Below are 56,242 nucleotides of genomic sequence, written 5' to 3'. Positions count from 1 at the left end.
CCGAAGGCCGATGCCGCCTTCGACGCCGGTGACCACACGGCCTCGCTGCAGGCGCTGGCCGCGCTCAAGGCGCCGGTGGATGCCTTCTTCGACAAGGTGATGGTCAACGCCGAAGATGCCGCGCTGCGCGCCAATCGCCTCGGGCTGCTGGCCACGCTGCATGCGGCGATGAACCGCGTCGCCGATCTGTCGAAACTCGCCGCCTGATCGGGTCACGATGAACCTCGTCATCCTCGACCGCGACGGCACCATCAACGAAGACCGCGACGACTTCGTCAAGTCGGCGGAGGAATGGGTGCCGCTGCCGGGGGCGCTCGAAGCGATCGCCCGGCTCAACCAGGCCGGCTTTCAGACCGTGATCGCCACCAACCAGTCCGGCCTCGGCCGTGGCCTTTTCGACATGGCGGCGCTCAACGCCATGCACGCCAAGATGAATGCAGCCCTTGCGCGGGTTGGCGGCCGGGTGGGTGCCGTCTTCTTCTGCCCGCACGCCCCCGAAGACCAGTGCGGCTGCCGCAAGCCGCTGCCGGGCCTGTATGAACAGATCGGCGAGCGTTATGGCATCGACCTGCGCAAGGTGCCGGTCGTCGGCGATTCCGTGCGCGACCTCGAAGCCGCCGTCGCCGCGGGTTGCCCGCCGCACCTGGTGCGCACCGGCAAAGGAGCCGCGCTCAGCGACGCACAGATCGCCCAGATGGAGCAGCACATCCCCGACCTCCAGGTGCATGCCGACCTTGCCGCCTTCGCCGAACACATGATCCAGCGCGAGCGCACCGCCCGCAGCGGCAAGAGCGATTCCGGCTTCGGGAGGCTGGACTGATGCGCACCGCCTGGTATGCCCTGCGATCCTTTCTCTTCGTGCTGTGGATGTCGGTGACGGTGATCCCGTGGGCCATCGCGGTCATCATCTATTCGGCCTTCGTGCGTGGCGACAAGATGTACTGGGCCTGCGCCGGCTGGCTGATGCAGTCGATGTGGATGTGCCGCCTCATCTGCGGCGTGAAGCCGCGTGTGAGCGGCATGGAGCACCTGCCCGACAGCGGCGTGATCCTGCTGTCCAAGCACCAGTCGACCTGGGAGACCTTCTTCTACCCGACGGTGATGGCGCACCCGCTCGCCTATGTCTTCAAGCGTGAGCTGCTCTACATCCCTTTCTTCGGCTGGGCGATGGCGCGCATGGACATGATCCACATCGACCGCAGCAAGCGCAACGAGGCCTGGAACAAGGTGGCCGAGCAGGGCAAGCGCCTGATGGACGAAGGCCACTGGGTCATCATGTTCCCGGAAGGCACGCGTTCGCCGCGTGGGCAGAAGGGCACCTACAAGGCGGGCGGCACGCGGCTGGCCGTGGCCACCGGCCGGCCGGTGGTGCCGATCGCGGTGAGCTCGGCCAAGTGCTGGCCGCGCAAGTCCTTCCTGCTGCGGCCGGGCGTGGTCGACGTCTCCATCGGCAAGCCGATCCCCTCGGTGGGCCGTGAGCCCGACGAGCTGATGCGCGAGGTCGAAACCTGGATCGAGACCGAGATGCGGCGGATTGATCCCGAGGCGTACCGCGGCGACACCGCCAAAACCTAGAATCGCGGCTCATGACTCGCGGCACGCCGGCTCCATCGACCTCTCAGCTTTCGCTGTTCGATGAGCCGACGCCGGCGCCAGCCCCCGCGCCGGCGGCCCCGCCTGTCATCGCCGCAGCTCCGCCACCCGCGCCCGCAGCACCCGCCGTGCCCCTTGCCGACGTGCTGGCCCCCGCCGTCTTCCGCCATCCCAACGCCCAGCGCGAGATCCGGCTGCGCGAGCACACCGTGGCCTATGCGCTGCGCCGTGCGCGCCGCAAGAGCATCGGTTTCGTCGTCGGCATGGAAGGCCTGAGCGTGGCCGCGCCCAAGTGGGTGGGCATCGGCGAGATCGAATCGGCGCTGCGCGAGAAGGGCGACTGGATCCTGCGCAAGCTGGCCGAGCAGCAGGAGCGTGCCCAGCGCCTGCAGGCCGCCAAGGTCGACTGGCGTGATGGCACCGGCATCCCCTTCCTCGGCGAGACGGTGATCATCGTGCTCGACGTGCGCGCCGGCCTCACCCGTGGCGGTGCCGTGCTCAACACCGACGCCGACGCCTTGCCCGGCGTGCCGCGCCTCACGCTGCACGTGGGCCTGCCACACACCGCCACGCCCGAGCAGATCCGCGACGTGGTGCAAAGCTGGCTGCAGCGCCAGGCGCGGCGGGTGTTCGAGGAGCGCCTCTCGCATTTCGCGCAGCAGCTCGGCGTGCGCTACACGCGGCTCTCGCTCTCGTCGGCGCAAACGCGCTGGGGCAGCGCCGGCGCCGATGGCTCGATCCGCCTGAACTGGCGCCTGATCCATTTCGCCATGCCGCAGATCGACTACGTGGTCGCGCACGAGCTGGCCCACCTGCGCGAGATGAACCACAGCGCCCGCTTCTGGGACGTGGTGCGCTCGGTGATGCCCGACTTCGAGCAGGTGCGCAGCACCCTGAAGGACGACGTGCTGCCGGTGTTCGACTAGGTGCGGGCGCGCCCGCCGGCCTGCACCATCGAGCCGATCCACCGCCGGAACACCTCGACGGCCTTCTTCCCGTCGGCGGCCTTGCGCGTGCAGAAGAAGTAGCCACGGCCAGTCGACACGCTCAGCTCGAAGGGCAGCACAAGTTCGCCCGAGGCCAGCTCGTGCTCGATCAGGCAGGGCTGCAGCACGGCCACCCCCATGCCCGACGTGGCGGCCACGATCAGGTTGTTCGCGAGATCGAAACCGTCGCCGAGCCTGAGCCTCGTGGTGTCGACCTTGGCGGTGCTCAGCCACAAGCGCCAGTTGTCGGGAAAGTTGGTGTGATGCAGCAGGGCCTCGTTCAGCAGGTCGCCCGGGCGCTTGAGGCGCGCGGCGATGGCGGGGGTGCACACCGGCGTGATCTCGCGGCCGATCAGGTAGCGCGCCGAAATGCCGCGCGGCCAGCGGGTGGTGGGCCGCTTGAGGTAGATCCACACGTCGACGTCGTCGCGCAGGAAGTCCTCGTTGTGGTGGAACTGGCGCAGCTCCACGCGAATGCCGGGGTGGGCCGCCTGGAATGCGCCGAGCCGGGGCATGAGCCAGCGTGTGCCGAGCGTGGGCACCACGCTCAGGCGCAAGGTGCTGCGCTGCGTGGGCGACTCGGCAAACTCGCCGAAGGCGCGCTCGAGCTCGAGGAGGCTCGGCTCGATGCGCGCCTGCAGGGCCCGGGCGGCGGCGTTCGGCGTCACCCCTTGGGCGCTGCGTTCGAACAGCGTGCACCCGACCCGCCGTTCGAGGCGCCCGACCGCGCGGCTCACCGCGGCCTGTGTCACGCAGAGCTGTTCGGCCGCCTGGCGCATGGTGCCGGTGGTGCACACGCTGAGAAACGCATGCAGTTCGACGAGGGAGGCGGCCCGGATCTTCATCGTGATGACATTGTGACAACACGGTGGACGATTTTGTTGCTTCCCAGTGTTTGGCGCGGCCCCTACGCTGACTCCCGTCGCCTGTCACAACACTCGAAGAGGTCGTCATGAATGTGGGAATCCATCGTCGCCATTTGCTGGGCGCCACCGCGGGCCTGCTGGGTTGCAGCACGCTTCCCGCCTGGGCCCAGGCCGGGCGCTACCCCAGCCGCCCGATCACCTTCGTGGTGCCGTTCGCGCCCGGCGGCGCGGTCGACATCTCGGGCCGCGCGATGGCCGATCGCCTGACCAAGGTCCTCGGGCAGCCGATCGTCGTCGAGAACCGCGCCGGCGCGGCCGGTGCCATCGGCACCACCTACGTGGCCAAAGCGCCGCCGGACGGCTACACGCTGGTCGTCACGTCGCAGTCGACGCACGTGGTCAACCCGGCCGTGTCGCCGAACCTGAGCTACCACGCCGAAAGCGACTTCGCGCCGATCACCCTGATCGATCGGCTGGCCAATGTGCTGCTGGTGAACGCGTCCTTGCCGGTGAAGACCTTCGACGAGTTCGTCGCCTTTGCGCGTGCCCATCCGAACAAGTGGAACTATGCGAGCTCGGGCCCCGGCTCGGTGGCCCACATCAGCATGGAGCTGATCAAGGCCCGGCTGGGCCTGGCGGTCGAGCACGTGCCGTACAAGGGCGCCGGCCCGGCGCTGACGGACCTGCTGTCGGGCACGGTGCAGATGACCTGGAACAATCTGACCTCCAACCTGACGAACATCGTCAACGGGAAGTTGCGTGCACTGGCCGTGGCGGCACCGCAGCGCATACCGCAGCTGCCCTCGGTGCCCACCTTCGACGAGCTCAAGCTCCCCGAGCTGAACCTCACCTCGTGGACCGGCCTGGCAGCGCCCGCCGGCACACCGCCCGCGATCGTGTCGCGGCTGTACGAAGCCATGCGCACCGTGCTCACCGACCCGGCGACGAAAACCGCGTGGGAGGCCCGCGGCGCCATCCTGCCCCAGGCCATCACCCCGGCCCAGTACAAGCAAGAGATCTCCGAGCGCATCGAGTTCTTCCGGAGCACGATCAAGAAGCACAAGATCGTGCTGGAGTGAGGCGCTTGCCATGACGCCTGTCATCCTATCGGGCCCACCGGCCGGCACGCCGCACATGCCCCTGGTCTGCGACTCGCCCCACAGCGGCACGCACTACCCCGACGATTTCGGCCATGCGGTGGAACTCGCCGCGCTGCGCCGCAGCGAAGACACCCACGTCGAGGCGCTGTGGTCCGGCGTGCCGCGGGTGGGTGGCAGCCTCATCGCCGCCACGTTCCCGCGCAGCTACATCGACCCGAACCGCCTCGAGTCCGACGTCGACGTGGCCATGCTCGACGGCCCCTGGCCGCATGGGGCGAACCCGTCGTCGCGCTGCATCGAGCAAGGCAACGGCCTGGTCTGGCGGCTCACGCCCGAGTTCCTGCCCATCTACGCCCGCCGGCTCAGCGTGGGCGAGGTGGAGCGCCGCATCCATCACTACTGGAGGCCCTACCGCCAGGTGGTCGACGACCAGCTTCGCCGCGTGGCGGATCGCTTCGGCGGGTGGTGGCACCTGAACCTGCACTCCATGCCGAGCAACGCCTACGAACGGCTGGGGCTCAAGGCGCGTCGCGTGGCCGACGTCGTGCTCGGCGACCTCGACGGCAGCACCTGCGCGCCGGAGTTCCTCGACGTGGTGGCCTCGGCCTTCAAATTGCGCGGCTACGTGGTCTCGGTGAACGATCCGTACAAGGGGCAGGACCTGATCCGCAGCTCGGGCCAGCCCGCGAACAACCGCCACAGCCTGCAGATCGAGCTCAACCGCGCCTTGTACATGGACGAGAAGACGCGCGAGCGCAACGTCCACTTCGACACCCTGAAGCGCGACATCGACCACGTGCTGCGCGATGTGGCCGCCTTCGTCCAGGCCTGTCTCGTGCACTGAGGAGCCGCCATGGCCGCCCATCGGACCCTGCGGATCGTGCTCACCGCGGCCCTGGCCTTCGGAGGCCTGCGGCCCGCCACGGCGGACGACGGCGCGAGCCCCGGCGTGCACGTGGGCCGCATCGTGCTCGGCCAGTCGGCCAAGCTGAGCGGCAGCGGCGGCACGCAGGCCGGCGTGCAGTACCGCGACGGGCTGCTCCTGGCCTTCAACGCCGCCAACGCGGCCGGCGGCGTGCACGGTCGGCGCATCGAGCTGATCTCGCTGGACGACGGCAACAAGGCCGACACCGCCGCCGCCAACACCCGTTCGCTGATCGACCAGCACCGCGTCTTCGCGCTGGTGGGCCACACCTTCACCGCACCGGTCAAGGCGGCCTTGCCGCTGGTGCGCGAGCGAAGCATTCCCTTCATCGCGCCGTACACCGGTTTTCCGGAGCTGTACGACGGCTCGCACCGCAATGTGTTCATGTTCCGCGCGAGCTTCGAGGACGAGCTCGCCCTGCTCGCCCGGCACATCGACACGGTGGCCTTCCAGCGGGTGGGGCTGATTCACTACGGCACGCCGGTGGGAGAAGAACTCAGGAGAGACGTCGGCCACCAGCTGAAGCGGTTCGGGCGCGACCTGGTCGCGTCTGCCAGCATGCCGATCAACCCCCGGGATCCCCGACAGGCCGCGCAAGGGCCGGCAATGGCACTGGCCCGCAACTGCCCCAACGTGATGATCCTGGGTGTCTCCGGAAAGGACGCGGCCGCCTTCGTGAGCGCGATGAAAGCGCACGGCTGCCCGTCGATCCAGTACCTCGCCCGAGGACTGGTCGACATCGCCGTGCTCACACGCGAGCTGGGCGCGGACGCCCGCGGCATCATGGTGTCGCAACCGGTGCCCAATCCCTTCCGTGCGAGCGCACACCCGCTGGTCCAGGAGTACGAGCTGCGCCTGCGCCAGCGCAATGGCGCGTCCACCGCGCCCGACTTCGTGGAGTTCGAAGGTTTCATCGTCGGCAAGTTCGTGGTGCAGGCCTTGCGCCGCGCGGGCCACAAGCTCGACCGCAGGGCCTTCGTGCAGGCGCTGGAAGCCGAGCGGCTGGAGGGCCCCGGCCACTACCGCCTGCAGTTCGGGCCCGGCAGGCGCGTGGGCACCCAGTACGTCAACTTCGTGATGATCTCCGAGCAGGGGCGCATCGTCGATTGATCGCCATGGGCCGCACGCAACTTGTTCGAAACGGCGCAGTCGGCCCCGAGCATCGTGCGCATCCTGCTGGCTGAAGACGAACGGCCGCTCGCCGATTGGCTGCTCAAGGCGCTGCAGCCTGCGGGCTTCAAGCTCGACTGGTTCAACGACGGTGCCATGGTCCTGCGCGAACTGCTCGGCCGCCACGACTACGACGCGCTGGTGCTCGATCTCGGTTTGCCGGGGTGCTCGGGTCGCGAGGTGCTGGCGCAGTTGCGCCGGCACGACCGCCGCCTGCCCGTGCTGGTGCTGACGGCGCGCAATTCCTTGTCCGAGCGCATCGCGGTGCTCAACGAGGGCGCCGATGACTTCATGTCGAAACCGTTTGCGCTGCCCGAGCTGGAGGCGCGGCTGATCGCGCTCATCCGGCGCTCCCGCGGGGTGGCGCATCCTCGCTTCGCTTGCGGGCCGCTGGGCTTCGACGGTGTGAGCCGCCAGTTCCGGCTCAACTCCGAGCCGCTCGCGCTGTCGCGCCGCGAGCACACGCTGCTGATGACCCTGCTGCAGCGCAGCGGCGAGCCGCTCACCCGCCAGCAGATCATCGACCGTGTCTTTGCCGACGATGATGACGTGCAGCCGGGTGCGGTCGACGTGATCGTGCACCGCTTGCGCAAGCGCCTGGCCCATGCCGGCGTGCGCGTCTCCACCTACCGCGGGCTGGGTTTCGTGCTCGAAGAGGAGGGCGCGGCGGAGACCGAAAAAGAGGGGCGTCCATGACCCCCCATGGACGCCCCGAGGACCCGCTCTCACCCGGGTTTCAGAACGCGTGCCGCAGCCCGGCTTCGACGCCGGTCGAATCGCGGCCGCCGGCAAGTCCGGCCGGCCCGCCGGAGACGGCGAAGCTGGCCGCGCCCTTGTTGCTGATGCGGCTGGCCGTGGTGTAGAGCGCCGTGCGCTTGGACAGCGCGTGAACGTAGCCCAGGCCGATCTGCGAGGCGTCGTTCGCGTCGATGCTGGTGGCCCCGACGCGGCCTTGCAGGTTCACGCGGTTGAACGACGCCTTCACCTCACCGGGCCCGATCGGCACCGTCGCGCCCACGAGCAGGTGGGTCTGCTTCGCGTTGCCGTACTTGAACTGCCGCGTGGCCAGGGTCAGCCGCATGAAGGACAGTGACAGATGCCCACCGGCCACGGTGTCGGTGTGCGAGCCCAGCACGGTGAGGTCGTTCTCGACCCGGTCGTGCGCCACCGTGACGCCGAAGCGTGGATGCGTGAACCCGAGCCGCCCGCCCACCAGCTTGTGCTGGCCGTTGGCCGCCGTACCGCCTTCGCCGGCCGCCACCATCAAGGCGCCCTCCACACCGCCCAGGCCCGAGGGCAGCAGGTACTGGATGGCGTTGCTCGAACGCACCGTCGTGTTGCCCCCCGCGCCGTACGCCGACCGGATCGGCCCGACCGGCGTGGCCGAGACGAAGGTGCCGGAGCTTGCGACGCCGACGTAGCCGAAGGGGTCGTGGCGGGCCCAGCTCACGTAGGCCGGCACGAAGTCGCGGCCGATGCGGATCTCGCCCAGGGCCGTGGCGAGCAGGCTCACGGTGGCACGGCGGTCCCAGAACTGCGTGGCCGAGGTGGCTGCGCCGGTGTCGACCAGGATGCCGTGTTCGAGGTGGAAGCCGGCGCTCCAGCCGCCGCCGAGGTCTTCGACGCCGCGAAAGCCCAGCCGGCTGGTCGAGTTGGCGCCCGAGGCCAGGCTCTTGAGCGAGCCGACGTTCTCGTTCTTCACGTAGCGCGCGCTGGTGTCGGCGACGCCAAACACCGTCACGCCGGATTGCGCCGATGCCGGCACGGCGCCAAAGGCACCTGCGACCGCACACGCGGCAAGGGCCAGTTTCTTTTCACTTCGATTCACGCTGCCTCCAGGCTGTTGAGCATGGAAGCCATCGTGCGAGAGCGGATCTTTCAGATCCCTTTCAAATGAAGGGGCTCAACCCTGATCGCGGGTACCGCCGTGTGCGCCTGGCGGCCACCGACGTGCCGTGGGTAGCCGACGCGGCGCCCGGCCATCGTCGGCCGGGCAGAATGCCGCGGGCCATGCACCGCTATTCATTCCGCCAGCTGCTGCTGGTCGCTTTCCTGCTGATCGCCGCGCTGCTGAGCGCGGCCTCCCTGCGTGGTCTCTTCACGCTCGAGAAGCTGCTGCGCCAGAGCGCCGAAGGCGCGCGCCGCGCGGTCGCGCACACTGCCGATGCGCAGCTGCTCGCCGAGCGCACGGTGGCGATGGAGCGCTCGGCCCGCCAGTACCTCGTGCTCGAAGACCCGGTGCTGCGCCAGCGTTTCGAAGAATCGGGCCGCGATGCACGTGATGCCTTGAAGCGCCTGGCCGACAACCTCGTCTCGGCCAACCTCGCCGCCGAGTGGCGTTCGCATGAGTCGGGCATCGAGTCGCAGCTCAAGGGCACACAGGCCGACCTGCGTGACCGCGAGGCCTCGATCACCAACGCCTTCCGCGAGCTCGAGGCCATCAACGACACCATCGCCAACCAAGTGCGCACGACGACCGAGCAGCGCAACCAGGTGCTGATGGACGAGCTGGAGGCCGGCCGGGCCGAGCTGGGCCGGCAGATGCTGATCGCGATCGTCGTCGCGGTCGTGCTGGCCTTCGTCTTCGGCCTCTGGCTCGCACGGCCGCTCAAGCGGCTGGAGCAGGCGGTGGTCGGCCTGGGCGAGAACCGGCTCGACCAGGCCATCGACATCCGCGGCCCGTCCGACGTGCGCCTGCTTGGCCGCCGCCTCGAATGGCTGCGCCTGCGCCTGGCCGAGCTCGATTCCGACAAGTCGCGCTTCCTGCGCCATGTGTCGCATGAGCTGAAGACGCCGCTGGCCGCGTTGCGCGAAGGGGTGTCGCTGCTCGAGGAGGGCGTGACCGGCTCGCTGAGCGACGACCAGAAGGAGGTCGCGCGCATCCTGCGCCAGAACACGGTGCTCCTGCAAAGCCAGATCGAAGACCTGCTGCGCTTCAACGCCGCCGCCTTCGAGGCACGCAAGCTCGTGCGCCAGAAGGTCGAGCTGGTCGACCTGATCCGCGACCTGGTGGCACGCCAGCGCCTGCAGTGGCAGGCCCGCCAGTTGGCGGTGAAGGTGGAGGGCGGGCCGCTGTGGGCCGAGGTCGACCCCGACAAGCTGGGAACCGCCCTCGGCAACCTGCTCTCCAACGCCATCAGGTTCAGCCCCCCGGGCGCTACCATCCGCCTCTCCGTGACCCGGGTGCCGGGCCGCGCCTGCATCGACATCGTGGACCAGGGCCCCGGCGTCGCCGCGGCCGACCGGGCCCGCGTGTTCGAGCCCTTCTACCGCGGCGAGCGGCAGCCGAGCGATGCGGTGCGGGGCACCGGCATCGGCTTGTCGATCGTGCACGAGTACATCACCGCTCACGGCGGTGTGGTCGAACTGCAGGACGACGCACCCGGGGCCCACTTTCATATCGAATTGCCGCATGCGCGTTAAATCAGTCCTGGGGTTGTCGTCGAGCGTGGTGGGGGTGCTGCTGTTGCAGGCCTGCATGACACCGCCACCCAAGCCCGCGCCCGCCCCGGTGACCAAGGTGGCGCCCGCACCTGTGGAGGCGCCCGCGCCGCCCAAGGTGGTCGTGCCCCCGCCGCCACCACCACCCGAGCCGCACGACGTGGCCGCCCGCCGCCTGCTGGCCTACCACGAGCAGATCCGCCAGCTCTCGCCGCAGGACCTGACCAACGAGATCAACCGCCTGAACGCGGCCGTGTCGGCCACGCCCACCGCCGCACCGCCCGACGCGGTGCTGGAGCTGGCGCTGGCGCTGGCCCAGCAGCACAACGGCGGCGACGTGGCGCGCGCCGTGGCGCTGCTGGAGCCGATCGCCAGGTCGAGCGCGCCGGAGCTCGCGCCGTGGCAGCCGCTTGCGCGCCTGCTGCTCGGCCGGGTGCTCGAGCAGCGCCGCCTCGAAGAGCTGGTGAACCGCGAAGCCGCGCGCAACCGCGACCAGCAGCGCACGCTTCAGCAGCTCAACGAAAAACTCGAGGCGCTGAAGGCCATCGAGCGCAGCATGTCCAGCCGGCCGACCGGCGGGGCGCCGACGCCGGGCCCCACGCCGCCCCCTGCCTCGACGCCGCCGGCCACGCCCGCACCCGCGGCCCCCAAGGCCCCCTGAGCACTCAAGGGCGACACCATGGCCAACCTGCTGCTGGTGGACGACGACGCCGACCTGCTGAAGCTGCTCTCCATGCGCCTCAGCGCGGCGGGTCACCGCGTCACCTCAGTCGAGTCGGCCGAAGCGGCGCTCACGCAGCTCGCCGTCGCGCGGCCCCAGCTGGTGGTGAGCGACGTGCAGCTGCCCGGGCGTGACGGGCTGGCGCTCTTCGACGAGATCCACGCGCGCCACCCCGCGCTGCCGGTGATCCTGCTCACCGCGCACGGCACCATCCCCGACGCGGTCGACGCCACCGCGCGTGGCGTGTTCAGCTACCTGACCAAGCCCTTCGATGGCAAGGCCCTGCTCGACAAGGTCAACGAAGCGCTTGCGCTGGCTGCGCCGCCGGTCGACGCGGCCAGCGGCAACGAGGGGTGGCGCGAGGCCATCGTCAGCCGCTCCAACCGCATGGCCGAGCTGCTGACCGAGGCCAAGATGGTGGCCGCGTCGGATGCCAGCGTGCTGATCCGCGGCGAAAGCGGCAGCGGCAAGGAGCTGCTCGCGCAGGCCATCCACCGCGCGAGCCCGCGTGCGGCCAGGCCCTTCGTCGCGGTCAACTGCAGCGCGATCCCCGAGGCGCTGCTCGAGTCCGAGCTCTTCGGCCACGTGAAGGGCTCCTTCACCGGCGCGGTGACCAACCACACCGGCCTCTTCGTCGCCGCCGACGGCGGCACGCTCTTCCTCGACGAGATCGGCGACATGCCGCCCACGCTGCAGGTGAAGCTGCTGCGGGTACTGCAGGAGCGCTCGGTGCGCCCGGTCGGCGCCACGCAGTCGGTGCCGGTCGACGTGCGCATCCTCTCGGCCACCCACCGCGACCTCGACGCGGCAATGGCGCAGGGCCAGTTCCGCGAAGACCTGTACTACCGGCTCAACGTCGTCTCGCTGCACCTGCCCACGCTCGCCGAGCGACGCGAAGACATTCCGCTGCTCGCCAACCACTTCCTGGCGAAACTGACGGCGAAGTACGACAAGCGCCTCACCGGCTTCGCGCCCGACGCGATGAAGGCGCTCACCACCGCCAGCTGGCCGGGCAACGTGCGACAGCTGCACAACGTGGTGGAGCAGGTCTGCGCGCTGACCACCACGCCGCTGATCCCGCTGACGCTGGTGCAGCGTGCGCTGCGCGTGCCGAGCGTGGAAGTGCTCACCTATGCACAGGCGCGAGAACGCTTTGAGCGCGACTACCTGGTGGGCCTGTTGAAGCTCACCGACGGCAACGCCGCGGATGCAGCGCGCCTCGCCGACCGCAACCGCACCGAGTTCTACCGGCTGCTGCAGCGGCATGGGCTGACCCCCGGCCAGTTCAAGGCCGAGCCGCCTGTCGCTGACTAGAGACAGGCCGCGGGCCCAGCAAAATCAAGGACTTGCAGCGGCTCGCGTGAAGAGTTGTCGCTGAGCGGCGACAAAAACGAGGCATTTGGGGGCCGTTGGGAGCGCAGTGCAGCATCAGATGCGGCCAGGCGCTGCCAAGTGCTTGATGCACAAGCACTTTTCTGAATTGGCACGGGCGTTGCCCAAGGAAGCTCGCAGCCTGCGTTCGGGCTGTGCTTCCAACCCCAACACCCCGCGCCTTTGTTCCTCGCCCTCACTCTTTTTGCGCCCACCGAGTCGGTGGTTCGCCGCACAGCGACACGTGCGCTGCTGCTTTTCGTCCTGGCCGTGCTGTGCGTGTGGGACGCGCGCGCCTTCGGTTTCGACGACGTCGCCGAGCGTGCCCGCCAGATCGCCGCCAAGCCCTATGTCGCCCCCAAGGAGCAGCTGCCCGCCGAGCTGAAAGCGCTCGACTACGACGGCTACCGAGACATCCGCTTCAAGCCGGAGCGTGCGCTGTGGAAGAAGGATGGCCTGCCCTTCGAGCTGGCCTTCTTCCACCTCGGCAAGTTCCAGACGCTGCCGGTGCAGATCCATGAGATCACGCCGCAGGGCGTGCGCCACATCGCGTTCGACAAGAACGACTTCGACTACGGCCGGAACAAGCTCTCGCCGTCGAAGTGGGGTGACCTCGGCTTCGCCGGCTTCCGCGTGCACTACGCGCTCAACAACCCGGCCTACAAGGACGAGCTGGTCGTCTTCCTCGGCGCCAGCTACTTCCGTGCGCTGGGCAAGGGCCAGCACTACGGCCTGTCGGCGCGTGGCCTCGCCATCGACACGGTCGGCGGCAGCGGCGAGGAGTTCCCGCGCTTCAGCGAGTTCTGGATCGAGCGCCCCGCGCCCGGCGCGACCTCGCTGGTGATCCATGCGCTGCTCGATTCGCCGCGTGCTGCCGGGGCCTACCGCTTCACCCTGCGGCCCGGCGAGACCTCCGTGGCCGACGTGCAGGCACGCCTGTTCCTGCGTGCCGGCGTGGCCACCCTGGGCATCGCCCCGCTCACGAGCATGTTCCACCACGGCGAGAACACGCCGCGCGTGGCCGACTTCCGCCCGGAGGTGCACGACTCCGACGGCCTGATGGTCGCGAGCGGCGACGGCAAGGGCGGCGTCGAGTGGCTGTGGCGCCCGTTGCTCAACCCCAAGCGCACGCTGGTCACCTCGTTCGCCTCGAAGGACCCCAAGGGCTTCGGCCTGATGCAGCGCGACCGCACCGCGGCCAACTACGAAGACCCCGAAGCGCAGTACCACCAGCGCCCGAGCGCGTGGGTCGAGCCGGTGGGGAACTGGGGCGCCGGCCGCGTCGAGCTGATGCTGCTGCACACGCCCGACGAGACCGACGACAACGTGGTCGCCTACTGGGTACCCGAAAAGCTGCCCGCACCCGGCCAGCCGCTCGACTTCGCCTACCGCCTGCATTGGCAGGGCGACCAGCAGCAGCGCCCGCCCGCCGGCTGGGCGGTGCAGACGCGCCTGGGCCACGGCTTCATCGACCGCAAGGCCAAGCGTGACCCGAACGAAGTGCAGTACGTCGTCGACTTCGACGGCCCCGCGCTGCGCAACCTGCCGCCCGATGCGCCCGTCAAGGCCGTCGTCAGCAGCAACGCGGCCGGCCGCATCGTCGAGCGCAATGCCTACCGCAACCCGCTCACCAACACCTGGCGCATGACCGTGCGCGTCACCCGCCTTCAGCCCACCCAACCGGTGGAGCTGCGGGCCTTCCTCCAGAACGGCGACAGCGCCCTGACCGAAACATGGACCAACATCATTCAGCCGGATTGAGCACCTCTGCGCCCGGCCGCAGCACGCCTGCCATGCTCCGTGGGTCCATGGTCGCGCGACCCTGGCGCGGCTTCTGGCGCAGCCTGGCCGACCGGCTCACGGGCCGGCCGTCGGACATCCCGGCGCCGCCCGCACGCGAGCCGCAGGCATGGGAGCACGCGGCCAAGCTGCGCCGGCGTGTGCTGATGCTGCTGGTGCTGCTGTCGGCGGCCGGCGCGACCACGCTGCTGTCGAACATGCTGCCGAGCGACCAGACCGGCCTGGCCCGCGCGGTGCAGATCGGCCTGTACGGCCTGCTCTTCGCCTGGGTCTCGGCCGGCTTCTACACCGCCATGATGGGTGCCTGGGTGCTGTGGCGCGGCGACAAGCATGCGATGTCGGCCGCCTCGGTGGGCCACGCGCCCATCCACCGCGACGCACGCACCGCGATCGTGATGCCCATCTGCAACGAGAACGTGGCGTCCGTCTTTGCCGGTTTGCGCGCGACCTGCGAGTCGCTCGCCGCGACCGGCGCATCGAGTCTGTTCGACGTCTACGTGCTGTCGGACACCAGCGATCCTGAAATCCGCGCGGCCGAGCTGGCCGCCTGGGGCCAGCTGCGCCACGAGTGCGGCTCGGCGGGTCGCATCTATTACCGCTGGCGCCAGCGCCGCACCAAGCGCAAGTCGGGCAACGTGGCCGACTTCTGCCGCCGCTTTGGCCGCCTCTACCGCTACATGGTCGTGCTCGACGCCGACAGCGTGATGAGCGGCGATTGCCTCGTGAAGCTCGTGCGCCTGATGGAAGCCCACCCCACGGCCGGCATCATGCAGACGGCGCCGCAGGCCTGCGGCCTAGACACCGTGCACGCGCGCTCGCAGCAGTTCTCCGGCCGCGTGGCCGGCCGGCTCTTCACCGCCGGCATGTCGTACTGGCAGCTGGGCGAGTCGCACTACTGGGGGCACAACGCGATCATCCGCGTCGAGCCCTTCATGAAGCACTGCTCGCTCGCGCCGCTCAAGGGCCACGGCGGCCTGTCGGGCACGCTGCTGTCGCACGACTTCGTCGAAGCCGCGCTGATGCGCCGCGCCGGCTACCACGTGTGGCTGGTGCACGACCTGCACGGCAGCTACGAGCAGCAGCCGCCCAACCTGATCGAGGAGCTGCAGCGCGACCGCCGCTGGTGCCAGGGCAACCTGCAGAACGCCCGCCTCATCGCCGAGCCCGGCCTGCACGGCGTGCACCGCGCGATGCTCGGTACCGGCGCGATGGCCTACCTGTCGGCACCGCTGTGGCTGGCCTCGGTGCTGGTCGGTGCAGGGCTGTGGCTCTTCGGCGAGCGGCCCTTGATGGGCGGCGCGCTGCCGATGGAAATCGCCGGCCTCTGGCTCGTCACCGTGCTGATGCTCATGCTGCCGCGCGTGATGGGCGTGGCGGTGATCGTGATGTCGAACCAGCAGCGCCGCTATGGTGGAACGAAGGCGCTCATCCGTGGGGCCGCGCTCGAAGCGGGCCTGTCGGCCCTGCAGGCGCCGGTGCGCATGCTGGCGCACACGGTGTTCGTGATCGTGGCGCTCACCGGCCTGAAGCTCGACTGGAAGTCGCCCCCGCGCGAAGCCAACGACATCGGCTGGCGCGACGCGCTGCACCGCTTCGGCCCGACCACCGGTGTGGTGGCCGCCGGTGCCGCCGCCGTGCTCGCGCTGCAGCCCGAGATCACGCTGTGGCTGGCCCCGATGGCCCTGCCGCTGCTGGTGGCCGTGCCGCTCGCGGTGCTCACCAGCCGCTCGGGCCTCGGCCAGCGCCTGCTCGCCAACCGGCTGCTGCTGATCCCCGAAGAGCACAGCGCGCCGCACGTGCTGCGCCGTGCCTGGGCCTACGCCAAGCGCGCGCAGCCGGCACCGCAATGGCGCGATGCGCTCACCGACCCGTGGCTCTTCGACGTGGTGCGTGGCGCCATGGGCCCGCGCAACACCAGCTGGGGCACGCGCGGCAAGGCGCGCAAGCTGATGTTCAGCAGCCTGCTGGCGAACCAGGACGCCGAGCAGCTCAGCGCCGAGCACCGCATGCGCCTGTTGAGCGAACCGCAGAGCATCGTGCGCGTGCGCGATCAGCTGGCGGCGAACGCCAACCAGATGCGGGCGAGCTGGCGCGATGGTGAGGAAATCGAAGCGCTGCGCGCCTAGTGTGATGCGCGGGCGGACCGTGGCGTGCCGCTGAAGTGGCGGCCCCAGGCGCGCCGCAGCTGCAAGTCCGAACTGAACCCCGCCGCCTCCGCCGCGCGCGTCACGCTCGCGCCGCGCTGAAGCGCCTGGCGTGCCCGCTCCAGGCGGATCTTCTCCACATAGACCATCGGTGACACCATCGCGTGCTCGGCGAAGAGCCGCAGCAGGTGGCGGCTCGTCACATGGGCGGCGTCGGCCAGCGACTCGAGCGTCCACTCCGCTTCGGGCCGCTCGCACACCGCGTCCTGCGCCCGGTGCAGCGCCGGGTGCAGGTGGTGGCGGTGCGCCAGCAGCGGCGAAAGCTCCGGGTCCTGCGGCGTGCGGCGCAGGTAGACCACCATCGTCTTCGCGACGGCCGAGGCCACCGGGTCGCCGCACTCGTCGGCGATCAGGTGCAGCGCGAGGTCGATGCCGGCGGTGACGCCGGCGCTCGACGCGACGCGGCCCTCGACGACGAACACGCGGTTCTCCACCACCTCGGCGGCCGGCGCGAGCGTGCGCAGCATGTCGAGGTAGTCGTGGTGCGTGGTGCAGCGCTGCCGGTCGAGCAGCCCCGCGCGGGCGGCCATCAGCGTGCCGGCGCAGACGGTGAGCAGGCGATGCGGTGTGTCGGGCGCGGTGAGCTGCGGCCGCATGTGGCGCTGCAGCCAGGCGATGGTGGCCCGGCTCGCCGCATCGGGCGTGCGCAGCGTGTCGCTGCTCTGGCCCACGAGCAGCAGCCAGGTCGGCTGCTTCAGCGTGGTCGGCAGCGGCTCCAACTGCGCGAGCGGCAGGCCGACCGAGGTGGTCGCTTCGGGCAGCGGGCCGGCGAAGCGCAGGCGAAAGCGGGCCGGCCCGCTTTGCCGCTCCAGCTGCTGGTTGGCCAGGCGAAACGCCTCCGCCGGCCCGGCCACGTCCAGCAGCAGGCTGCGTGGCGGGACGACGATGAGGACGTCGATCATGCGATCACGCCGCACGCGCCAGCGCCTGCTCGACCGTGCAGATGGTCGCGAAGCGGCCGGTCAGCACGGCGGCCGTGCGCGCCACGACGTCGGCGCTCCTGAAGGTCGACCCGTCGGGGTAGGCGAGGTCGAAGGTCAGCGTGGCCTCGGGCACGAAGTCGACTTCGTAGCCCTCGTCGTTGGCATGGCGCGTGGTCGTCTCGCAGCATTGCTCGGTGCGGATGCCGCTCACGATCAGGCGATGGATGCGCTGCTGCTTCAGCCACACCGGCAGGCCGGTGCCCACGAGCGCGCTGTGCCGCTGCTTGTGGAACTCGGCGGCCGCCTCGTAGCGCGCCAGGCCGTCGAGGGGCCGCACATGGCCCGAGGCGAGCGAGAACGAGGCATCGCCGTCAACGTGCAGGATGCGCACGATGGGCACGCCCCGCGCGATGCAGCCGTCGATCAGCGCGTTGCTGCGCGCGAGGAAGGTGTCGAGGTGCTCGTCCTGCCAGTAGGGGCGGTGGCGGAAGGATTCCTGTACGTCGATCACGAGGAGGGCGGTGTTCATCTCAGCGGGCCTCCGGGGCGATGCCCTCGAGCTGGGCGACCAGTTGCGCGTGCGCGGCAAGGTCCACCGGGCGGTGCTTGCGCTGCGTCGTTGCGGGGTACGCACCGAGGAAGTTGCCGCCCTTGCGGTCTTGCGCCGGGCGCAGCGGCCGCGGGCTGAAGTTGCCGCCGCAGTTGGGGCAGATGCCACTCAGCAGCCCGGTCGCGCAGTCGCGGCAGAAGGTGCATTCGAAGCTGCAGATCATCGCGTCGGTGGCCGCCGGGGGCAGGGCCTTCGCGCAGTGTTCGCAGACGGGTCGCAGGTCGAGCATCGGTTTCTCCGGTCGAGGAATGATGCCGCAAGCGTAGGGCGGGGCGTCAGTTCTGTCGCCGCATGCCCCGACGAGAAACGATCAGTTCCGGACAGGCGCCAGCCCGGCGAGCGCCTGCCCCGCCGCTTCCATCGCCTGCATCACCACCTGGTGCTTCCAGTCGTCGGTGTCGGTGTAGAAGGCATCGCGCATCTGCTGCTTGATGCGGGCCCCGTGGGTGGCGCGCTGCTCGGGGTGGTTCTGCAGCCATTGCTCGGCGCGCAGCGCCTGCAGCGTCCTGAGCAGCGGCTGCGTGCCGTATTCGAGCGCGATGCCGGTGTACTCGGCTTGAGGGCACTCCTCCAGCGCAGCGCTCCAGATCATGCCGGTGATCGGCGCCGAGGTGGAGCTGCCGTCGTAGATGGACGTGATGCGCTCGCCCCACCAGTCACGGGCGCGGGTCAGCATGGCGGCATCGTTCGGCCCGGCGAAGATGCGCTCGCCGACGCCGCTCTTGCCGAGGCCGGTGTGCAGGTCGATCCAGCCGAGCTTCTCGCACGCGCGGCCATGCTCGCGCAGCACGCGGCGCAGCGCCATGTGGCTCCACGTCGGCTCGCGGCCGCCGTAGAAGAGGCCGTCGGCATGCTCGTACTGGCCCGCCGACACCGCCGCCTGCAAGGCCCGCACGCCACGCCTCAGCAGGAAGCCGAGCAGGCCCGCGTTGTCGCGCCAGCGTGCCGGCCAGGTGGGCGGCACCAGCAGGTGCGCGATCTCGTCGTAGGCGGTGTTGCGCGGCAGCGGCTGCGTGAAGTCCTGGAAGTTGCGGTTCAGGTCGACGTTCTCGTGCGTGACACGGCGCCACCATGAGAAGCCGTAGGGGTTCAGCGCGTGGAGGTAGACCACGGCCACGCCGGCCTCGTGTGCCGCGTCCTGCCAGGCCACGTCGTGCAGCATCGCGACCTGGATGCCCGAGCCGCAGAAGCCTTCGACACCGTGGCAGCCGCTGCTGACGAGCAGCACGCGTTTCGCATCGGCTGGGCCATCGCGCACCACGTCGAGTGCGAGCGTCTCGCCATCGCGGCCCCGCAGCGTGTGCACCTCGCTGTGCACGTCCAGGTGGGCCGACTCGGCGGCGTCGAGAAACTTCTCGCGCGCGGCCGCGTAGGTCTGCGCGAAGCAGGCCGTGACCTCGTCAGCCATGCAAGGGGATCAACGCGGCGTGGCCAGCCACTTGTTCGCGAGCCGCACCCACAGCGTGGCGCCGAGCGGGATCAGGTCGTCGTTGAAGTCGTAGCTCGGGTTGTGCAGCATGCAGGGCCCGAGGCCGTGGCCGCCGATGCGGTGGCTGCCGTCGCCGTTGCCGATGAGGAAGTAGCAGCCGGGCTTTTCCTGCAGGAAGTAGCTGAAGTCTTCGGCGCCCATGGTGGGCTCGAACTCCTCCACACCCTCCGGCCCCACCACCTCGGCCATCACCTCGCGCACGAAGGCCGTCTCGGCCGGGTGGTTGATGGTGGGCGGGTAGTTGCGCACGAACTCGAATTCGCACTCGGCGCCGAAGGCCGCGCAGGTGTGCTCGGCCACCTCGCGCATGCGCTGCTCGAAGAGGTCGAGCAGCTCCAGCGTGAAGGTGCGCACCGTGCCTTCCATCACGCAGGAGTCGGGCACCACGTTGGTCGCTTCGCCGGTGTGGATCATGGTCACCGAGATCACGCCCGGGTCGATGGGCCGCTTGTTGCGCGAGACGATGGTCTGGAAGGCCTGCACGATCTGGCAGGCCACCGGCACCGGGTCGACGCCGAGGTGCGGCATGGCCGCATGCGAGCCCTTGCCGCGGATGACGATCTTGAACTCGTTGCTGGACGCGAAGCAGGGCCCGTTCTTCACCGCGAAGTGGCCGACCGGCATGCCGGGCCAGTTGTGCGCGCCGAAGATGGCCTCCATCGGGAAGAGATCGAAGATCCCTTCCTTGATCATCTCGCGCGCACCACCACCGCCTTCCTCGGCGGGCTGGAAGATCAGGTAGACGGTGCCGTCGAAGTCGCGGTTCTTCTCGTTCGAGAAATGCTTGGCCGCCGCCAGCAGCATCGCGGTGTGGCCGTCGTGGCCGCAGGCATGCATGCGGCCGGGGTGCTGGCTCGCATGCGGGAAGGTGTTGTGCTCGGTGATGGGCAGCGCGTCGATGTCGGCGCGCAGGCCGACGGCTCTTGCACTGTTGCCACGCGTTCCCTTGACGATGCCGACGACGCCGGTCGTGCCCAGGCCACGGTGGATGGGAATGCCCCAGTCGGTGAGCGCCTTGGCGATCACATCGGAGGTGCGCTTCTCTTCGAAGCACAGCTCCGGGTGGGCGTGGAGGTCGCGCCGCAGGGCGGTGACCGCGGCGGCGTCGGCGAGGATGGATTCGATCAGCTGCATGCCGGGCTCCTGGAAGCGGATCAGTGTACTGACCCGTCCATCTTGAGGAGCCCGCGTGGGCTTAACGGCGGACCTTGCCGTCCTCCGTCAGCATGGAGAGCTCGACGAAATGCGAGGCGACGTGGTCGCGTGCGCCGAAGCTCACGTTGAAGCCGCCCAGGTTGAGGTTCTGGACCGACTCCATCGCGGTGATGAACGACTCGCGCGTGGGGTTGCGGCCGGCACGCTTGAGGCCTTCGGCGAACACCTTGGCGGCCACGTAGCCCTCCATGCTGGAGTAGTTGGCGTTGGCATCGCCGCCGGCCTTGGCCACGGCGTCGAGGTACTCGCGCGAGAGCGGGGCGGTCGTGCTGAAGGGCGAGGGCATCACCTGGCTGATCATGATGCCGCGGGCGTCGCGGCCCAGCTCGTCGGCCAGGGCCTGGGTGCCCACGAAGGACACGTTGTAGAAGGTGCCGCCGTAGCCGGCCTTGCGCGCTTCGCGGATGAAGGCCGCAGCCGACTTGTAGGCGGTGATCTGGACCACGGCCTCGGGCTTGGCCGCAGCGATGGTCTTGACCGCTGCCGCCACCTCGACGGTGTTGCGCTGCACGGTGCCGGTCGCCACGGGGGTGAGGTTCAGCCCTTTGAGGGCTCGGTTCACGCCGTCGAGACCGGCCTTGCCATAGGCGTCGTCCTGGTAGAAGACCGCGATCCGGGTCAGGCCCAGCGAGGTGAGCTGCTTGACGATCAACGCGGTCTCGTCGAAGTAGGAGGCGCGCACGTGGAAGACGTTGCGGCTGAAGGGCTCGCGCAACGATTCGGCGCCGGTGAAGGGGCCGAAGAAGATCGTGCGGTTCTCCTGCACCACCGGCATCGCGGCCAGGCAGGTGGGCGTGCCCACGTAGCCGAACAGCGCGAAGACGTTGTCCTTTTCGATGAAGCGTTCGGTGTTGGCCTTGCAGCGCTCGGGCTCGTAGCCGTCGTCCAGCGTGCGCAGCTCCACGGTGTGGCCGTTCACGCCGCCGGCGGCGTTGAGCGCGTCGAAATAGACCTTGGCGCCACGGTTCAGCTGCGTGCCGAGGTAGGCGGCCGGGCCGCTGAAGGCAGCCGACTGGCCGAGCACGATGCGGCGCTCGGACTGGGCAAAGGTGGAGGGCAGGGCGAGGGCGGCGCTCGTGGCGGCCAGGTGCTGGAGCAGGTGTCGGCGTTTCATGGAATTGTGAGTCCGGAAAAAGCGAAACCCAGCGGATCGCGCCAGGCGAATTCAGTGTAAACCCTAGGTATTCGCCGGCCCAGCCCCGCACGACGCGCTGCGGACACCCTTGTGCAATAGTTCCTCGCATGAGCAGCACCACCGCGTTCGACCGAACCGCCATTCGCACAATCCACGCCGCCTGTCCGCACGATTGCCCCGACACCTGCGCGATCCGCGTGACGGTGGAAGACGGCAAGGCGATCAAGGTGCAGGGCGATCCCGACCACCCGCCGACGCACGGCGCGCTGTGCACCAAGGTTTCGCGCTACCCCGAGCGCACCTACCACCCCGAGCGGGTGCTGCACCCGCTGAAGCGCACCGGCCCGAAAGGCAGCGGCCGATTCGTGCGCGTGACCTGGGAGGAAGCGCTGGCTGACATCGCCTCGCGCCTGAAGGCCATCGCCGCACGCGACCCTGAGGCCATCGTTCCGTACAGCTACGCCGGCACCATGGGCCTGCTGCAAGGCGAGAGCATGGACCGGCGCTTCTTTCACAAGCTCGGCGCCTCGCTGCTCGACCGCACCATCTGTGCCTCGGCCGGCGGCGACGCGCTCGCTGCCACTTACGGCGGCAAGGTCGGCATGCACCTGGAGCACTACGCCGACAGCAAGCTCATCCTGATCTGGGGCAGCAACTCGATCGCGAGCAACCTGCACTTCTGGACCTTCGCGCAGAAGGCCAAGCGCGAGGGCGCCAAGCTCATCTGCATCGACCCTCGCAAGACCGAGACGGCGGACAAGTGCCACCAGCACATCGCGCTCTTGCCCGGCACCGACGGCGCGCTGGCACTCGGGCTGATGCACGAGCTGATCGTTCACGACTGGCTCGACCAGGACTACATCGACCGCCACACCGAAGGCTGGCCGCGCTTGCGCGATCGAGCGCTGCAATGGCCGCCCGAGCGTGCCGCCGAGGTGTGCGGCATCACGGCCGAAGAAGTGCGCCAGCTCGCACGCGACTACGCAACGACCAAGCCCGCGGCCATCCGCCTCAACTACGGCATGCAGCGTGTGCGTGGGGGCGGCAACGCGGCGCGACTCATCGCGATCCTGCCCTGCCTGGTCGGCGCCTGGCGCCACCCGGCGGGCGGCTTGCTGCTCTCGGCCTCGGGCTGGTTCCCGCGCAACAGCGCGCACCTGCAGCACCCCGAGCTGATGCCCGCGAAGCCGCCCCGCACCATCAACATGAGCACCATCGGCAATGCGCTGCTGGAAGAGAACTCGCCGAGCTTCGGCCCGAAGATCGAAGCGCTCGTCGTCTACAACAGCAACCCCGTGGCGGTGGCGCCCGAGTCGCCGAAGGTGGTGAAGGGCTTTGCGCGCGACGACCTCTTCACCGTGGTGCTCGAACACTTCATGACCGACACCGCGGACTACGCAGACTATGTGCTGCCGGCGACCACGCAGCTGGAGCACCTCGACGTGCACACGAGCTACGGCCACACCTACGCGATGTTCAACGAGCCGGCGATTGCGCCGCTCGGTGAAGCGAAACCCAACACGCAGGTCTTCCGCGAGCTCGCCGAGCGCATGGGCTTCACCGAGCCCTGCTTCCGCGAGAGCGACGAGTCGATGGCGCGGAACGCGTTGAAGGGCGTCGACTTCGACACCCTGCGCGAGGTGGGCTGGGTCAAGCTGCCGATCGCCGAGGCGCCGTTCGCCAACGGCGGCTTTCCCACGCCCACCGGCAAGTGCATGGTCGACGCGCCCGGCTTGGGCGTGCCCGACCACGTGCCCAATTACGAATCGGTGCAGTCGTCGCCGCAACTGGCGCGTGACTACCCGCTCGCGATGATCTCGCCCCCGGCGCGCAACTTCCTCAACTCCACCTTCGTCAACGTGAAGAGCCTGCGTGACATCGAGGCCGAGCCGCTGCTCGAGATGCACGCCGACGATGCCGCCGCGCGCGGCCTGCAGGGCGGCGAGATGGTGCGCGTCTTCAACCAGCGTGGCGAGTACCGCTGCCGCGTGCAGGTGAGCGCGCGCGCCCGGCCCGGTGTCGTCAACGGCCTGGGCATCTGGTGGCGCAAGCTCGGCCCGAGCGGCACCAACGTCAACGAAGTCACGCACCAGCAGCTCACCGACCTCGGCCGCGCGCCGGCGTTCTACGACTGCCTGGTCGACGTGCGGGCGGTTTGAAGCGCCGGCTGCTGATGGGGGTGGCGAGTGTCATCGGGATCGCGGCCCTGGCCGCGGGCACGGTGTGCCTGACCGCAGGTTGCAGCACCCTGGGCTACTACGCGCAAGCCGCCGGCGGCCACTTCTCGCTGCTGAACAAGGCCAGGCCGGTGCCCGAGTGGCTGGCCGACGAGAAGACCGCCGCGCCGCTGAAGGAGCGACTCGCGCTCAGCCAGCGCATGCGCGACTTCGCCGTCAGCGAACTCAAGCTGCCCGACAACGCCAGCTACCGCCGCTACGCCGACCTCGGCCGCAACGCCGCGGTCTACAACGTGGTGGCCGCGCCCGAGCTGAGCCTCACGCTGAAGACCTGGTGCTTCCCGGTCGTCGGCTGCGTGGGCTACCGCGGCTACTACGACAAGGCCGATGCCGATTCGTTGGCCGCCGAGTTGCGCAGCCAGGGCTTCGAGGCGGTGGTGCAGGCCATCCCCGCCTACTCCACGCTCGGCAAGGTGCCGGGCGACTACTTCAGCGACCCGCTGCTCAACACCTTCCTGCGCTGGCAGGAAGGCGACCTGGCGCGGCTCATCTTCCACGAGCTGGCGCACCAGGTGGTCTACGCCAAGGGCGACACGATGTTCAACGAGTCCTTCGCCACCGCCGTCGAGCGCCTCGGCGGCGAGCGCTGGATGCAGCAGCACGCCTCGCCCACGGCGCGCGAGGAGCTGGCGCGCGCCGACCAGCGCCGCATCGACTTCCGGCGGCTGGCGATGCAGGCGCGCGCCGACCTGGAGGCGATCTACAGGGACGACACCCTGAGCCTGGACGCCAAGCGCGCCGCCAAGGCCGAGCGCTTCGCAAGGCTGCGCGCCGAGCACGCGGCGCTCAGGGCCGGGCCCTGGCAGGGCTGGACGGGCTACGACAACTGGTTCGCCACCGCCAACAACGCCTCGCTCGGCGTGATGGCCGCCTACAACGAACTCGTGCCGCAGTTCGAGCGGCTCTACGAACGCGAGGGCCGTGACTTCGAGCGCTTCTACGCCGAGGTCAGGCGGCTGGCCGCCTTGCCGCAGGCGGAGCGCCGCGCGACACTCGCCCGCTAAGGAGACACCACGACATGCCCGACATCAAGATCCACCGCGAGCACACGCTTGGCCTTGCCAAGGCCCGCAAGGTCGCCCTCAAGTGGGCCGAAGACGCGGAGAAGAAATTCGACATGGAGTGCACCATCCTCGAAGGCGACGACAGCGACACGGTGGAGTTCAAGCGCAGCGGCGTCAACGGCCAGCTGCACGTGGCGGCCGACCACTTTGAGCTGAACGCGAAGCTGGGCTTCCTGCTCGGCGCGTTCGCCAAGACCATCGAGAGCGAGATCGAGAAGAACCTCGACGCGATGCTGGCCGGCAAGGGCGCCCGCCGCAAATGAAAGGCACGGCGTAGAGGCACGGCGGGCGACGCCGGGAGGCCGCGGCACAGGACTTGCGTACGGCCGCGGCGATGCCGACACGCGCCACGGTGGCGCGCGGCACTTTCCTGGAGACAGCCGCCATGACACCCTTTGTCCAACGCCTCATTGCCCTCGGCCTCGCGGCGACGGGCACCCTGTTCGCCCCCTCCGCTTCGGCCCAGAACGCCCTCGACGAGGTGCTGAAGGCGAAGAAGATCGTCATCGCCGTGCCCACCGACTTCCCGCCCTACGGCTTCGTCGGCATCGACCTCAAGCCCCAGGGCCTGGACGTGGAGATGGCCAACCTCATCGGCGCCAAGCTCGGGGTGGCCGTCGAGCTGGCACCGGTCACGAGCGCCAACCGCATCCCCTACCTTCAGACCAAGAAGGCGCACCTCGTGATCTCGACGCTCGGCAAGAACCCGGAGCGCGAGAAGGTGATCGACTTCACCTCGGCCTACTCGCCGTTCTTCCAGGCGGTGTTTGCCGCCAAGTCGCTGACGGTCAAGGGCTTCGGCGACCTGGCCGGCAAGTCGATCGGCGTCACCCGCGGCGCCATCGAAGACCAGGAGCTCACCAAGCTCGCGCCCCCCGGCACCGACATCAAGCGCTTCGAGGACAACAACGCCACCGTGTCCGCGTTCGTGTCCGGACAGACGCAGCTCATCGCCACCGGCGCGTCGGTGGCGGGCAACATGATGACCAAGAACCCGAAGCTGGGCGCCGAGTTCAAGCTGCTGCTCAAGGACAGCCCCAACTTCATCGGCGTGGCCAAGGGCGAGGACGCCCTGCGCACCCGGGTCAACACCATCATTGCCGAGGCCAAGAAGAGCGGCGAGCTCGACAAGATGGCCGTGAAGTGGCTCGGCCGGCCCGCGGGCGACCTGCCGCAGTGAGCCGGGCGCCGGCCGCATGCGCGTCACGCTCGATTTCCTCGCCGTCCTCGCCGACTGGCCGCTGCTGCTGAAGGGCGTCGCCTGGACGGTGGCGCTCACCGCGGTGTCGGCCGTGATCGGCGTCGTGCTCGGGGTGGCCTGCGCCTGGGCGCGCAGCCATGGTGCGCCGTGGCTGAAGTTGCTCGTGGGGGCGTACGTGGAGCTGATCCGCAACACCCCCTTCATCGTGCAGCTCTTCTTCGTGTTCTTCGGGCTGCCGTCGGCGGGCATCCGGCTCTCGCCCGAGCTGGCCTCGGTGATCGCAATGGTGGTGAACCTCGGGGCCTACGCCACCGAGATCATCCGCGCCGGCATCGACGTCACGCCGCGCGGCCAGATCGAGGCGGCGCTCAGCTTGGCGCTCAACCGGCGGCAGGTCTTCCTCAAGGTGGTGCTGCCGCCGGCGCTGCGCAAGGTGTGGCCGGCGCTCGTGAGCCAGATCATCATCGTGATGCTGGGCTCGGCCGTGTGCGGCCAGATCTCCACGCCGGAGCTGAGCTACGCGGCCAACCTGATCCAGAGCCGCAACTTCCGCGCGTTCGAGGCCTTCATCGTGGCGACCGCGCTGTACCTGCTGCTGTCGCTGGCGGTGCGGCGGGTGCTGAACTGGCTCGGGCCGCGCTTTCTCTTCGGCGGGCGCTGAGGCAACACGATGGTCGAGTTCAGCCTCTGGGACATCCTGCGCAACCTGCTGCTCGCCGCACGCTGGACGGTGGTGCTGTCGCTGATCGCGTTCGTCGGCGGGGGAGTGGTGGGCCTCATGCTGCTGCTCGCACGCCTGCGCGGCGCGGGTGTGGCGGCGCGCGTGGTCGGCGCCTACGTGGCCCTCTTCCAGGGCACGCCGCTGCTGATGCAGCTCTTCCTCGCCTACTTCGGGATGGCGCTCTTCGGCGTGGAGACCTCGGCCTGGTTCGCGGCGGCGCTCGCGCTCACGCTCTACACCAGCGCCTATCTCGCCGAGATCTGGCGGGGTTGCGTGGCGTCCATCCCGCGGGGCCAGTGGGAGGCGGCACAAAGCCTGGCCATGAGCTTGGGCGAACAACTGCGCCACGTCGTGCTTCCGCAGGCCACGCGCATCGCGATCGCGCCGACGGTGGGCTTCCTGGTGCAGGTCATCAAGGGCACGGCGCTCGCCTCGGTGATCGGCTTCGTCGAGCTCACCAAGGCCGGCACCATGATCACCAACGCCACCTTCCAGCCCTTCGTCGTCTACAGCTTCGTCGCGCTGCTGTACTTCGCGCTGTGCTTCCCGATCAGCCTGTACGCCAAGCACCTCGAGAGGAAACTGGCATGAAGCCCATCGTCCAGATCACCGCCTTGCGCAAGTCCTTCGGTGCCAACGAGGTCCTCAAGGGGATCGACCTGCAGGTGGCCGCCGGCGAGGTGATCGCCATCATCGGCAAGAGCGGCTCGGGCAAGAGCACGCTGCTTCGCTGCATCAACGGCCTGGAGCAGTTCCAGGACGGCGCGCTCACCGTCGACGGCAAGCCGCTCATCTACGAGAGCGCGATGGCGATGCGCGAGTTGCGCCAGCGGGTGGGCATGATCTTCCAGGGCTTCAACCTCTTCCCGCACCTGTCGGTCGGCCGCAACATCATGCTGGCCCCCACGCTGGTCAAGAAGAAGGACCAGGCCGCCGCCGCCGAGCACGCGCGGGCTCTGCTCGGCCGGGTGGGGCTGGCCGACAAGTTCGACGCGATGCCCGATCAACTCTCCGGCGGCCAGCAGCAGCGCGTGGCGATCGCACGCGCCCTGGCCATGGAGCCGGCGGTGCTGCTGTGCGACGAGATCACGAGCGCGCTCGACCCCGAGCTCGTCGGCGAGGTGCTGCGTGTGGTGGAGAGCCTGGCCGAAGAGGGCATGACGCTCCTGATGGTCACGCACGAGATGAACTTCGCGCGCAAGGTGAGCGACCGCGTGATCTTCATGCACCAGGGCCGGGTGCACGAGATGGGGCCGCCGGCCGAGGTCTTCGGCAGCCCCCAGACGCCTGAGCTCAGGCAGTTCCTGTCGTCACTGAACGACTGAGGCCGTCGTCACTTCAGCGATTCGATGAGGTCGATGTAGGCCTGCATCGCCTCTTCCTTCGACTTGCCCTTCTGCGTGGCCCAGGCGTCGTACTTGGCGCGCTCCACCATCTCGGTGAAGCCGGGGCGCTTGCCTTCCACGTCGCCCACGCTGCCCTGCTTGTACAGCGCGTAGAGCTGCAGCAGCGTCATGTTGTCGGGGCGCTCGGGCAGGTTCTTCGATTCGTCACGGGCTTTTTCGAAGCGGGCCTGAAGGTCGGACATGGGCGTCTCCTGGTGGGTATTAGAGGGCATTGACGGGGAGGATGTTACCCAGCATCGTCCGCGCCATCACTAGAAAAAGGGCTCCAAACATGGCCGTAGCAGCAAGCGCCGAACGCATGTCCCGTGTCGACACCGCGTGGCTGCGCATGGACAACGAAGTCAACCTGATGATGATCGTCGGCGTGTGGCGCATCGAGCCGGGCATCCGCCATGCGGCGTTGACCGAGCGGGTGCAGGACAGGCTGCTCAAGTACAGCCGCTTCCGCCAGAAGGTGGTGGAAGACGCGATGGGCGCGCAGTGGGTCGACGACGACGCGCTCGACCTCGCGCACCACGTGCGGCTGGAAAAGCTCAACCGCAAGCCCGGCCAGGGCGAACGCGAGGCCCTGCAGGAACACGTGGGCGAGCTCTGCATGAGCCCGCTCGACCGCACCCGGCCGCTGTGGCAACTTCACTTCATCGAGCAGTACGACGGCGGCAGCGCGCTCATCGCGCGCATCCACCACTGCATCGCCGACGGCATCGCGCTGATCTCGGTGCTGCTGTCGATCACCGATGGCGGCCGCGAGCCGCCGCAGCGCAGGAAGCGCGAGCGGGAAAGCGATGCCGAGTTCGACTGGTTCGCCGAAGCCATCATGCGACCGCTGACCGACGTCACGGTCAAGGCCATCGGCCTCACGGGCACCGGCATGGCGAAGTCGGTCGAGCTGCTGGCCAACCCGCAGCAGCCGCTGCAGGGCACGGTGGAGCTGGCCCGCATGGGGGCGCAGGTGGTGTCCGACGCCGCCTCGATGCTCCTGATGCCGGACGACTCGCCCACCGCGCTCAAGGGCAAGCCCATCGGCACCAAGCGCGTGGCCTGGGGCGAGCCGATCCCGCTCGACGTGGTGAAGGCGATTGGCAAAGGCCTCGGCTGCTCGGTCAACGACGTGCTGCTCGCCTGCGTGGCCGGTGCCATCGGCGGCTGGCTGCGCGAGCAGGGCGAAGACACCACGGGCAAGGAGATCCGCGCGATGGTGCCGGTGAACCTGCGCCCGATGGAGAAGGCCTACAAGCTCGGCAACCAGTTCGGCCTGGTGCCGCTGGTGCTGCCGATCGGCATCGTCAACCCGATCGAGCGGGTGTACGCGGTGCGGCAGCGCATGCAGGAGCTGAAGGGCAGCTACCAGCCGCTGCTGGCGTTTGCGGTGCTGGCGGTGGCGGGGCTCCTGATCAAGCCGATGCAGGATGCGCTGCTCAACCTCTTCGCCAAGAAGGCCACGGCGGTGATGACCAATGTGCCGGGGCCAGGGACGCCGCTCCAGATCTGCGGGTCGACGCTGTCGCAGGTGATGTTCTGGGTGCCGCAGTCGGGGGAGATCGGGGTGGGGGTGTCCATCCTTTCCTACGGCGGTGGGGTGCAGTTCGGGCTGATCACCGATGCGAAGTTGTGCCCGGAGCCGCAGAAGATCATTGAGCGGTTTGAGCCGGAGTTTCAGCGGTTGCTCTTGGTGACCTTGATGTTGCCTTGGGAGTGAGCTTTGGCTTGCCGTCGCTTTCGGCGGCGCCAAGGGGATGGGGTGGGCGAATTCCTCCATGTCCCCCGCAGTTGATCGCTCCCGCGATCAACTGCTCCTCCTAATACTTACGGAATTCGCCCACCCCATCCCCTTGGCGCGATACATCGCGGCATGCAGAGAAGAGGGGATCGGGGCCCGTTTGTGCGTGTCGCGAGAAGGGCTTGGGGGCAGCGGATTCCGGAAGTATCAGGAGGAATTCCTCGACCCGGGAGGGTCGAGGAAGGGGGACATGGAGGAATCCGCTGCCCCCAAGCCCTTCTCGCCGCCGAAGCCCAGCCCCAGGCAAAGCCCGCACCACTTTGTATACAAAGTAGCGCTCCAGCAAGCGCCTCAGCAAGACCTTTGCCCCAAAGGCGTGCGATGAAGGCCCCCAACGGCATGGCACATGCATTGCATACACGCCGCCGCATGAATCCCGTCATCGACTCGTCCCTGGTGCTGACCTCGCTCGTCAAACGCTATGGCAACACCGTGGCCGTCGACGGGATCAACCTCACCATCCCGTCGGGCAGCTACTGCTGCCTGCTCGGCCCCTCGGGCTGCGGCAAGACCTCCACGCTGCGCATGATCGCGGGCCACGAGCTGGCAAGCGATGGGCAGATCCTGCTGGGCAACAAGTACATCACCTACAGCGCCGCGGCCGACCGGGGCACGGCGATGATGTTCCAGAGCTATGCGCTCTTTCCGCACCTGAGCGTGCTCGACAACGTGGCCTTCAGCTGGAAGATGCGCGGCAAGGCCGTGGCCGAGCGGCATGCGCGGGCCAAGGAGCTGCTGGCCCTCGTCTCGATGACGCCCTATCTGCAGCGCCTGCCGAGCGAGCTCTCCGGTGGCCAGCAGCAGCGGGTGGCACTGGCGCGCGCGCTGATGACCGAGCCGCGCGTGCTGCTGCTCGACGAGCCGCTCTCCGCGCTCGACCCCTTCCTGCGCGTGCAGATGCGCGCCGAGTTGAAGCGCTGGCAGCAGGAGCTCGGCTTCACCTTCGTGCACGTGACGCACTCTCAAGAGGAGGCGATGGCCCTCGCCGACCAGGTGGTCGTGATGAACCACGGCCGCATCGAGCAGACCGGCTCGCCACGCGAGGTGTTCAACGCACCACGCTCCGAGTTCGTCGCCCGCTTCATGGGCGCCCACAACGTGATCGCTTCGGGCAGCGGCCCCATCGCCGTGCGCTCCGACCGCATGCAGCTCGCGCGCAGCGCCAACGGGGTGACCCGCCCTGCCGCCGTGAAAGCCATCGAGTACCAGGGCACCTACGTGCAGCTGAGCCTGGTGCCGCAAGGCGAGGCCGCCGATGCGCAGTGGACCGCGACCCTGCCCGATGCCGATTTCGACGCCGCGCCCTGGCAGCCGGGCGACACGGCGCACGTCTCCTGGCTGCCGCAGGCTGCCCACGCGCTGCAGCCCAGCCCCTGAGTTACCCCCACCCCAACCACATCCTGTACCGAGGAGCCCACCATGTCCGACCCGCAAGACAAGACCGCCCAGCCCGATGCCGCACGCCGCACCCTGCTCAAAGGTGCCGTTGGAGGCGCCGTGGCCACTGGCGGCGCGATGGGCTTCCCCTTCGTGCACGCCCAGGAAAAGATCACCCTGCGCTACCTCGGCACCGCGGTGAACCAGGACAAGGCGATCGCCGAGAAGTTCGAGAAGGACACCGGCATCAAGATCCAGTACATCCCGGTCACCACCGACGACGTGACCAAGCGCGCGGTGACCGCGCCCAACAGCTTCGACCTGATCGACACCGAGTACTTCTCCCTGAAGAAGATCCTGCCCACCGGCAACCTGCTCGGCATCGACACCAAGCGCATCAAGAACGCCGACAAGATCACCACGCTCTTCACCAAGGGCGAAGTCGCCGGCAAGAAGGTGGGCGACCAGGGCACCGCACCGAAGAAGGTCATGTACGTGGAGAAGCCCGATGCGAAGACCTTCGCCTCGTCGCCCACGCAGTTCATGACGCTGATCCCCACCGTCTACAACGCCGACACGCTGGGCATCCGCCCCGACCTGATCAAGCGCCCGATCGAGTCGTGGAAAGAGCTGCTCAACCCCGAGTTCAAGGGCAAGGCCGCCATCCTCAACATCCCCTCGATCGGCATCATGGACGCGGCGATGGTCGTGGAGGCTGCGGGCATCTACAAGTACCCCGACAAGGGCAACATGACCAAGAAGGAGATCGACCTCACGATCAAGACCCTGATCGATGCCAAGAAGGCCGGCCAGTTCCGCGCGCTGTGGAAGGACTTCAACGAGAGCGTGAACCTGATGGCCTCGGGCGAGGTGGTGATCCAGTCGATGTGGTCGCCGGCCGTGACGGCCGTGCGCACCAAGGGCATCCCCTGCACCTTCCAGCCGCTGAAGGAAGGCTACCGCGCCTGGGCCGCGGGCTTCGGCGTGCCGAAGTCGGTGACGGGCAAGAAGGCCGATGCGGTGTACGAGTTCATCAACTGGTTCCTCGACGGCTGGGCGGGCGCCTACCTCAACCGCCAGGGCTACTACAGCGCGGTGCTCGAGACGGCCAAGGCCAAGATGGAGCCCTACGAGTGGGCCTACTGGATGGAAGGCAAGCCGGCCACCAGCGACATCAAGTCGCCCAACGGTGACCTGCTCGCCAAGGCCGGCAGCGTGCGCGACGGCGGCAGCTACGAGCAGCGCATGGGCGGCATCGCCTGCTGGAACGCGATCATGGACGAGAACGCGTACATGGTGCAGAAGTGGAACGAGTTCGTCGCCGCCTGACAGGCTGAGCACGCATGAGCACGAAGACCTTCCGACTGAACGCGTGGCTGCAGGCCACACCCTTCACCCTCGTCTTCGTGCTCTTTCTCGTCTTGCCGCTGGTGCTGGTGGCGATCGTGAGCTTCTGGCGGGCGACCGACTACGAGCTGATCCCCGCCTTCACCGCACAGAACTACATCGACGTCTTCAACGGCTGCGGCAGCACGAGCGAACTGTGCGTCACGCTGAAGACCTATCTCTCCACGCTCAAGTTCTGCTTCCTCGTCTGGCTGATCACGCTCGTGATCGGCTTCACCGTCGCGTATTTCCTCGCCTTCCACGTGCGCTCGGTGGGCGCGCAGACGCTGCTCTTCATCCTGTGCACCATCCCGTTCTGGACGTCGAACGTGATCCGCATGATCTCGTGGGTGCCGCTGCTGGGGCGCAACGGGGTGATCAACCAGGGCCTGCAGGGCGCCGGGCTGATCGACACGCCCATCGAATGGCTGCTCTTCAGCGACTTCTCGGTGGTGCTGGCCTTCGTGCACCTGTACACGATGTTCATGATCGTGCCCATCTTCAACTCGATGATGCGCATCGACCGCGCCCTGCTCGAAGCCGCACGCGACAACGGCGCCACCGCCTGGCAAACGACCTGGAACGTGATCGTGCCGCTCAGCCGCACCGGCATCATCATCGGCTCGATCTTCGTCATCACCATCGTGATGGGCGACTTCGTGACCATCGGCGTGATGGGCGGGCAGCAGATCGCCTCGGTCGGCAAGATCATCCAGGTGCAGACCTCGTACCTGCAGTTCCCGATGGCGGCGGCCAATGCGGTGATCCTCCTGATCGTCACGCTGATGATGATCTGGGGGCTGACCAAGCTCGTCGACATCCGCAAGGAGCTGTGAGATGAACGAAGGCAAACGCCCCGGGAGCTTCTACGCGCTGGCGGCCGTCTTCGGCCTCTTCGTGCTGTTCCTCTACGGCCCGATGTTCACCATCTTCGTGCTGAGCTTCCAGGGGCCCGAAGGTGGCTTGACCTTCCCGATGCGCGGCGTGTCTTTCCACTGGTTCGGCAAGCTGTGGGAAGGCATGGGCGTGGTCGACATCGCCGCCGCCTTCCGCCGCTCGGTGGCGCTCGGCACCGTGGTGATGCTCTTCACCGTGCTGCTGTCGCTGGGCGCGGGGCTCGCGTTCCGCAAGAGGTTCAAGGGCTCGGGGCTGCTCTTCTACACCTCGGTGGCCAGCCTCATCATGCCGTCGATCGTGGTCTCGCTCGGCATCGGCCTGCAGTTCCGCCTCATCGACACCGCGCTCAAGAGCGGGCTCGAGGCCATCGGTCTCGGCGGCTGGCTCGAAGGCTACGGCACCGCGATGGGCCTCTACACCTCGGCGCTGGGCGCGCACCTCACCTGGACGCTGCCCTTCGGCCTCCTGATCATGCTGGCCGTCTTCAACCGCTTCAACCCGGCGTACGAGGAAGCGGCCGACGACCTCGGCGCCACGCCCTGGCAGAGCTTCCGCCACGTGGTGCTGCCGCTGATCGCGCCCAGCCTCGTCGGCGTGGGCATGTTCGGCTTCACGCTGAGCTGGGACGAGATCGCCCGCACCTCGCAGGCCATCGGCGACGTCAACACCCTGCCGCTGGAGCTGCAGGGCCTCACCAGCACCGTCACCACGCCGGCCATCTATGCGCTGGGCACGGTGACGACGGTGGTGTCGTTCGCGGTGATGGGCGGCACGCTGCTGCTCATCCGGCTGCTGAAGAAGAAGCCCGCCCGCACCTGACAATGCGGCATGCCTCGACCGCGCAACGCCATTGCCCGTGACACCGTCGCCGAAGCGGCCGCGCCCGTGATGGCCGCCGACCGTGTCTACGACGCAATCTATGCCGCCGTGATCGACCACCGCCTGCCGCCCGGCACGCGCCTGCGCGAGGAAGAGCTGGCCGAGACCTTCGCCGTGTCACGCACGCTGGTGCGCCAGGCCCTGCACAAGCTCGCGCAGGACAACGTGATCGTGCTGCGCCCCAACCGTGGTGCCCAGGTGCCCGAGCCCACGCGGCGCGACGGCGAGCATGTGTTCGACGCCCGCCGGGTGGTCGAGTGCGAGGTGGCACGCCGCCTCGTCGGCAAGCTCACGGCGGGGCAGCTGGCCGAGCTGAAGCAGATCGTCGAAGCCGAGGCGCGCGCCACCCGGTCGCAGGACAAGCAGGAGGCGATCCGCCTGTCGGGCGAGTTCCACCTGAAGCTCGCGCAGATGAGCGGCAACCCGATCTTCGTGAGGCTGCTGGAAGAGCTGCTGCCCACCACCTCGCTGCTGATGGCGCTCTACAAGGCCCCGGGCGAACCGATGTGCGTGGCGCACAGCCACCGCACGCTGCTGCAGGTGATCGGCAAGGGCGACTCGGCCACGGCCGCCGCCACCGAGATGAAGCGGCACCTGAACGAGATCGAACGTTCGCTCTCGCAGCCCATGCCGCGCGCCGCGGTGCCCCTGCTCGACGTCTTCAAGGGCTACCGCGAGGCCTGATCACGCCGCCAGCTTGAAGGCCTGCGTCAGCTGCGCCAGCTGGTGGGCCTGCTGCTTCAGGGTCTCGGCGGCGGCGGCCGCCTGCTCCACCAGCGCCGCGTTGCGTTGCGTCGACTGGTCGAGCTGGCCCACGGCCGTGTTGACCTGACCGATGCCCTCGGACTGTTCGTTGGCGGCATTGTGGATCTCGCCCACCATCGTGGTCACCTGCTCGATCTGGCGGCGCACTTCCTTGATGGTGCGCCCGGCATCGTCGACCAGGCGGGCGCCGTTCTCGACCTTCTCGCCGCTTTCCTGGATCAGCGCCTTGATCTCGCGCGCCGCCTGGGCGCTGCGCTGCGCCAGCGAGCGCACCTCGCCGGCCACGACCGCGAAGCCGCGGCCCTGCTCGCCGGCGCGTGCCGCTTCCACCGCGGCGTTGAGCGCGAGGATGTTGGTCTGGAAGGCGATGCCGTCGATCACGCCGATGATCTCGCCGATCTTGCGGGCCGAGGCGCTGATCTCGCCCATCGTGCCCACCACGTCGTCGACCACCTGGGCGCCTGCGCCCGCCACGCCGGCCGCGCCGATGGCCATGGTGTTGGCCTGCTGGGCGGTGCCTGCGCTCTGACGCACGGTGGCGGTGAGCTCGGTCATCGAGGCCGCGGTCTGCTGCAGGCTGGTGGCCTGGGCCTCGGTGCGGCTCGACAGGTCCTGGTTGCCGGCGGCGATGTCGCTGGCCGCGCTGTTGACCTGGTCGCTGGCATGGCGCAGCTCGCTCACGATGCGGCGCAGGCCATCCTGCATGGTCGAGAAGGAGCGCATCAGCTGCCCCAGCTCATCTTCGCCCTGGGGATGGATGTCGTGCGACAGGTCGCCGTTGGCCACCCGCGAGGCGGCATCGATCACGTCGCGCAGCGGCCTCACGGTGGCGCGGGTGATGGTGAAGGAGATCACCGCCCCGCCGAGCACCATGGCGGCGGTGATGGCGATGACCACCGCCAGCACCGTGTGGTACGTGCGCTCGGCGCGCTGCACCGATTCGCGCGAGGTCGTCACGTTGTGGGCCGAGGCGGCCTGCACCGCCTGGCTCAGCGCGTCGCCGGCGGCGCTGGCTTCGCCCATCACGACGCCGCGCAGGTCCTGCGCCTTGGCGATGTCGAGTGCCAGCGGCTCGATCTTGGCGAAAGCAGCCTTCGAGGCTCGCAGCTTCTCGTCGATGGCCTTCCACAACTCGGCGGCACGCGCATCCGACAGCAGCGTCTGGTGCGCCTGGTGGTGCTGCGTGAGGGCGGCGAACGCTGTCGCGGCGCGCGCGAGCTGGTCCTTGCGGGCCTGCGGGTCGAATTCAAGCAGGATCTGCAGCTGCGCCTGGCGGATGCGCTGCAGCTCGCTGTCCATGGCGGCGAAGGATTCGAGCGAGGGCACGGTCTTCAGCGCCACCTCGTCGAACTCGTGCTTGAAGCTGCCGAACTGCAGCAGGGACACCCCGGCCAGCACGCCGGAGGTGAGCAGGATCACCCCGAAGCCCAGACCCATGCGGGTGCCGATCTTGAGGTTGGAAAGGAGCTTCATCGGTTTGCCCGGTTGTCGTGGTATCGGTCTTATCGAACCGCGGGCGCATTGCTTGAGGGCGCCTCCGGGAAACCCCCGGTCGCCCGTGTGCGGTATGGCGCGGTTCAGGGCGACGCCGGGCTGAAGCGGTACACGCCGTCGGCGTCGAGCCGGCGGACGAGCTTGCCGGCGTGCCACAGCGCGTGCAGGTGCGCGATCGACTCGCCCATCGCAAACGTGGTCTGGTGCAGGTCGAGCTTGCGCTTGAAGAGCACGGTGAGCAGATCGGCCGCGCTTTGCGGCGCCTTGGCACAGGCGGCCATCACCTCGGCGAGCCGCTCGTCGTGGTGGGCCTGCAGCTGGTCGATGCGGGTGTGCAGGCCGGTGAAGGGCCGGCCGTGCGAGGGCAGCACCAGGCTGTCGGCCGGCAGGGCGCGCATGCGTTCGATCGAATCGAGGTAACGCTTGAGCGGGTCGCCTTCGGGCTCGTTCTCGTGCACGCCGACGTTGGTGGAGATGCGCGGCAGCACCATGTCGCCCGAGATCAGCACGCCAAGCTTCGGGCTGTGCAGCGAGATGTGCTCCGGGGCGTGGCCGTAGCCGACGTGGCAGCGCCACTCTGCTTTTTTGTCACCCGTGCCGATGCGGATCACATCGCCGTCGACCATGCGGCGGAAGCGCTCGGGCACCTTCGGCACCATGGTCGCGTAGTGGCCGCCGCGGGTCTGGATCATCTGCAGCGCTTCGGGGTCGGTGATGCCGTGGCGCTTGGCGAAGACGGGGGTGATGACACTCGCCTTGGCCGACGGGTTGCTCGACATGCGGGCGCCGTTGTAGTCGGTGCCGCTGATCCACAGGCGGCACTCATGCTCGGGCGTGGTCCAGCGCTCGGTGAGCCAGGCCGAGAGGCCGATGTGGTCGGGGTGCAGGTGGGTGACGATCACCCGCAGCACCGGCAGGCCCTGCAGCTCTTGGGCAAACACCTGCTCCCAGGCGGCGCGCGTCGCGTCGTTGGCGATGCCGCAATCGACGATGCTCCAGCCTTGCCGACCGTCGATCTCGTCGCGCAGCAGCCAGAGGTTGATGTGGTCCAGCGCGAAGGGCAGGGCCATGCGCACCCAGCGTACGCCGGGCGCCACTTCCATCGTGCGCCCCGGCTCCGGCATCACCTCGCCATGGGGGTAATTCAGCTCGTGTTCAAGGGCGTTCATGGAAAGGTTCTGCTCCTCGGTACACTTTACGTATACGTCAATTGAAGAGGCATTCTAGGGAGCCATGTCTGCCGCTGCTGTCACCCAGGTTTCAAGCCCTCCTGCGGGGCAGGCCACCACGTTCACCATCGGCGAGCTGGCGAAGGAGTTCGACCTCACCACCCGCGCCATCCGCTTCTACGAAGACTGCGGCCTGCTGCAGCCGCAGCGCCAGGGCCGCAACCGCATCTACACCCCGCGCGACCGCACGCGGCTCAAGCTCACGCTGCGCGGCAAGCGCCTCGGGCTCACCTTGAGCGAAGTGAAGGAGCTGGTCGACATGTACGAATCGCCGCGCGACACCGTGCCGCAGCTCAAGAAATTCCTCAGCGTGCTGGCGGTGCACCGCGCCCAGCTCGAACAGCAGATGGCCGACCTGAGCGTCACGCTCGACGAGGTGCGCAGCCACGAGAAAGAAGCCAAGCGGCTGCTCGCCCGCGGCGACAAGCGTTAACAGGAGACCCCCACATGAACCTGCCCGGCCTCAACTTCCAGCTCGGCGACGACATCGACGCCCTGCGCGAGAGCGTGCATGACTTCGCGCAGGCCGAGATCGCCCCGCGCGCCGCCGAGATCGACAGGAGCGACCAGTTCCCGATGGACCTGTGGCGCAAGATGGGCGCTTTGGGCGTGCTTGGTGTGACGGTGGGCGAGGAATACGGCGGCGCCGGCATGGGCTACCTGGCGCACATGGTGGCGATGGAAGAGATCAGCCGCGCCTCGGCCAGCGTGGGCCTGTCGTACGGCGCGCACAGCAACCTGTGCGTGAACCAGATCCGCCGCAACGGCAACGAGGCCCAGCGCAGGAAATACCTGCCCAAGCTCATCAGCGGCGAGCACGTGGGGGCACTCGCGATGAGCGAGCCGAACGCCGGCTCCGACGTCATCAGCATGAAGCTGAAGGCGGAAGACAAGGGCGGCTATTACCTGCTCAACGGCAGCAAGTTCTGGATCACCAACGGGCCCGATGCCGACACGCTCGTGGTCTACGCCAAGACCGAGCCCGAGCTCGGTGCACGCGGCGTGACCGCCTTCCTCATCGAGAAGGGCATGAAGGGTTTTTCCATCGCGCAGAAGCTCGACAAGCTGGGCATGCGCGGCAGCCACACCGGCGAGCTCGTGTTCCAGAACGTGGAGGTGCCGGCCGAGAACGTGCTGGGTGCCTTGAACGGCGGCGCCAAGGTTCTGATGAGCGGCCTCGACTACGAGCGCGCCGTGCTGGCCGCCGGGCCGATTGGCATCATGCAATCGGTGATGGACAACGTGGTGCCCTACATCCACGACCGCAAGCAGTTCGGCCAGAGCATCGGCGAGTTCCAGCTGATCCAGGGCAAGGTGGCCGACATGTACACCGTGCTGCAGGCCGCACGTGCCTACTGCTACACCGTCGGCAAGAATCTCGACGCGCTGGGCGAACAGCACGTGCGCCAGGTCCGCAAGGACTGCGCGAGCGTCATCCTCTGGTGCGCCGAGAAAGCCACCTGGATGGCCGGCGAAGGCATCCAGATCTTCGGCGGCAACGGCTACATCAACGAATACCCCCTCGGCCGCCTGTGGCGCGACGCCAAGCTCTACGAGATCGGCGCCGGCACCAGCGAAATCCGCCGCATGCTGATCGGGCGCGAGCTCTTCGCCGAGACGATGTGACAGACTGACAACCCTTCTGATGCACTGCAGCACTCTATGAGCCACGAACTCTCAGAACTCTTCGGCAACAACCTGCGCTGGGCCCGCGACGTCGAATCGCAGCGGCCCGGCTTCTTCACCAGCCTGCTCGCCCAGCAGGCCCCGCAGTACCTGTGGATCGGCTGCGCCGACAGCCGCGTCCCGGCCAACGACCTGGTGGGCCTGCTGCCCGGCGAGCTCTTCGTGCACCGCAACGTGGCCAACGTGGTGGTGCACTCCGACCTCAACTGCCTGTCGGTGATCCAGTTCGCGACCGACATGCTCAAGGTCAAGCACATCATCGTGGTCGGCCACTCCAATTGCGGTGGCGTCGCGGCTGCCTTGCGCGACCAGCGGGTCGGTCTCGCCGACAACTGGATCCGCCACGTGCAGGACGTGCGCAACCGCCACCAGAACTGGCTCGACACGGTGGACGCTGCCCAGCGGGTGAACGCCTTGTGCGAGCTCAACGTGATCGAGCAGGCGCTCAACGCCTGCCAGACCACCATCGTGCAGGATGCCTGGCGTCGCGGGCAGGAGCTGGTGGTGCACGGTTGGGTCTACGGCCTGCACAACGGCCTGCTGCAGGACCTGCACATGACGGTATCGAGCGCCGAGGAGGCCGTGCCGGCCTACGAGAAGGCCATCACCGAGGTCCGGGTGCGCTACACGCCCGACACGGCGGCTGACCTGGCCCCCGTCACCGCGCACGGCGCCCTATGAAGCGCATGGCGGTCTTCCCGCAGGAGCTCAACGACCTGCGCGCCTTCGACATCGCCAACGCGATGCTCGACGGCTTCGACCGCCACTACACGCTGTTCCGCGAGACCAGCGCGCAGGCCAAGAAGCGTTTCGAGTCGGCCGACTGGCACGGCCAGCAGCGGGCCCAGCGCGAGCGCATCGAGTTCTACGACATGCGGGTCGACGAATCGGCCGAGCGGCTGCAGACCGAGTTCAAGGCGAGCTCGCTGTCGATGAACGTGTGGCAGCAGGTCAAGCTGCACTACATCGGCCTGCTCACCAACCACCACCAGCCCGAGCTGGCCGAGACCTTCTTCAACTCGGTCACGACCAAGATCCTGCACCGCAGCTACTTCCACAACGACTTCATCTTCCTGCGCCCTGCGGTCAGCACCGAGTACATCGAGAACGAAGAGCCCTCCTTCCAGCCCACCTACCGCGCCTACTACCCCACCAAGGAGACGATGCGCGACACCTGGCTGCGCGTGGTCAGCAACTTCCAGCTGGCGCGCGACTTCGAAGACCTGGGCCGCGACGTCGACCATGTGCTCACCGCGGTGTCGCGCGAGCTGGGCGACTTCCGCCCGCGCGCCAACTTCCAGCTGCAGGTGCTGAGCTCGCTTTTCTTCCGCAACAAGGGCGCCTACATCGTCGGCAAGATCATCAACGGCTTCAACGAGACGCCGTTCGCGCTGGCCGTCCTGCACTCGCCGAGCTCGGGCCTGCTCATCATCGACACCATGCTCTTCGGCGAAGACGAGTTGCAGATGCTGTTCAGCTTCGCGCGCGCCTACTTCCTCGTCGACATGGAGATCCCCTCGGCGTATGTGCAGTTCCTGCGCTCGCTGATGCCGAGGAAGCCCCGCTCCGAGATCTACAACGCGCTGGGCTTGCAGAAGCAGGGCAAGAACCTCTTCTATCGCGACTTCCTCGCGCACCTGCGGCATTCGTCCGACAAGTTCCGCATCGCGCCCGGCATCAAGGGCATGGTGATGCTGGTGTTCGACCTGCCCTCGTTCCCCTTCGTCTTCAAGGTCATCAAGGATTTCTACCCCGCGCCGAAGGAGACCTCGCGCGAGCTCATCAAGAGCAAGTACCTGCTGGTGAAGACGCACGACCGCGTGGGCCGCATGGCCGACACGCTGGAGTACAGCAACGTGGCCTTCCCGCGTGCGCGTTTCGAGGAAGAGCTGATCGCCGAGCTGAAGCACTTCTGCCCGAGCCTGCTCGAGGAAGACGGCGACGACCTGGTGATCCGCCACGTCTACATCGAGCGGCGCATGATCCCGCTCAACATCTACCTGCAGGAAGCCGAACCCTCGCGCATGGCGCATGCGGTGGTGGAGTACGGCAACGCCATCAAGGACCTGGTGGCGGCCAACATCTTCCCCGGCGACATGCTGTGGAAGAACTTCGGCGTCACGCGCAACGGCAAGGTCGTGTTCTACGACTACGACGAGATCGAGTACCTGACCGACTGCAACTTCCGCAAGGTGCCCACGCCGCGCAACGAGGAAGAAGAGATGTCGGGCGAGGTCTGGTACAGCGTCGGCAAGCACGACGTCTTCCCCGAGACCTTCGGCCCCTTCCTGCTCGGCAACCCGTCGGTGCGCGAGGTGTTCATGAAGCACCACGGCGACCTGCTCGACGTGGCCTTCTGGCAGGGCCACAAGGACCGCATCCTCGCGGGCCATGTGCACGACGTGTTTCCCTACGACCCGGCCAAGCGCTTCAAGAACCAGCGCCGCCTGCGCGACGGCGCGCCGCCCGACGGGCGCGAACGGCGCCGCACCGAGCTGCAGCCCGAGAACCCCTCGGCGCTGGACAACAGCCTGGCCTAGCCCGAGGTCGAGCCATGAACTTCCGTGACTTCTTCGAGCTCGCAAGCTTCGTGGTCACGGTCGTGGGCTTGCCCTTTGCCATCGGCGTCTTCCTCTTCGAGCAGCGCCGCGAGCGCGAGAACGAAGAGGAAGAGGGCTACCAGCTGCTCTCGGACGCGTACAACGATTTCCTGAAGATCGTGCTCGCGAACTCCGACCTGCAGCTGCGCACCAACACCGCGCTGCCCAACCCCACGCCCGAGCAGAACGAGCGCATGCTCGTCATCTTCGACATGCTCATTTCGCTCTTCGAGCGCGCCTACCTGGTGGCGTGGAAGGACGACATGTCGCACACCGAGCAGCGCCGCTGGAACTCGTGGGATGACTACATGCGCGAGTGGTGCCGTCGCGATGATTTCTACAACGCCCTGCCGCTCTTGCTGCGTGGCGAGGACCCGGGTTTCCAGAGTTACATCAAGCGTGTCGCGCAGGAAGAGCGCGGCACCGTCATCCTGTCGTGAAGGAGCAGTTCCATGTCCACCGATTCCATCGTCATCGTTTCCGCCGCCCGCACGCCCATTGGCGGCATGCTGGGTGATTTCTCGGGCCTCGCCGCGCACGAGCTGGGCGCCGTCGCCATCCGTGCCGCGGTCGAGCGCGCCGGCATCCCCGGCGATGCCGTCAACGAAGTGCTGATGGGCAACTGCCTGATGGCCGGCCAGGGCCAGGCGCCGGCGCGCCAGGCGGCGCTCGGCGCGGGCCTGCCGCAATCGGCCGGTGCCGTGACGCTGTCGAAGATGTGCGGCTCCGGCATGCGCGCGATGATGTTCGCGCACGACATGCTGAAGGCCGGCAGCGCCGATGTGATGGTGGCCGGCGGCATGGAGAGCATGACCAACGCACCGCACCTGATGTTCGCGCGCAAGGGCGTGCGCTACGGCGCGGCGCAGATGTTCGACCACATGGCGATGGATGGCCTGGAAGACGCCTACGAGCGTGGCCGGGCGATGGGCGTGTTCGCCGAGGAGTGCGTGGCCAAGTACCAGTTCAGCCGCGAAGCGCAGGATGCGTTCGCCATCGCCTCCACCCAGCGCAGCAAGACGGCGAATGAAGACGGCAGCTTCGACTGGGAGATCGCGCCCGTCACGCTCAAGGGCAAGGCCGGCGACACCGTGGTCAAGCACGACGAGCAGCCCTTCAAGGCCAAGCTCGACAAGATTCCCGGCCTCAAACCCGCGTTCAAGAAGGACGGCACCATCACCGCCGCCAATGCGTCGAGCATTTCCGACGGCGCCGCTGCGCTGGTGCTGATGCGCGAATCGACGGCGAAGCAGATGAAGCTTTCGCCCGTGGCCCGCATCGTCGGCCACACGGTGCATGCGCAGGCCCCCGCCTGGTTCAGCACCGCGCCGGTGGGGGCGATCGACAAGCTGCTCAAGAAGAACGGCTGGTCGGTGAAGGACGTGGACCTGTGGGAGGTCAACGAAGCCTTCGCCGCGGTCACGATGGCCGCGATGCACGAGTTCAAGCTGCCGCACGAGATCGTCAACGTGCACGGCGGCGCCTGTGCGCTCGGCCACCCGATCGGCGCCAGCGGTGCGCGCATCGTGGTCACGCTGCTCGGGGCCTTGCGCAAGCAGGGCAAGAAGCGCGGCGTGGCGGCGCTGTGCATCGGCGGTGGCGAGGCCACGGCGCTCGGTGTGGAGCTCGTCTGAATGAACGTCCTCATCATCGGCGCCTCAAGGGGCATCGGCCTCGAGTTCGTGCGCCAGTACCGGGCCGACAAGGCCCAGGTCACCGCCACCGCGCGCAGTGACGAAGGCCTGCAGGCGCTGCGTGAGCTCGGCTCCACGGCGCTGCAGCTCGACGTGGCGAGCACCGAGAGCGCATCGCGCCTCGGCTGGCAGATCGAAGGCGCGGCCTTCGACGTGGCCATCGTGGTGGCAGGCGTCTATGGCCCCCGCACGCACGGCCTGCAGCCGCCCACCGAAGCCGACTTCGACGCCGTCATGCACACCAACGTGCTGGGCCCCATGCGCGTGATCCCGCAGATCGCCGATGCGCTTGCCCCGAATGCGAAACTTGCGGTGCTCTCCTCGCGCATGGGTTCCATCGGCTCGCGCAGCTCGGCCAGCGGCTGGCTGTACCGCGCGTCGAAGGCGGCGGTCAATTCGGTGCTGAAGGATGCATCGATCGTCCTGCAGGGCAAGGCGACCTGCGTGAGCTTCCACCCCGGCTGGGTGCGCACCGACATGGGCGGCGCCGGCGCCGACCTCGAAGTCGACGCGAGCGTGCGCCACATGCGCCGTGTGCTGGCCGGCCTCACGCCTGCCGACAACGGCAGATTCTTCGACCACGACGGAACCCCCATCGCATGGTGAGCCCTTTCTGGAGCCCGGTCGTCCGCGGCCTCGTGCCCTACGTGCCGGGCGAACAGCCGCAGATTGCCGGCCTCGTCAAGCTCAACACCAATGAGAACCCGTACCCGCCCAGCCCGCGCGTGCTGGCCGCGCTGCGCGCCGAGGTGGGCGAGGGCCTGCGCCTCTATCCCGAGCCCACCGGGCGCCGTTTGCGCGAGACCATCGCGCAGCACCATGGGCTCACGCCCGAGCAGGTGTTCGTCGGCAACAGCTCCGACGAGGTGCTCGCGCATGTGTTCATGGCGCTGCTCAACCACGCGCCGCGTCCGCTGCTCTTCCCCGACATCACCTATGCCTTCTACCCGGTGTACTGCGGGCTCTACGGCATTCCCTACCGTGCGGTGCCGCTCGCCGATGACCTGAGCCTGCAGCTCGACGACTACCTGCAGGCCGAGGCCGGCGCGATCATCTTCCCCAACCCGAATGCGCCGACGGGCCGAGCGCTGACACGCGCCGAGATCGAACGCCTGCTTGTCGCGCGGCCCGACACGCTGGTGGTGATCGACGAGGCCTATGTCGACTTCGGCGCCGAGTCGGCCGTGCCGCTGATCGCGCAGCACGCGAACCTGCTGGTGGTGCACACGCTGTCGAAGTCGCGCTCGCTCGCCGGCCTGCGGGTCGGCTTCGCGATGGGCCAGGCGCCGCTGATCGAAGGCCTCACGCGGGTGAAGGACAGCTTCAACTCCTACCCGCTCGACCGGCTGGCGACGGCGGGCGCCATCGCGGCGATCGAGGACGTGGCCTACTTCGAGCACACGCGCGATGCGGTGATCGCGACGCGCGAATGGCTGGTCGCCGCGCTGCACGCGATGGGTTTCGAGACCTTGCCCTCGCAGGCCAACTTCGTCTTCACCCGCCACCCGCAGCACGGCGGCGCCGCGCTCGCGGCGGCCTTGCGCGAGCGCGGCGTGCTGGTGCGGCGCTTCGCCCAGCCCGAGCGCATCGCCGACCACCTGCGCATCAGCATCGGCGACCAGGCGCAGACCGAGCGCCTGCTGCAGGCCTTGAAGGAAGTGACCCATGCGGCTGTCTGACGACCACCGGGCGATCCAGGAGGCCGTGCGCGCCTACGTGCAGGACCGCATCGCGCCCCAGGCAGCGCAGTGGGACAAGACCCACCACTTCCCCGCCGATGAACTGAAAGGCCTGGCGGCGCTCGGCTGCTACGGCGTGGCGGTGCCCACCGAGTGGGGCGGTGCGGGGCTCGACTACCTGAGCCTCTCGCTCATCCTCGAAGAGATCGCCGCCGGCGACGGTGCGACGTCGACGGTCGTGAGCGTCAACAACTGCCCGGTGTGTTCGATCCTCATGGCCTGGGGCAGCGAGGCGCAGAAGGCACAGTGGCTGAAGCCGCTTGCGAGTGGCGAGCTGCTCGGCGCCTTCTGCTTGACCGAGCCGCACGTGGGCTCGCAGGCCGATGGTTTGAAGACGACGGCCACGAAGGACGGCGGCGACTACGTGCTCAACGGCGTCAAGCAGTTCATCACCAGCGGCAAGAACGGCGACGTGGCGATCGTGATGGCGGTCACCGACAAGGCGGCGGGCAAGAAGGGCATCAGCGCGTTCATCGTGCCGACCACGGCACCCGGCTACATCGTCGCCCGCCTCGAAGACAAGATGGGCCAGCACGCGAGCGACACCGCGCAGATCCTGTTCGAGAACTGCCGCGTGCCGGCGGCCAACCTCATTGGCGAAGAGGGGCAGGGCCTGAAGATCGCGCTCTCGGGCCTGGAGGGCGGCCGCATCGGCATCGCCTCGCAATGTGTCGGCATGGCACGTGCAGCCTTCGAGGCCGCGCTGCGTTATGCGAAGGAGCGTGTCGCCTTCGGTGTGCCGATCTTCGAGCACCAGGCGGTGCAGTTCTCCTTGAGCGAGATGGCCACGCAGATCGAAGCGGCGCGCCAGCTCATCCACCATGCCGCGAGCCTCAAGGACGCCGGCCAGCCCTGCCTGAAGGAAGCCGCGATGGCCAAGCTCTTCGCCAGCGAGATGGCCGAGCGGGTGTGCTCGGCCGCGATCCAGGTGCATGGCGGCTATGGCTATGTGAGCGACTTCCCGGTCGAGCGGCTTTACCGCGACGTGCGCGTCTGCCAGATCTACGAAGGCACGAGCGAGGTGCAGAAGATCCTGATCGGGCGCGCGCTGGCCTGAGGCCGCGCGTCAAGCCACGCGCCGCCGCGCGCGTGTCGTCGCGGGACGTGCGCGCCCGTCGGGCCGGTGCGCCTTGACCCACTCGGAAAAGCCCTGCGCCGCCACCGACAGGCTGCGGTCGCGCGGGCGCACGAGGTAGAGGTGGCGCTTCAGCCCCGGCCACGCGAGAGGCCGCGTCACGAGCCCGGGCTGCTGGAAGTGGAAAAGCGTGAGCCAGGGCACGATGCTGATGCCCAGCCCGGCGCGCACCAGACCGGTCACGGTGGCCAGTTGTTCGACTTCCAGCAGCGTGTTCATCACCTGCGGGTGGGTGGCCGCATCGAGGTACTGCCGCACGCTCGACGTGCGCGACAGGTGGATGAAGGGCCAGGCCGCCACGTCACGTGGCTTCACGTCCTTCTGCTTCGCGAGCGGGTGATCGGCCGGGCAGACGAGGTGGAAGTCGTCGCTGCAGAAGGGCTCGGCCGCGAGCTCGGGCGTGTCGGCGCGGGTGGCGGCGAGCGCGAAGTCGGCACGGCCCGCGCGCACGAGCTCGATGCAGGGCTCGGAGAGCACGTCGGCCACCTGGATCTCGATGCCCGGGTGCCGCTCACGAAAGCCCGCCAGCACCTGGGGCAGCCACCCGGCCGCCAGCGAGGGCAGCAGCGCGATCGACACACGACCGCGGCGGCGTGCCGCCTGGTCCTGCACGCCGGCAAGCGCGCTGTCGAACTCCTCCAGCACGCGCCGCGCCGAGTGCTCGAACTCGCGGCCCTCCGGCGTGAGCTCCACTGAACGGGTGCTGCGGTCGAAGAGGCGCGGCCCGAGCGTCTCTTCGAGCTGGTGGATCAGCGCGCTGAACGCCGGCTGCGACAGGTGCGAGAGCGCCGCCGCGCGCGTGAAGTTGCGCTGCTCGGCGAGCGTGAGGAAGGCACGGAGCTGGCGGGTCGAGACGTTCATGGACAGGCGCGGGCAATTGATCTGGATTTTGGATCAACTGATCCGAAAGAACGAATTCTCAGCTCAATCGCATCTGCCTACATTCGCGGCAGGACGACACCCATCACCGCCGCGCGAGCGCGTGGCCGACAGGAGACTCATGACCCGCGTGCCCCTGCACATCGGCTGCGCCGCCGGCTTTTCAGGCGACCGCACCGATGCCGCCGCCCCGGTGGTCGATGCGCTGGTCGCATCGGGCGCTCCGTCGGTGCTGATCTTCGAGACGCTCGCCGAACGCACGCTCGCGCTGGCCCAGCTCGCGCGCCGCGAGCAGCCCGACGCCGGCTACGAGCCGCTGCTCGACGAGCTGCTGCGGCCGGTGCTCGCGCGCTGCCTGCAGCATGGCGTGCGCATCGTCAGCAACTTCGGCGCGGCCCATCCGATGGGCGCGACGCGCCGCATCCTCGCGCTCGCCGCCGAGCTGGGCCTCAGGGCGCCGCGCGTGGCGGTGGTCGAGGGCGACGACCTGATGGGCGACGCGCAGCGGCCGGTGCTCGCGCAGGCGCTGGGCACGCGCGGCGAGGGCCTGCGCATCGTCTCGGCCAACGCCTACCTCGGTGCCGAAGCGATTGCCGACGCGCTCACCGCGGGTGCCGAGATCGTGGTCGCGGGCCGGGTCGCCGACCCCTCGCTCACCGTGGGCCCGGCCCTCGCGCACTTCGGCTGGGCCCGTGACGACTGGGACCGTCTCGCGCGCGCCACCATGGCCGGCCACCTGCTCGAATGCGGCGCGCAGGTGAGCGGCGGTTACTACGCCGACCCGGGCTACAAGGACGTGCCGGGCCTGGCCACGCTCGGCTACCCCATCGCCGAGATCGACGCCGACGGCGGCTGCGTGATCACCAAGCCCCCCGGCAGCGGCGGGCGCATCGACGAACACACGGTGAAGGAGCAACTGCTGTACGAGTTGCACGACCCGGCCGCCTACCTCACGCCCGACGTCGTGGCCGACATCACCCAGGCCCGCGTCGAGCAGCTCGCGCCCGATCGCGTGCGCCTGTCGGGTGTGCGCGGCCATGCACGGCCCGCGGCGCTCAAGGTCAACGTGTGCCACGAAACCGGCTGGCTTGCCGAAGGCGAGATCTCGTACGCCGGCCCGCGCGCCGCCGAGCGCGCGCGCCTGGCGGCCGCCACGGTGCGCGAGCGCCTGCAGGGCCTCGGGCCATTGCGCGCCGACCTGATCGGCGTGGCCAGCGTGTTCGGCGACGACGCGGGCACCTGGCTCGAGGCCCACGCCGGCAGCGGGTCGCACGATGTGCGGCTGCGCCTCGCCCTGCACCATGCCGAGAAGCCACAGGCCGAGCGTCTGCTGCGCGAGGTGGTGGCGCTCTACACCTGCGGCCCGGCCGGCGGCGGCGGCGTGCGCACCGCGCTGCGCCGGCGCCTGGGCACGGTGAGCTGCGAGGTGCCGCGCGAGGCGGTGCCGTCGCGCCATGTGTTCGCCCATGAGGGAGGCCCGCATGACTGAGCACGCCACCCCGGTCGCCGTGCCGCTCTATCGCCTGGCCCATGCGCGCGCCGGCGACAAGGGCAACCGCTCCAACATCGGCCTCGTGGCCTGGCATGCCGAGCTCTGGCCGGTGCTGGTGGAACAGGTGACCGAAGACGCGGTGCGCCGGCACTTCGCGCACCGCCGCCCGAGCCGCGTCACACGCCACCTGCTGCCCACGTTGCACGCGATGAACCTCGTGCTCAACGACGTGCTCGACGGCGGCGTCAACGACTCGCTCAACCTCGACAGCCACGGCAAGGCGCTGTCCTTCCTGCTGCTGGAGATGACGGTGCTGCTGCCGCCCGCGCTGCAGCGCTTCGTCGTCGGCCCGCCCGACCGCGGCTGATCCCTGATTCACATGACAAACCTGGAGACAAGACCATGACGCGTTGGACCCTCACCTTCACCCTCGCCCGCCGGACGGCCATGATCGCGACGACGCTCGTCGCCTTCGGCGCTGCACACGCGCAGAGCTACCCGGCCAAGCCGGTCATCTTCGTCGTGCCCTTCGCGGCGGGCAGCGCGACCGACCAGCTCGCGCGCGCGATCGGCGAGTCCTTCACCGAGCAGACCAAGCAGCCGGTCGTGGTGGACAATAAGGCCGGCGCGAGCGGCATGATCGCGGCGCAGCAGGCGGCGCGCGCGCCGGCCGACGGCTACACGGTGCTCATCACCACCAACACCACGCATGCGGCCAACGAGCACCTCTACAAGAAGCTGGCCTACGACCCGGTGAAGGACTTCATGCCCGTGACCGGCCTCGGCAAGGGCGGGCAGGTGATGGTGGTCAACCCCTCCTCGCCGTTCAAGAGCGTGGGCGAGCTGGTGGCCTTCGCGCGCCAGAACCCCGGCAAGCTCAGCTTCGGCAGCGGCAGTTCGTCGAGCCGCGTGGCCGGCGAGATGCTCAAGCAGCTCGCGGGCGTGGACATCCTGCACGTGCCCTACAAGAGCAACCCGTTGGCCATCACCGACCTGCTGGGCGGCCAGATCGACCTCATGATCACCGACACCGCCACCGGCGTGCCGCAGGTCAAGGCGGGCAAGCTGCGCGCGCTCGGCTACTCCACGCAGAAGCGCAGCGCGCAACTGCCCGACGTGCCCACCATCGCCGAAGCCGGCGTGAAGGGCTACGACATGGGCTACTGGTTTGCCGCCTATGTGCCGGCCGGCACGCCGCCGGCGGTGGTGTCGCGCCTGAACGCGATCCTGGTGCAGGCCACCAAGGGCGCGGCCGCGAAGAGCTTCTACGAGAACGGCGGCAGCGAGGCCTGGACCACCACACCGCAGGAACTCGCGAAGTTCCAGGCCGAGGAAACGCTGAAGTGGGGCAAGGTGATCAAGGCCGCCGGCATCGAGGCCGAGTGAGCACGGTCCGCCGCATTTCCGTTCGCATCCACATCCGCTGATCTCCGGCGCGTCGCGCGCCCCTCGACACCTCATCCACCCGCACCCCGACGGCGAGCGCACGCCGTCGTGGGCGGAGCCTTGCCCTCACACATTGCGCCAGGAGACACGACATGAACTCATTCGATTCGCGCCCGCCGCGCCGACGCCGCAGGCACGGGCTCGGCTTCCTCGTCGCACCGCTGGCCGGCCTCGGCCTGCTCGCCGCCTGCGGCGGTGGCGACAGCGCACCGCCCGCGGCCGCCGCGCCGCTCGCCTGCGACGCCACGGCGCTCGCGTCGGTCGGCCTGCGCGATGCCGCGCTGCTCTCGGCCACGCCGTTGCCTGCGGGCAGCTACACACCGCCCGGTGCCGGGCCGCAAGCCAACCTGCCCGCGTTCTGCCGCATGACGGCGCGCGCCACGCCCACTGCCGATTCGCTCATCCACTTCGAGGTCTGGGTGCCGAGCGGCACGGCCTGGAACGGCAAGATGGTGGTCACGGGCAATGGAGGCTACAGCCCGTCGCTCAACTACGGCGACATGGCCTATGCAATGCGGCAGGGCTATGCGGTGGTCGGTGGCGACACCGGGCACCAGGGCGACCCCAACGCGATGTACTGGGGCGTGAGCCACCCCGAGAAGATCGTCGACTGGGGCACGCGCTCCATCCACGCGATCACCGGGCCGGCGCGCTCGCTCGTGGGCGCTCTCGCGGCACGCGACCCGAGCCGTGCCTACTACTACGGCTGCTCCACCGGCGGGCACCAGGCCTATGCGCAGATCCAGCGCTACCCCGCCGATTTCGACGGCGTGATCGCCGGTGCACCGGGCAACAACCGCACGCGGCTGAACGTCGAGTTCCTGCACCGCTTCCTGTCGAACCGGGCCACCGGCACCAACTCGCCGGTGATCCTCACGCCGGCCAAGGCCACGCTCATCACGCAGCGCGCGGTGGCCGCCTGCGACGCGCTCGACGGCGTGAGCGACGGCGTGATCAACGACCCACGCGCCTGCGACGCGACCCGTTTCGACGTGGGTGCGCTGCAGTGTGCCGGCGCCGATGACGCGAGCTGCCTCACCGCCGAGCAGGTCGAGGTGGCCCGCAGGATCTACGAAGGCCCGCGCAACCGCCGCACCGGCGCTCAGATCTACCCGGGCCTGCCGGTGGGCAGCGAAGCGGGCTGGCCGGGCTACTGGGGCGGCAGCGAGCCGGTGCGTGCCGACTACTGGCGGCTGTGGGTGTTCGAGAACCCGCAGTGGAACTGGTGGACCTTCGACTACGACCGCGACCTCGCGTTTGCCGACGCCAAGATCAGCCCGCTGGTCGACCAGACCAACGCCGACATTGCGGCCTTCAAGGCACGCGGCGCGAAGGCCATCGTCTATCAGGGCTGGCAGGACCCGGTGGTGAACGCCCTCGACACCATCGCCTACTACGACCGCGTGCGCACCCTGCAGGGTTCGCAGGCCGAGACGGACGCGTTCTTCCGCCTGTTCATGGTGCCCGGCATGGGCCACTGCTCCGGCGGCAGCGGCGCGACCCACTTCGGCAACCAGGGCGGCCCGTCACCGACGCCGAGCGCCGACCACGACGTGCTCATGGCGCTCGACCGCTGGGTCGAGACCGGTGCCGCGCCCGATCGCCTGATCGCCAGCCGCGTGGTGGGCGGGGCCACGGTGCGCACACGCCCCTTGTGCCCGCATCCGCAGGTCGCGACCTACAGCGGCACGGGCAGCACCGACGACGCCGCCAGCTTCACCTGCCAGTGACGCTGCCAATGACGGCAGCCCGACAAGGAGACATGACATGAACCGAACCTTCCTGCGCTGGAAGCCGATGCTGGCCAGCGCGCTCGCGGCCGTGCTCACGGCCTGCGGCGGCGGCAACGACGGCGAGGCCCCGCGCCCCACACCGCAGATGCGCCTGACCATCAGCGCCACCGAAGACATGCCCGGCAGCTACGTCACCGTGGGCCAGTACGAGCGCCTCACCGGCAGCCTCGCCGGCGAGGTGGACCCGGCCGACCCGAAGAACGCCATCATCCAGGACCTGCAACTCGCGCCGCGCAACGCACGCGGCATGGTCGAGTACAGCGCCGAATTCGTGATGCTCAAGCCCAAGGACATGAGCCGTGCGAGCGGCGTGCTGCGCTACGACGCACCCAACCGCGGCAACATCCTCACGATGGTGAACCCGGCCGCGACGCCCAGCGACGCGGTCTACCTCGAGCGGGGCTACGTCTTCCTCTATTCGGCGTGGCAAGGCGACGTGCCCAAGAGCAGCCCGGCGCGCCTCACGCTCACCGTGCCGGTGGCGCGCCACGCCGATGGCTCGTCGATCACCGGGCCCTACCGCAGCGAGCTCGTGCCCGCCACGGCCACGCCGGTGATGACGCTGCCGGGCGGTGTCTTCAACGGCTCGATGATCCCGTACGAGCCGGCGAGCCTCGACAACACGCAACCCGGCTACTCGCTCACGCGCCGCGTGAACGAGACCGACGCGCGCGTGCCCATCCCGCCGGCCGACTGGAAGTTCGCCAACTGCGACAACGCGGCCAATCCCTTCCCGGGCACGCCCGACGGCACGCGTGTGTGCCTGCGCGGCGGCTTCGACCCACGCTATCTCTACGAGCTGGTCTACGTGGCGCGCGACCCGAAGGTGATGGGCGTGGGCCTGGCGGCACTGCGCGACACGGTGAGTTTCTTCCGTGGCGCGGCGGCCGACGCTGCCGGCACGCCCAACCCGGTGGCCGGTGCGATCACACAAACGCTCGGGCAGGGCACCTCGCAGTCGGGCAATGCGATGAAGACCTTCCTGCACCTCGGCTTCAACCAGCGACTCGATGGCGGGCGTGTGTTCGACGGGCTCTACGCCCATGTGGCCGCACGCCAGACGAACATCAACACACGCTTCGCGGTGCCGGGCGGGGGTGGTGCCATCCGCACCGACCACACTGCCTTTGGCCAGACCGCGCCACGCGCGCTCGACAAGGACTACGTCGACCCGCTCACCGGCCGCCGCGGCGGCGTGATGACACGCTGCGCCGCCACCGGCACCTGCCCGAAGTTCTTCCTCGGCCTCTCGGGCACCGAGTTCTGGCAACTGCAGGGCTCGCCGGTGCTGACCGATGCCGACGGCTTCACCGACCTCGTGCAACCCGACAACGCACGCATCTACTACTACGCGAGCACGCAGCACGGCGGCGCCGGCGGCACGGCGAGCATCAACTACCAGCCCTCGACAGCGGTGTACCCGCGCGGCACGGTCACGCAGTTCAACGACACCTTCCGTGCGCTCTTCATCGCGCTCGAAGACTGGGTCGTGCGCGACGTCGCGCCGCCGGCGAGCCAGGTGCCGTCGATTGCCGCGGGCACGCTGGTGCGCCCCGAGCAGCTCGCCTTTCCGGCGATGCGCGGCCTCACCTGGCCGGTGGCCGGCACGCCGACCGCGATCCCCGACTTCAGCTACCGCGGCTGGTACAACGGCTACCGCGTGCTCGACTACGGGCCGCAGTACGTGCCGCAGGACGAGTCGGGCATCGCGACGCTCCTGCCGCCGCTCGTCGGGCGCGACTACGCGATCATGGTCCCGCAGGTCGATGCGCAGACGGGCCTGGCCACCAGCGGCATCCGCGGCATCGAGGTGCAGGCGCCGCTCGGCACGAGCCTCGAGTTCAACTACGTCGCCGCGCCCGGCATCGTCGACCTGGTGAGCCTCACCGGCAGCTACATCCCCTTCCACACGACGGAGGCGGCGCGACTCGCCGCGGGCGATATGCGCACATCGCTGGAGGCGCTGTACGGCAACCAGGCGGGCTACGTGGCCGCGGTGACGAACGCCGCGAACGCGCTCGTCGCGCAGCGCTTCCTGCTGCAGCGTGATGCCGATCTGCGCATCCAGCAGGCGGCGAGTGCCAACGTGCTGCCGCCCTGAACGCACCACCTCCACGTCACGCGAGGTGCGCCGTGGCGCGTGCCTCGCGTCCCGCTTTGGCGCAACGTACGTAGTTCCCACAAGCGCTCGTCCGCGGGTTTCCGCCATCAGCGGGGCCACGGTGCCATCCCTAGGATAAGAGTTCGCTCCGCACCCGAAGAGGGCGGGCATTCAGGTCCATCCGACCACACCCTAAGGAGACTTACGTGAGCACACCCGCACCTCAACGTCGCCGCTTCCTCAAGCACGCCACCGCCGCTGCCGCCGGCGCTGGCGCTCTCGCCACCCCGATGGTGTCGAACGCGCAGACGACCTCGCTGCGCTTCCAGAGCACCTGGCCGGCGAAAGACATCTTTCATGAATACGCCAACGACTTCGCCAAGAAGGTGAACGACATGGCCGGCGGCCGCCTCAAGATCGAGGTGCTGCCCGCAGGCGCCGTCGTGCCTGCCTTCCAGTTGCTGGAGGCCGTCAACAAGGGCACGCTCGACGGCGGCCACGGCGTGGTGGCCTACCACTACGGCAAGAACTCGGCGCTCGCGCTGTGGGGCTCGGGCCCGGCCTTCGGCATGGACCCGAACATGGTGCTCGCCTGGCACAACTACGGCGGCGGCAAGGCCCTGCTGGAAGAGATCTACAAAGCCATCAACATGGACGTGGTCTCCTACCTCTACGGCCCGATGCCCACGCAGCCGTTCGGCTGGTTCAAGAAGCCGATCGCCAAGGCGGCCGACGTGAAGGGCATGAAGTTCCGCACCGTCGGCCTCGCAGTCGACATGTACACCGCGATGGGCGCGGCGGTGAACCCGCTGCCCGGTGGCGAGATCGTGCCCGCCCTCGACCGCGGCCTGATCGACGGCGCCGAGTTCAACAACGCCTCGAGCGACCGTGTGCTCGGCTTCCCGGACGTGGCGAAGAACTGCATGCTGCAAAGCTTCCACCAGAGCGGCGAGCAGTTCGAGATCCTGTTCAACAAGGGCAAGTACACCGGGCTGCCCGCCGAGCTGCGCGCCATCATCGACTACGGCGTGCAGGCCTCGAGTGCCGACATGAGCTGGAAGGCCATCGACCGCAACTCGAAGGACTACGAGGAGCTCAAGAAGGCCGGCGTGAAGTTCTACAAGACGCCCGATGCCATCCTGCAGGCGCAGCTCGATGCGTGGGACGACATCATGAAGAAGAAGGGCGGCGAGAACCCGCTCTTCCAGAAGGTGCTCGACTCGCAGAAGGCGTTTGCCCAGCGCGCCAAGCAATGGCAGAACGACTACATGGTCGACTTCAACATGGCCTACAACCGCTACTTCAAGCGCGGCGGCACCAAGAAGGCCTGACGCGGCAGCGTTACACGGGGCGCCCCAACCGGGGCGCCCCTTTTTCCTCTCGTGAAGGTGCAGGACGATGCAGAAGCTGCTGCTGGCGGTGGACCGGTTTTCCACCTGGGTGGGCAAGTTCTTCGCGTGGGCAGCGGTTGCGCTCACGCTCTTGATCACCTGGGAAGTGTTTTCGCGCTATGCGCTCAACAAGCCGCACGGCTGGGTGCTCGACGCGCAGATCATGCTCTACGGCGCGATGTTCATGACGGCCGGCGCCTACACGCTCGCGAAGAATGGCCACGTGCGCGGCGACGTGCTGTACGGCTTCTTCCGACCGCGCACGCAGGCGAGCATCGACCTCGTGCTCTACATCGTGTTC

General features: G+C 68.7%; 54 protein-coding genes (2 of these 54 cut by a window edge). 42 read left to right on the top strand and 12 right to left on the bottom strand.

The annotated features are described in order from the left end of the window. The 4 genes in view from glyS to JI745_RS11695 are tightly spaced (at most 11 nt apart) and all read left to right on the top strand, a layout consistent with a single transcriptional unit that may run on beyond the window. On the top strand, nucleotides 1-207 hold the final stretch of the coding sequence (glyS, locus tag JI745_RS11710; protein ID WP_201806395.1) for a glycine--tRNA ligase subunit beta. The gene continues 1,932 nt to the left of window position 1, outside the view; only the last 207 of its 2,139 coding nucleotides appear in the window; the start codon falls outside the window, past its left edge; it ends in the stop codon at nucleotides 205-207. A 10-nt stretch (nucleotides 208-217) separates the two neighbouring features. Next, nucleotides 218-820: a D-glycero-beta-D-manno-heptose 1,7-bisphosphate 7-phosphatase gene (gene gmhB, locus JI745_RS11705; RefSeq protein WP_201806393.1), complete on the top strand. Its 603-nt coding sequence runs from the start codon at nucleotides 218-220 to the stop codon at nucleotides 818-820. Then, nucleotides 820-1,575 carry a 1-acyl-sn-glycerol-3-phosphate acyltransferase gene (locus JI745_RS11700; RefSeq protein ID WP_201806391.1) on the top strand — a complete coding sequence of 252 codons (756 nt, stop codon included), beginning with the start codon at nucleotides 820-822 and terminating at the stop codon, nucleotides 1,573-1,575. The genes gmhB and JI745_RS11700 overlap by 1 nt, the downstream gene beginning before the upstream one ends. Nucleotides 1,576-1,586: 11 nt before the next feature. Next, a complete protein-coding gene (locus JI745_RS11695) occupies nucleotides 1,587-2,519 on the top strand; it encodes a M48 family metallopeptidase (RefSeq protein ID WP_201806389.1) in 933 nt (310 codons plus the stop codon). Here JI745_RS11695 and JI745_RS11690 read toward each other — a convergent pair. Then, nucleotides 2,516-3,424, bottom strand: coding sequence for a LysR substrate-binding domain-containing protein (locus JI745_RS11690; RefSeq protein WP_201806387.1), 909 nt, complete (start codon nucleotides 3,422-3,424; stop codon nucleotides 2,516-2,518). The two genes, JI745_RS11695 and JI745_RS11690, sit on opposite strands and share 4 nt — an antisense overlap. A gap of 113 nt (nucleotides 3,425-3,537) precedes the next feature. On the opposite strand from JI745_RS11690, the gene JI745_RS11685 reads away from it, so the two are divergent. Genes JI745_RS11685 through JI745_RS11670 form a run of 4 tightly spaced genes read left to right on the top strand, consistent with a single transcriptional unit; the run spans nucleotide 3,538 to nucleotide 7,336 of the window. Then, on the top strand, nucleotides 3,538-4,524 hold the full coding sequence (locus JI745_RS11685; protein ID WP_404932847.1) for a Bug family tripartite tricarboxylate transporter substrate binding protein: 987 nt from the start codon (nucleotides 3,538-3,540) through the stop codon (nucleotides 4,522-4,524). A gap of 10 nt (nucleotides 4,525-4,534) precedes the next feature. After that, nucleotides 4,535-5,389, top strand: a complete 855-nt coding sequence (locus JI745_RS11680; protein ID WP_201806383.1) for an N-formylglutamate amidohydrolase — start codon at nucleotides 4,535-4,537, stop codon at nucleotides 5,387-5,389. 9 nt (nucleotides 5,390-5,398) lie between these two features. Next, entirely contained in the window at nucleotides 5,399-6,580 is a 1,182-nt protein-coding gene (locus JI745_RS11675) for an ABC transporter substrate-binding protein (RefSeq protein ID WP_201806381.1), read from the top strand. A 54-nt stretch (nucleotides 6,581-6,634) separates the two neighbouring features. After that, the gene (locus JI745_RS11670; protein WP_201812504.1) at nucleotides 6,635-7,336 is read left to right on the top strand and encodes a response regulator; all 702 of its coding nucleotides are present in this window, start codon (nucleotides 6,635-6,637) and stop codon (nucleotides 7,334-7,336) included. Nucleotides 7,337-7,376: 40 nt separating this feature from the next. Here the strand turns inward: JI745_RS11670 and JI745_RS11665 are convergent, their stop codons facing one another. Further along, nucleotides 7,377-8,468, bottom strand: coding sequence for a porin (locus JI745_RS11665; RefSeq protein WP_201806379.1), 1,092 nt, complete (start codon nucleotides 8,466-8,468; stop codon nucleotides 7,377-7,379). Between the two features lie 182 nt (nucleotides 8,469-8,650). On the opposite strand from JI745_RS11665, the gene JI745_RS11660 reads away from it, so the two are divergent. The 5 genes from JI745_RS11660 (at nucleotide 8,651) to mdoH (ending at nucleotide 16,099) form a co-directional block, all read left to right on the top strand. Beyond that, nucleotides 8,651-10,063: a sensor histidine kinase KdpD gene (locus tag JI745_RS11660; RefSeq protein ID WP_236674970.1), complete on the top strand. Its 1,413-nt coding sequence runs from the start codon at nucleotides 8,651-8,653 to the stop codon at nucleotides 10,061-10,063. Next, nucleotides 10,053-10,742, top strand: coding sequence for a hypothetical protein (locus JI745_RS11655; RefSeq protein WP_201806377.1), 690 nt, complete (start codon nucleotides 10,053-10,055; stop codon nucleotides 10,740-10,742). Before JI745_RS11660 ends, JI745_RS11655 begins: the two co-directional genes overlap by 11 nt. 18 nt (nucleotides 10,743-10,760) lie before the next feature. After that, nucleotides 10,761-12,116 (top strand): sigma 54-interacting transcriptional regulator, encoded by a 1,356-nt coding sequence (locus tag JI745_RS11650; protein ID WP_201806375.1) that lies wholly within the window; start codon nucleotides 10,761-10,763, stop codon nucleotides 12,114-12,116. Nucleotides 12,117-12,437: 321 nt separating this feature from the next. Further along, on the top strand, nucleotides 12,438-13,934 hold the full coding sequence (locus tag JI745_RS11645; RefSeq protein ID WP_236675255.1) for a glucan biosynthesis protein G: 1,497 nt from the start codon (nucleotides 12,438-12,440) through the stop codon (nucleotides 13,932-13,934). Next, the gene (gene mdoH / locus JI745_RS11640; protein ID WP_201806373.1) at nucleotides 13,907-16,099 is read left to right on the top strand and encodes a glucans biosynthesis glucosyltransferase MdoH; all 2,193 of its coding nucleotides are present in this window, start codon (nucleotides 13,907-13,909) and stop codon (nucleotides 16,097-16,099) included. Before JI745_RS11645 ends, mdoH begins: the two co-directional genes overlap by 28 nt. Here the strand turns inward: mdoH and JI745_RS11635 are convergent. The 6 genes from JI745_RS11635 to JI745_RS11610 form a co-directional block, all read right to left on the bottom strand. Beyond that, on the bottom strand, nucleotides 16,096-17,079 hold the full coding sequence (locus JI745_RS11635) for a GlxA family transcriptional regulator (RefSeq protein WP_201806371.1): 984 nt from the start codon (nucleotides 17,077-17,079) through the stop codon (nucleotides 16,096-16,098). The two genes, mdoH and JI745_RS11635, sit on opposite strands and share 4 nt — an antisense overlap. A 4-nt stretch (nucleotides 17,080-17,083) precedes the next feature. After that, the gene (locus tag JI745_RS11630) at nucleotides 17,084-17,629 is read right to left on the bottom strand and encodes an isochorismatase family protein (RefSeq protein WP_201806369.1); all 546 of its coding nucleotides are present in this window, start codon (nucleotides 17,627-17,629) and stop codon (nucleotides 17,084-17,086) included. A 1-nt stretch (nucleotide 17,630) separates the two neighbouring features. Then, entirely contained in the window at nucleotides 17,631-17,939 is a 309-nt protein-coding gene (locus tag JI745_RS11625; protein ID WP_201806367.1) for a DUF1272 domain-containing protein, read from the bottom strand. Between the two features lie 81 nt (nucleotides 17,940-18,020). Continuing rightward, entirely contained in the window at nucleotides 18,021-19,118 is a 1,098-nt protein-coding gene (locus tag JI745_RS11620) for a M14 family metallopeptidase (protein ID WP_201806365.1), read from the bottom strand. A gap of 9 nt (nucleotides 19,119-19,127) precedes the next feature. Continuing rightward, nucleotides 19,128-20,333, bottom strand: coding sequence for a M20 aminoacylase family protein (locus tag JI745_RS11615; RefSeq protein ID WP_201806364.1), 1,206 nt, complete (start codon nucleotides 20,331-20,333; stop codon nucleotides 19,128-19,130). Between the two features lie 61 nt (nucleotides 20,334-20,394). Continuing rightward, on the bottom strand, nucleotides 20,395-21,528 hold the full coding sequence (locus JI745_RS11610; protein ID WP_201806363.1) for an ABC transporter substrate-binding protein: 1,134 nt from the start codon (nucleotides 21,526-21,528) through the stop codon (nucleotides 20,395-20,397). A 128-nt stretch (nucleotides 21,529-21,656) separates the two neighbouring features. On the opposite strand from JI745_RS11610, the gene JI745_RS11605 reads away from it, so the two are divergent. The 7 genes from JI745_RS11605 (at nucleotide 21,657) to JI745_RS11575 (ending at nucleotide 28,097) form a co-directional block, all read left to right on the top strand. Further along, nucleotides 21,657-23,708 carry a molybdopterin-dependent oxidoreductase gene (locus tag JI745_RS11605; protein WP_201806362.1) on the top strand — a complete coding sequence of 684 codons (2,052 nt, stop codon included), beginning with the start codon at nucleotides 21,657-21,659 and terminating at the stop codon, nucleotides 23,706-23,708. Between the two features lie 14 nt (nucleotides 23,709-23,722). After that, nucleotides 23,723-24,790 carry an aminopeptidase gene (locus JI745_RS11600; protein WP_201812498.1) on the top strand — a complete coding sequence of 356 codons (1,068 nt, stop codon included), beginning with the start codon at nucleotides 23,723-23,725 and terminating at the stop codon, nucleotides 24,788-24,790. Nucleotides 24,791-24,804: 14 nt separating this feature from the next. After that, a complete protein-coding gene (locus JI745_RS11595; RefSeq protein ID WP_201806361.1) occupies nucleotides 24,805-25,113 on the top strand; it encodes a polyhydroxyalkanoic acid system family protein in 309 nt (102 codons plus the stop codon). A gap of 122 nt (nucleotides 25,114-25,235) precedes the next feature. Further along, a complete protein-coding gene (locus tag JI745_RS11590; protein WP_201806359.1) occupies nucleotides 25,236-26,030 on the top strand; it encodes a transporter substrate-binding domain-containing protein in 795 nt (264 codons plus the stop codon). A 16-nt stretch (nucleotides 26,031-26,046) separates the two neighbouring features. After that, on the top strand, nucleotides 26,047-26,712 hold the full coding sequence (locus JI745_RS11585) for an amino acid ABC transporter permease (RefSeq protein ID WP_201806356.1): 666 nt from the start codon (nucleotides 26,047-26,049) through the stop codon (nucleotides 26,710-26,712). A 9-nt stretch (nucleotides 26,713-26,721) separates the two neighbouring features. Further along, nucleotides 26,722-27,363 (top strand): amino acid ABC transporter permease, encoded by a 642-nt coding sequence (locus JI745_RS11580; protein WP_201806354.1) that lies wholly within the window; start codon nucleotides 26,722-26,724, stop codon nucleotides 27,361-27,363. Continuing rightward, nucleotides 27,360-28,097, top strand: a complete 738-nt coding sequence (locus JI745_RS11575; protein WP_201806352.1) for an amino acid ABC transporter ATP-binding protein — start codon at nucleotides 27,360-27,362, stop codon at nucleotides 28,095-28,097. Before JI745_RS11580 ends, JI745_RS11575 begins: the two co-directional genes overlap by 4 nt. 8 nt (nucleotides 28,098-28,105) lie before the next feature. On the opposite strand, the gene JI745_RS11570 is transcribed toward JI745_RS11575, so the two are convergent. Continuing rightward, nucleotides 28,106-28,360: an acyl-CoA-binding protein gene (locus tag JI745_RS11570; RefSeq protein WP_201806351.1), complete on the bottom strand. Its 255-nt coding sequence runs from the start codon at nucleotides 28,358-28,360 to the stop codon at nucleotides 28,106-28,108. 116 nt (nucleotides 28,361-28,476) lie between these two features. On the opposite strand from JI745_RS11570, the gene JI745_RS11565 reads away from it, so the two are divergent. The 6 genes from JI745_RS11565 (at nucleotide 28,477) to JI745_RS11540 (ending at nucleotide 35,181) form a co-directional block, all read left to right on the top strand. After that, entirely contained in the window at nucleotides 28,477-29,877 is a 1,401-nt protein-coding gene (locus tag JI745_RS11565) for a wax ester/triacylglycerol synthase family O-acyltransferase (RefSeq protein ID WP_201806349.1), read from the top strand. Nucleotides 29,878-30,327: 450 nt separating this feature from the next. Then, entirely contained in the window at nucleotides 30,328-31,335 is a 1,008-nt protein-coding gene (locus JI745_RS11560; protein WP_201806348.1) for an ABC transporter ATP-binding protein, read from the top strand. A gap of 42 nt (nucleotides 31,336-31,377) precedes the next feature. Beyond that, a complete protein-coding gene (locus JI745_RS11555; protein ID WP_201806347.1) occupies nucleotides 31,378-32,664 on the top strand; it encodes a PotD/PotF family extracellular solute-binding protein in 1,287 nt (428 codons plus the stop codon). A gap of 14 nt (nucleotides 32,665-32,678) precedes the next feature. Beyond that, nucleotides 32,679-33,557, top strand: coding sequence for an ABC transporter permease (locus tag JI745_RS11550; protein ID WP_201806345.1), 879 nt, complete (start codon nucleotides 32,679-32,681; stop codon nucleotides 33,555-33,557). 1 nt (nucleotide 33,558) lies between these two features. Continuing rightward, entirely contained in the window at nucleotides 33,559-34,437 is an 879-nt protein-coding gene (locus JI745_RS11545; protein WP_201806343.1) for an ABC transporter permease, read from the top strand. 9 nt (nucleotides 34,438-34,446) lie between these two features. Continuing rightward, nucleotides 34,447-35,181 (top strand): GntR family transcriptional regulator, encoded by a 735-nt coding sequence (locus JI745_RS11540; RefSeq protein WP_201806338.1) that lies wholly within the window; start codon nucleotides 34,447-34,449, stop codon nucleotides 35,179-35,181. Here JI745_RS11540 and JI745_RS26770 read toward each other — a convergent pair whose 3' ends face one another. Next, a complete protein-coding gene (locus JI745_RS26770; RefSeq protein WP_310738586.1) occupies nucleotides 35,182-36,735 on the bottom strand; it encodes a methyl-accepting chemotaxis protein in 1,554 nt (517 codons plus the stop codon). A 104-nt stretch (nucleotides 36,736-36,839) separates the two neighbouring features. After that, the gene (locus JI745_RS11530) at nucleotides 36,840-37,925 is read right to left on the bottom strand and encodes an MBL fold metallo-hydrolase (protein ID WP_201806336.1); all 1,086 of its coding nucleotides are present in this window, start codon (nucleotides 37,923-37,925) and stop codon (nucleotides 36,840-36,842) included. 64 nt (nucleotides 37,926-37,989) lie between these two features. Between JI745_RS11530 and JI745_RS11525 the strand changes: the two genes are divergently transcribed. From JI745_RS11525 to JI745_RS11485, 9 genes are read left to right on the top strand one after another with little or no spacing between them, the layout of a single operon-like run. After that, entirely contained in the window at nucleotides 37,990-38,418 is a 429-nt protein-coding gene (locus tag JI745_RS11525) for a MerR family DNA-binding transcriptional regulator (protein WP_201806335.1), read from the top strand. A 14-nt stretch (nucleotides 38,419-38,432) separates the two neighbouring features. Beyond that, a complete protein-coding gene (locus JI745_RS11520; RefSeq protein ID WP_201806334.1) occupies nucleotides 38,433-39,611 on the top strand; it encodes an isovaleryl-CoA dehydrogenase in 1,179 nt (392 codons plus the stop codon). Nucleotides 39,612-39,647: 36 nt separating this feature from the next. Beyond that, complete coding sequence (gene can, locus JI745_RS11515) at nucleotides 39,648-40,352, top strand: carbonate dehydratase (RefSeq protein WP_201806333.1); 705 nt, start codon at nucleotides 39,648-39,650, stop codon at nucleotides 40,350-40,352. A gap of 5 nt (nucleotides 40,353-40,357) precedes the next feature. Next, the gene (aceK, locus tag JI745_RS11510; protein WP_201806332.1) at nucleotides 40,358-42,211 is read left to right on the top strand and encodes a bifunctional isocitrate dehydrogenase kinase/phosphatase; all 1,854 of its coding nucleotides are present in this window, start codon (nucleotides 40,358-40,360) and stop codon (nucleotides 42,209-42,211) included. A gap of 14 nt (nucleotides 42,212-42,225) precedes the next feature. After that, on the top strand, nucleotides 42,226-42,711 hold the full coding sequence (locus JI745_RS11505; RefSeq protein ID WP_201806331.1) for a hypothetical protein: 486 nt from the start codon (nucleotides 42,226-42,228) through the stop codon (nucleotides 42,709-42,711). 12 nt (nucleotides 42,712-42,723) lie between these two features. Further along, nucleotides 42,724-43,905, top strand: a complete 1,182-nt coding sequence (locus tag JI745_RS11500) for an acetyl-CoA C-acyltransferase (RefSeq protein WP_201806330.1) — start codon at nucleotides 42,724-42,726, stop codon at nucleotides 43,903-43,905. Beyond that, nucleotides 43,906-44,571: an SDR family oxidoreductase gene (locus JI745_RS11495; protein WP_201806329.1), complete on the top strand. Its 666-nt coding sequence runs from the start codon at nucleotides 43,906-43,908 to the stop codon at nucleotides 44,569-44,571. Continuing rightward, the gene (hisC, locus tag JI745_RS11490) at nucleotides 44,568-45,644 is read left to right on the top strand and encodes a histidinol-phosphate transaminase (RefSeq protein WP_201812494.1); all 1,077 of its coding nucleotides are present in this window, start codon (nucleotides 44,568-44,570) and stop codon (nucleotides 45,642-45,644) included. Before JI745_RS11495 ends, hisC begins: the two co-directional genes overlap by 4 nt. Next, complete coding sequence (locus tag JI745_RS11485) at nucleotides 45,631-46,761, top strand: acyl-CoA dehydrogenase family protein (RefSeq protein ID WP_201806327.1); 1,131 nt, start codon at nucleotides 45,631-45,633, stop codon at nucleotides 46,759-46,761. The genes hisC and JI745_RS11485 overlap by 14 nt, the downstream gene beginning before the upstream one ends. 9 nt (nucleotides 46,762-46,770) lie before the next feature. Here the strand turns inward: JI745_RS11485 and JI745_RS11480 are convergent, their stop codons facing one another. Then, nucleotides 46,771-47,700: a LysR family transcriptional regulator gene (locus JI745_RS11480; protein WP_201806325.1), complete on the bottom strand. Its 930-nt coding sequence runs from the start codon at nucleotides 47,698-47,700 to the stop codon at nucleotides 46,771-46,773. A gap of 139 nt (nucleotides 47,701-47,839) precedes the next feature. Between JI745_RS11480 and JI745_RS11475 the strand changes: the two genes are divergently transcribed. The 7 genes from JI745_RS11475 to JI745_RS11445 form a co-directional block, all read left to right on the top strand. Continuing rightward, a complete protein-coding gene (locus JI745_RS11475; protein WP_201806323.1) occupies nucleotides 47,840-49,207 on the top strand; it encodes an acyclic terpene utilization AtuA family protein in 1,368 nt (455 codons plus the stop codon). After that, nucleotides 49,200-49,577 carry a hypothetical protein gene (locus tag JI745_RS11470; RefSeq protein ID WP_201806321.1) on the top strand — a complete coding sequence of 126 codons (378 nt, stop codon included), beginning with the start codon at nucleotides 49,200-49,202 and terminating at the stop codon, nucleotides 49,575-49,577. The genes JI745_RS11475 and JI745_RS11470 overlap by 8 nt, the downstream gene beginning before the upstream one ends. An 80-nt stretch (nucleotides 49,578-49,657) precedes the next feature. Then, nucleotides 49,658-50,596 carry a tripartite tricarboxylate transporter substrate binding protein gene (locus tag JI745_RS11465; protein ID WP_236675254.1) on the top strand — a complete coding sequence of 313 codons (939 nt, stop codon included), beginning with the start codon at nucleotides 49,658-49,660 and terminating at the stop codon, nucleotides 50,594-50,596. Nucleotides 50,597-50,748: 152 nt separating this feature from the next. Continuing rightward, nucleotides 50,749-52,386 carry a tannase/feruloyl esterase family alpha/beta hydrolase gene (locus tag JI745_RS11460; protein ID WP_201806317.1) on the top strand — a complete coding sequence of 546 codons (1,638 nt, stop codon included), beginning with the start codon at nucleotides 50,749-50,751 and terminating at the stop codon, nucleotides 52,384-52,386. A gap of 37 nt (nucleotides 52,387-52,423) precedes the next feature. Continuing rightward, a complete protein-coding gene (locus JI745_RS11455; RefSeq protein WP_236674967.1) occupies nucleotides 52,424-54,550 on the top strand; it encodes an alpha/beta hydrolase domain-containing protein in 2,127 nt (708 codons plus the stop codon). Nucleotides 54,551-54,756: 206 nt separating this feature from the next. Further along, nucleotides 54,757-55,881 carry a TRAP transporter substrate-binding protein gene (locus tag JI745_RS11450; protein ID WP_201806315.1) on the top strand — a complete coding sequence of 375 codons (1,125 nt, stop codon included), beginning with the start codon at nucleotides 54,757-54,759 and terminating at the stop codon, nucleotides 55,879-55,881. Between the two features lie 67 nt (nucleotides 55,882-55,948). Further along, nucleotides 55,949-56,242, top strand: the beginning of a protein-coding gene (locus JI745_RS11445) for a TRAP transporter small permease subunit (RefSeq protein WP_201806313.1). The gene runs 336 nt beyond the window's last position; 294 of the gene's 630 nt are visible here — the first part of the coding sequence; its start codon is at nucleotides 55,949-55,951; its stop codon lies off the right edge, out of view.

The sequence above is a fragment of the Piscinibacter sp. HJYY11 genome (genome assembly GCF_016735515.1).
Lineage (GTDB): Bacteria > Pseudomonadota > Gammaproteobacteria > Burkholderiales > Burkholderiaceae_C > Rhizobacter.
This window is presented reverse-complemented; position numbering and strand designations above follow the sequence as displayed.

Coding starts and splice junctions, on each gene's coding strand:
- JI745_RS11600 (WP_201812498.1), top strand. CDS start 23,723: ATGGGGGTGGCGAGTGTCATCGGGATCGCGGCCCTGGCCGCGGGCACG.
- JI745_RS11500 (WP_201806330.1), top strand. CDS start 42,724: ATGTCCACCGATTCCATCGTCATCGTTTCCGCCGCCCGCACGCCCATT.
- JI745_RS11690 (WP_201806387.1), bottom strand. CDS start 3,424: ATGAAGATCCGGGCCGCCTCCCTCGTCGAACTGCATGCGTTTCTCAGC.
- JI745_RS11620 (WP_201806365.1), bottom strand. CDS start 19,118: ATGGCTGACGAGGTCACGGCCTGCTTCGCGCAGACCTACGCGGCCGCG.
- JI745_RS11550 (WP_201806345.1), top strand. CDS start 32,679: ATGAGCACGAAGACCTTCCGACTGAACGCGTGGCTGCAGGCCACACCC.
- JI745_RS11630 (WP_201806369.1), bottom strand. CDS start 17,629: ATGAACACCGCCCTCCTCGTGATCGACGTACAGGAATCCTTCCGCCAC.
- mdoH (WP_201806373.1), top strand. CDS start 13,907: ATGGACCAACATCATTCAGCCGGATTGAGCACCTCTGCGCCCGGCCGC.
- JI745_RS11560 (WP_201806348.1), top strand. CDS start 30,328: ATGAATCCCGTCATCGACTCGTCCCTGGTGCTGACCTCGCTCGTCAAA.
- JI745_RS11495 (WP_201806329.1), top strand. CDS start 43,906: ATGAACGTCCTCATCATCGGCGCCTCAAGGGGCATCGGCCTCGAGTTC.
- JI745_RS11580 (WP_201806354.1), top strand. CDS start 26,722: ATGGTCGAGTTCAGCCTCTGGGACATCCTGCGCAACCTGCTGCTCGCC.
- JI745_RS11545 (WP_201806343.1), top strand. CDS start 33,559: ATGAACGAAGGCAAACGCCCCGGGAGCTTCTACGCGCTGGCGGCCGTC.
- JI745_RS11610 (WP_201806363.1), bottom strand. CDS start 21,528: ATGAAACGCCGACACCTGCTCCAGCACCTGGCCGCCACGAGCGCCGCC.
- JI745_RS11695 (WP_201806389.1), top strand. CDS start 1,587: ATGACTCGCGGCACGCCGGCTCCATCGACCTCTCAGCTTTCGCTGTTC.
- gmhB (WP_201806393.1), top strand. CDS start 218: ATGAACCTCGTCATCCTCGACCGCGACGGCACCATCAACGAAGACCGC.
- JI745_RS11585 (WP_201806356.1), top strand. CDS start 26,047: ATGCGCGTCACGCTCGATTTCCTCGCCGTCCTCGCCGACTGGCCGCTG.
- JI745_RS11460 (WP_201806317.1), top strand. CDS start 50,749: ATGAACTCATTCGATTCGCGCCCGCCGCGCCGACGCCGCAGGCACGGG.
- JI745_RS11565 (WP_201806349.1), top strand. CDS start 28,477: ATGTCCCGTGTCGACACCGCGTGGCTGCGCATGGACAACGAAGTCAAC.
- JI745_RS11635 (WP_201806371.1), bottom strand. CDS start 17,079: ATGATCGACGTCCTCATCGTCGTCCCGCCACGCAGCCTGCTGCTGGAC.
- JI745_RS11595 (WP_201806361.1), top strand. CDS start 24,805: ATGCCCGACATCAAGATCCACCGCGAGCACACGCTTGGCCTTGCCAAG.
- JI745_RS26770 (WP_310738586.1), bottom strand. CDS start 36,735: ATGAAGCTCCTTTCCAACCTCAAGATCGGCACCCGCATGGGTCTGGGC.
- JI745_RS11455 (WP_236674967.1), top strand. CDS start 52,424: ATGAACCGAACCTTCCTGCGCTGGAAGCCGATGCTGGCCAGCGCGCTC.
- JI745_RS11575 (WP_201806352.1), top strand. CDS start 27,360: ATGAAGCCCATCGTCCAGATCACCGCCTTGCGCAAGTCCTTCGGTGCC.
- JI745_RS11505 (WP_201806331.1), top strand. CDS start 42,226: ATGAACTTCCGTGACTTCTTCGAGCTCGCAAGCTTCGTGGTCACGGTC.
- JI745_RS11470 (WP_201806321.1), top strand. CDS start 49,200: ATGACTGAGCACGCCACCCCGGTCGCCGTGCCGCTCTATCGCCTGGCC.
- JI745_RS11520 (WP_201806334.1), top strand. CDS start 38,433: ATGAACCTGCCCGGCCTCAACTTCCAGCTCGGCGACGACATCGACGCC.
- JI745_RS11465 (WP_236675254.1), top strand. CDS start 49,658: ATGATCGCGACGACGCTCGTCGCCTTCGGCGCTGCACACGCGCAGAGC.
- JI745_RS11480 (WP_201806325.1), bottom strand. CDS start 47,700: ATGAACGTCTCGACCCGCCAGCTCCGTGCCTTCCTCACGCTCGCCGAG.
- JI745_RS11475 (WP_201806323.1), top strand. CDS start 47,840: ATGACCCGCGTGCCCCTGCACATCGGCTGCGCCGCCGGCTTTTCAGGC.
- JI745_RS11540 (WP_201806338.1), top strand. CDS start 34,447: ATGCCTCGACCGCGCAACGCCATTGCCCGTGACACCGTCGCCGAAGCG.
- JI745_RS11570 (WP_201806351.1), bottom strand. CDS start 28,360: ATGTCCGACCTTCAGGCCCGCTTCGAAAAAGCCCGTGACGAATCGAAG.
- JI745_RS11525 (WP_201806335.1), top strand. CDS start 37,990: ATGTCTGCCGCTGCTGTCACCCAGGTTTCAAGCCCTCCTGCGGGGCAG.
- JI745_RS11680 (WP_201806383.1), top strand. CDS start 4,535: ATGACGCCTGTCATCCTATCGGGCCCACCGGCCGGCACGCCGCACATG.
- JI745_RS11590 (WP_201806359.1), top strand. CDS start 25,236: ATGACACCCTTTGTCCAACGCCTCATTGCCCTCGGCCTCGCGGCGACG.
- JI745_RS11675 (WP_201806381.1), top strand. CDS start 5,399: ATGGCCGCCCATCGGACCCTGCGGATCGTGCTCACCGCGGCCCTGGCC.
- JI745_RS11555 (WP_201806347.1), top strand. CDS start 31,378: ATGTCCGACCCGCAAGACAAGACCGCCCAGCCCGATGCCGCACGCCGC.
- JI745_RS11700 (WP_201806391.1), top strand. CDS start 820: ATGCGCACCGCCTGGTATGCCCTGCGATCCTTTCTCTTCGTGCTGTGG.
- JI745_RS11615 (WP_201806364.1), bottom strand. CDS start 20,333: ATGCAGCTGATCGAATCCATCCTCGCCGACGCCGCCGCGGTCACCGCC.
- JI745_RS11485 (WP_201806327.1), top strand. CDS start 45,631: ATGCGGCTGTCTGACGACCACCGGGCGATCCAGGAGGCCGTGCGCGCC.
- JI745_RS11530 (WP_201806336.1), bottom strand. CDS start 37,925: ATGAACGCCCTTGAACACGAGCTGAATTACCCCCATGGCGAGGTGATG.
- aceK (WP_201806332.1), top strand. CDS start 40,358: ATGGCGGTCTTCCCGCAGGAGCTCAACGACCTGCGCGCCTTCGACATC.
- can (WP_201806333.1), top strand. CDS start 39,648: ATGAGCCACGAACTCTCAGAACTCTTCGGCAACAACCTGCGCTGGGCC.
- JI745_RS11625 (WP_201806367.1), bottom strand. CDS start 17,939: ATGCTCGACCTGCGACCCGTCTGCGAACACTGCGCGAAGGCCCTGCCC.
- JI745_RS11650 (WP_201806375.1), top strand. CDS start 10,761: ATGGCCAACCTGCTGCTGGTGGACGACGACGCCGACCTGCTGAAGCTG.
- JI745_RS11655 (WP_201806377.1), top strand. CDS start 10,053: ATGCGCGTTAAATCAGTCCTGGGGTTGTCGTCGAGCGTGGTGGGGGTG.
- JI745_RS11660 (WP_236674970.1), top strand. CDS start 8,651: ATGCACCGCTATTCATTCCGCCAGCTGCTGCTGGTCGCTTTCCTGCTG.
- JI745_RS11605 (WP_201806362.1), top strand. CDS start 21,657: ATGAGCAGCACCACCGCGTTCGACCGAACCGCCATTCGCACAATCCAC.